Genomic DNA, 57671 nt, shown 5'->3' with positions numbered 1-57671 from the left:
GGAATTTGATTTTTTTCATTATATTCTTTTGCAAGAACTTCAAATTTATCAACTAATTTCATAAACTTCTCCCTTTGTGTAGCTTTCTTATTTTATAAACTTTGTTTAAGTTAAAATAAATTTTATATTAAATTTAAAAATTATTATTTTGCTTTAAGAGCTTATCACTTTTTTTATGGTAAAAATTCCACATCAAAAGCAATAAAAAATTCTAGGAACCCCTAGAATTTTGTGTTTTACTTAACGTTTTAGAATTAGAACCTGACTTTGAAGTTCTAACGAAAACTCTGTAATTCTTCTTCGCAACATCGAATTATCACGGAGTAGTTTCGTTGTCATCATCATCGTCTTCGGGTTCTATTTCATATAAACGTGAGTAGCCTTTGTCATCATCGGCTTTAATGTCAAAAATAGAACTGATTTCAATAGTTGAAATGTGTTCGTTTTTACGTTCAGCGTATTCTCTGATTGGTTCAGATTTGACAACTGTTTCTGATTCTGTATTGTAGTTATAAGCAATAGATGCAGGTTGTACTTGTGGTTTTTCTTCAACTTCCGGTTGTTCCGCAAATACTTCTTCTACGACTGTATTTTCTCTTACTTGGTTACTACTGACAAAATCATTATCAGCTACAAGATCTTCTTCATTCATAAGAACCTCTTTAGTAATAACGTCATTGTCTAGTACTAAATCAGCTGGACCTTCAGTTTGGTAAACTGTAGCAACAGAATTAATATCTGCTCCACCAGCGATAATAGAAACTTTGAAGATTTCTGAATTGTCTTTGGTTTGAACCATTTCTTGTCCAATGATGCATTCGTATTCATCACTTTCTTGGTTCTCACCTAATAATTCATGTACTCTATTAACTGCTTTTCTGATTTCGTTAATTGATGAATTTTTGTCATATTGAATGTTAACTAAAATCTTGCTTGCAGTTTTGATATTGTTTTCGTATAGGTTTTGTTCAAACGCTTTATCAACAGCTTTCACGGCACGATCTTTACCTGTTGCTTGTCCTATACCTACCACAGTAAGTCCAGCATTAGATAAGATTTTTCTAACATCAGCATAGTCGATATTAATTGTTCCAATACGATAAAGTATATCGTGGATTGATAAGATAATATTTTTAAGTGATACGTTTGAAAGTTTAAATGTGTCTTCAATTGGTAAATCACCAAAGCTATCAGCTAATTTATCGTTTGAAAGAATAATGTATGAATCAACATATTTTTTAAGTTGTTCAATTCCTTCTTTAGCAACTTTTTTTCTCTTGTTACCTTCGTATAAGAATGGTGTAGTTACAATCCCAATTGTTAAAGCTCCGTTGTTTTTTGCAATTTCAGCAACAACAGGGGCTGCACCAGTTCCGGTTCCTCCACCAAACCCTGCGGCAATAACCACCACGTCAGCGCCTTTAAGGGCTTCTTGGATTTTTTCAGAACTTTCTTTTGCAGCTGTTGCTCCAACAGAAGGATCACTTCCGGCTCCAAGACCACGTCCTTCTTTACCTAAAGGAATTTTATGAGGACATTCGTTGGTTGCTAATGCTTGAGCGTCTGTATTAGCTATAATAAAATCAACATTGGTGAAACGATCCGAAAGCATCATCTTAACAGCGTTGTTACCTCCACCTCCTACACCTATAACTTTTAATGAGATATTGGCAGTATTTTTATTAACAAGTGCTTCTGTTTCTTTTTCTTTATTAACTATTTCATCGTTAAAGATTCAGTCCATTTTATTCTCCTTTTTGTAATGTTAAAAATTCCTTTAATTTATGTAAAAATGATTTTGGACTGGCTTTTCCAATTTCAATTTCACTAGTTTGTGTTTGGACTTGATCATTATCAACCATTAGTTTATCGCCATAATAAACTAATTGGTTGATAATTTTGTCATTGTATTCAGATTGAATAAATAAATCATTCTTACTTTCAATTGAACTAACATTGAATTGCGGTGATTTGATTTCAAAATAATCCATTAAACTATTTACCAATCAAGCCAGTTCACCAGTAAAGGCAATTTCAGTAATAATTTTAGCATTATGTTTCGAATTAAATTCATTAATTCTACGATTAATTTCATAATGTAAGAAAGATAGCAATTTATCCAATCCATTTTTGAGTTGCTTAAGATGTAAATCATCAGCTAAATCTTTTTCGCTTGTTTGGTGTATATAAGTTAAACGACTTAAAATTTCATCTTTACTTAATTTATTGAAAGAATTTAGAAAAGCTTTGATAAAACTCGAAGTACCCACTTCAAGTCTTTGGTAATCAACAACTTTACCAAGTCTTGTCACATTAAGAGTAATGTAATTTTTGTCAATATTAACAACTAAAATTGGTTTTTTAGTGTTTGTCAAATAACTTGCAAGCAACTGAGATTTAAATAAATAATTTACTTTTGCTTTTAAGTTTAATAACTCTATGAATTGATTGATATTCTTAAGGACTGGTTCATCCTTTGAGAATGTATATATAAAATAATGTTGCAAAATACTATCAAATTCTTTATTTGTAGGAATGTCACGATAAATTTTTATAACATTATCTTTTTTGATTGTGACCATATATGGATGGTGTAAAAATTCATAATTACGGTCAATTGTTTGAACTATTTTCTTTTGAAATTCAATTTCAAAGAAATTCGGTAAAAGTGATGTCCTGAAACTTTCTTCATGAAAATCAGCTTTTTTTAGATTTAAAACAATATTTTGTGTTTTCAAAGATTTGAAAATTGAATCTTCGAAAAGTACATTAATTTGTAAATCAAAATTTTCTTGTTCTTTTTTATTTACAAGTAAAAAATTTTGAATTTTATGAATGGCATTTTCTTGTTCTTTACCGGAATTGAGTTTTACAAGAAAATTTAATCCGCCATTATAATATTTATTAAGTTCATGTTTAATAAGTGTGATTTTGACTTTTTTAGAGTTGATTAAATGAAAATTTAAAAAATGTTTCATATCTTTTCCTTTCTAATCAACTTTTTGAATCACCCTTAATTTAGCACTTCGAGAGCGCTTATTTTCTTCTAGTTCCTGTTTAGAAGGTTTGATTTGTTTAGCGATATATCGCTTAATTTCCATTATTGGCATTTTACTTGGCATTAAATTGCTCGTTTTTTCTTTGAAAAAATTTTTAACAATTTTATCTTCGATTGAATGGAAAGTTATGATTGCAAGAACTCCTTTTGGCTTTAATAAAGCCAGAGCATCTTCCATCATTATTTCAAGTGAAGCGAGTTCATTATTAACCTCAATCCGTAAGGCTTGAAAAACAGCTTTAGCAGGGTTTTTTTTACTTAATAAAGCTGCGGGATAGACAGATTTGATAATCTCAACCAATTCCATAGTGTTTTGAATTGGACGATTTTCCACGATTGCTTTCGCAACTCTTTTATTAAGTTTTACATCAGCATATTTTCATAAAATATCTGACAATTCTTGTTCACTATATTCATTAACAACCTTATAAGCCGTTAATTCTTGACTGCGATCCATACGCATGTCTAAAAAAGCGTCTTTATTATAACTAAAACCGCGATCTGCTTGATCTACTTGAGGTGAAGAAATTCCTAAATCAGCAATAATTCCGTCAACTTGGTAAATTCCTAATTCACTTAATTTCGATTTTATATCCTTGAAATCACTTTTAATTAATTGATAATTAGAACCTATATTTCTGAGTCGAATGTCTGACTTTTCTAGTGCAAAATCATCCTTGTCAAAAGCATATAATTTACCATTTTTAAGATGTTTCAGAATTGCCGAAGAATGTCCTCCCATACCTAATGTTAAATCAACATAGATTCCATCAGGTTTAATATCGAGAGCATCAATAGTTTCATTTAATAATACGGAATAATGTAATTTTGATTGTTCCATTATTGTTTTGAAATCTCCTGTGCTATATTTGCAATATCATCTGGGCTAAACTGATTTTCGAATTCTTCAAAGCTTTCTTTAGATCAAAGTTCAATAATTGAACCTGCTCCTACAAAAACTACTTCTTTTGTAATGGATAGCTTTTCGATAATATTTTTCGGTAAACTCATTCTGTTTTGATTATCCAGCGCAACTTCGACAGCGTTACCCAAAATAGTCCGGGTAAGAATTCTGACCTTTCTATCGAAATAACTCTTATCTTCTAGCATGGATACGTATTTTTTGAAGTTTTCTTCCGATCTTAATTCTGCGTTTCCGTCAAAACCCATCGTAATATAAAACTTCGAACCTAATAAGTCCCTAAAATTTGAAGGAAGAACTACTCTTGACTTATCGTCAATATTACGAACTTGTTGTCCATACATTACCACTTCCTCCCACTATCCACCATTATTGTACATAATTAATAAGTTAATTAAATAAAAAAAATAAAAAAATAATTGTTTTCCACCATATGTGAAAAAACAATTACTTTTTTTCATTTTTACTGTTCTTGTTCGTTTTCTTCATTAAATCATTTTAAAGCAGCTTGAACATCCGAAACATTTCCTATTATTGTTAAACTATCATTAAATTTAAGTTGTCCTGAAGCTGTCGCCATATGAGGGGTTCCATCACGTTTAATTAAAACAATGTTGATTCCTCTTTCTGGTAATTTAAGATCACGAATTGGTTTATCAATTAGTTCGTGATTTTTTAAAGTTGTGGTTCCAATAACAAAATTAGATTCAAATTCAAAAAGATTTTCAGAATAATTAATAAAATCATTGTTTGCAGCTATCAAGGCAGCTCTAGTTCCTGCTTCATGTTCTGGCCGAATAATTACACTAACACCAATTTGTTTTAAAACTCTAGCATGTCTTTCGCTTTTTGCGCGAGCAATAATGTTTTTAACATTAAGTTCTAAAAGTGCAGCTACAATTTCGATGTTGTCAGATACAGCTACAACAACTGTTTCCATTTGATCAATTCTAATTCCTTTAAGTGCTCTCATATCAGCAGCATCTGCAATAACAACTCTTTGAACTTCATCAGAATAAACTTTTGCTTCTTCTTCGCTTTTGTCTACTATTAAAATATTTTTACCTAATTTAATAAGTTGATCAATTACAGCAGAACCAAATCTTCCTGTTCCTATAACTGCGATATCATTTTTATATTTAACTTTCATAAAAAACTCCTAACCAATTGCGATGTCACCATCAACATATTCGAATTTACGTGAATTATTTTTCTTTCTTTTTCAAACAAGTAGTGTCGAAGAAATACCAAATTGCCCAACAAACATAACAACAATTAAAGTGATTTTAGCAGTTGCATTGAGATATTGTGTAATCCCAGTTGATAGACCTGTTGTTCCGAAAGCACTAGCAACTTCAAAAAGCACCGAACCCATTCCGAATTTTTTAACATCTAAATTCCCGTTATTAAGCTCCTTAACTCATTCCAGGTTGTGAGATAAAAGAGTTGTCGCGCAAATTAGAGTAGCTAAAGAAAGAATTACAAGTGCTATACCAATAACATGCGACGACATTGAAACAGTATCTTTGTTGATTGCTCTTTTAAACATTCTGACTCTTGGTCATCCTGCTAAAATAGAAAAAATCGACATGACAAAGAGTGCAAAAGTTGTGGTTCGAATACCTCCACCCGTACTTGCAGGTGCTGCACCAATAACCATCATAATAGTATAAATAGTAATACTTGGTTTTGTTAAATCAGCTAAATCAAAAGTAGCAAAGCCAGCACTTCTAGTTGAAAGTGAAGTGAAGAAGATAGCGAAAATTTTGTTAAAACTATTTCCGTAATAATAATAATTTTTTAATTCCGGAAATTTTTTTAATGATTCACTTAATGTGTTTGTTTTTAATGCTTCTAAATAATTATTATAAGAAACTTTAATTGGTTCATTAGCTTGTGAAACATCAATTCGATTTCAAAAAGAATTTGGATCTTGGCTTAAAAGCTCAAATAAACTTGTTGAAATAAAACCAACTAAAAAAACAATTAAATACATAATGAGTGAAACTTTAGTAAATAAAGTAAAACGATACCTTCTTGATTTTCTTCTCATTTTATGTAAGATAAAGCATCTTAAATCATAAATTACAGGATATCCTATTCCGCCTATAATTAATAAAACTATAAAACAAAACTGTAAAAAGTAATCTTTATAGTAAGGACTTAAAGATTTTCCAGAAATAATGTCAAATCCTGCATTATTAATTGCAGAAATTGTATGGAAAATACCAAAACGAATAGCTAATCCTCAATTTCCTTTTGGATTAATATACTCATTATTTAAACTATTTAAAATCGAACTTGTCGTCTTAATGTCTGTAAAATAAAAGTAAAGACTTAAGATGATAGAAAAAATAAAGATTGTGATAAATAAAAACTTCACTGACGAAATAATTAAACGAGAAGTTTTTCTCTCTTCGGTACTTCCCCGCTCTGTTTGAATTAACATCATATCTCCAAGCGAAGATGATCTCCGTCTAAAAATATAAGTGATAACAAAGAATTTGAGAGCAAAAAAACCAATTCCACCAAATAAAATTAAAATTGTGATAATTCCTTGACCAAAAATATTTCAGTGACTAAAAGTATTTTTGACAACTAAACCAGTATCACTAAATGCACTAGCAGTTGTAAAAACAGCATCTAAATAACTAATTTTTTCGTTTTCAGGACTTAAATTTTGAGTTCAAGGTGAAAAAAGTAATAAACTCGAAATTAAAATTATGACAAAATAAACAAATAAGAGATATTTTAATTTTGAAATATTGCTTTTTCAATACCAAAATTTATCTAAGGCTATTTTAAATTTACTTTGTTTAAATTTTCTAGCAATTTTTTCAGAAAATTTCAAAACATCTCCTTTCTAAAGAGATTTAAAAACTAATAATAAAATTATAAACTTTTTTAGTTTCAATCTTATATTTTATTAAATCCAACTTTCCAATTGAATTTATGAATATGATAATTATTTTAAACAAAATATTCAAAGATAGAAAAATTTTAAAAATCTTTTCGAAATTAATTTTGACCGTTACATAATTTTTTATGTTAGTTGAATGTTAACTATCTCAAAAAGGAAAGGACAAATATGTTAAATAAATTTAAATTATTTCAAAATTTAAATATCACAACAAAATCACAAGTTAAACTAGGACAGCAAATATGGACACAACCATATTTGCTGTCCTAGTTTACTTCTTGCTTTTTTAAAATACTATAAGTTCCGAAAATACTTAAAAGATCTTTTATTCTTTGGTAAATTTGCTGTTTGACAACTTCATTTAAACTAATCGATTTTGTTTTCTTACAATCTTTAAAAATGTCAAAATAATCAATTAACGCAGAAAGAACATCTAATCCTTTATATCTTTCATAAAGTTCATATAGATTTTTTTGGTTGTTTTTTACTTTTTCGTTAATTATTTCTATAATTTTTTCTTTTTTTTGTTGCTAGCGGAATATCTTTAATAATTTTTTTAATGTTTTCAATTGGATTTTTTTGATATTTTAGATAATCATGCTTATATCCAATACCCAATCTTGTTTCGCATCCCTTTCTTTTTTCTTTCTATAACTGATTTGTATATATTTTTCAGAAGACTGTTTCGAAACACAAACAATTCAAGTTCTTTTTGAGTTTTCTTTTTTCATCATTGTTTAATGAAACCACATTTTTTCTAGTACGATACTAGTTTTTTACATATTTATAAATAAATATGTACATTAAAAAAAGTATAAAAAAATCCCGCAAGTGGGAAATGCGGGAAAAAACATAGAAGTTTTGTTTCTGTGTTTAATTAATTTGGTTTATTTTGATTTTTTGTTTTTAGCAATAAGGTAAACAAACGGAATAGTAAGCACACCTCAAAGAGCTAATAAAATGTATCATCATACACTTAATTTATCTTTAATCTTAAATCCTTTGATTGCTTCATAGTGATTTTATGCAGCATTGAAAATAACATTTGAAGCATCTTTTTGAGTTAAGTTAGCAAGTTTTTCAATTTCTTCATCAACTAATGCATTGTAATCTTTTATAACTAATTCAAAGTAATTAATTTCATCTAATTCTTTAGTGAATTCAGCGTATTTTTGTGGATCAACTAATTTTAATTTATTCATGTTTTGATCAAACATTTGCTTATCTTTTTTCATGATTGCATCAACAAGATTAATTTCTATTTTACCCACTTTTGCGATTTTATCTTGTTGTTCTTTAACTTTATCATAAGCTGCTTGAATCTTAGGATCTTTTAGTTGTGAATGACTTAATTGATTAATCAAATCTTCTAAATGAGATTTTTTAATTGGATATTCTGGAACTGAAATAGTTGAATTTCGATATTGTTCTAATGCATCTTTAAGTTGTTTAAGATTTTTAAGAGCTTGTCCAACTTTAACATAATCTTCATTATTAATTCCAGCTTCTTTGATTTTGTCTAAAATTTGATCAATTTCTGCGTCGCTTAATTTAGTGTTAGTTTCAGGATTTAATAATTTTTCAATTAACTTATCAACTTCAGAAACTTGGTTTTTGACGTCGTTAAATTGACTATCATCTTTAAACTCTGTATTTTTGATTTTGTCGATTAATTGTTCTTTATCTGAATCACTTAAGTGTTCTTGATTTTTAACAAAGTTAATTAAATCTTCTTTTTTCTTATTGTAATTAGCATCATATAGTACTTTTTTAGCTTCTTTAATTTGATCGATTGCATCTTGAATTTGATCTAAATTGTGTTTGTCAGAGTCTCTAATAATGTCTTTACCGTTTTGAATTGCATTGTCATAATTTTCTTGTTTTTCAGACTCACCATTTTGATAATCTACACTATTGTGAACTTCTTCTTCCTTATCAATTAAATCTTGAAGTTCTTTAATTTTTTCTGTACGTCTTTGATTTCCATTTAGAGCTTCGTAATCTTGTTTTAATTTAACTAATACTTCATCAATTTCGCTTGCTGCAAGATTATTTCCAGTATCTTTATTTAAGTTATAAAGAGCTTTTTCGTAAGATTCTTTGAAGTTATCTTTTAATTTTTGATCTGCCTCAATGTAATTATTATCTAAATAAGGATCTGAATCATTACCTTTTTGAACTATATTTTCTACATATTCGTGTAATTCACGCATTTTGCCGTTTACTACTTTAGCTTGTTTAACAATTTCTTCAATTGAATTTGACTCACCTTTAATTACTGGTGCATTTTGAATTTCATAAATGAAGTTAGATTTTTGAGCATTATTTAGATAAGTTAAATCATCTAATGAAAGAATTGCATTTGATTCCGATTGATCTCGATTAGCTTTTGCACTAGCACTTAATTGATCAATTGCTTCTTGAGTTTCTTGTTTTAATCTCTCAATTTCATTTAAAATATCATTTACGTTTTCGTGATTGTTGTAGTAATCTTCATCATTAGTTGTATCATCTAAAAATGCACTATTTTCATCAATTTGGTTACTTAAATTAATCTTTTTCTCATCATCAGCATTTTTATAGACGTCACTATTTTTGATTTCTTTTGCTTTTTCTTGTAGTTCTCTTAATTCTTTGGTTTTATCAGATAATTGATCTTTGAAACTTTGAATTTCCTTGATTTTTGCATCATCTTTAGCTTCGTCTAACAAATTAATTAATTGAACTTTTTCTGCAATAGTAAGATTATTATCTGTTGCAATTTTATCAATAATTTCATCTTTAGCACTAACCATACCATTTAATACAGCAGTATCTTTTTTAAGTTCACCCTTAAGAAGATTTATTTTATCAATTTCACTGTCAAAATCGATTGTATTATTGTTGTTATTGTCGTTTTGTTCATCTCTTTTTGCGGTTGCACCTTTTAATGATTGATCAAACGCATCTTTAAGATTTTGATCTGCTTTATTATATTTATTAGTTAGTTTAACAAGTTGAGATTTATCAATTTGAGCTCTTAACTCTTTCATTGCATCATCTAGATTTTTAGCTGGACCGCTAATAACTACTGATCCATTTTGTTGCTCACTTTTACTAATGATTTCATTAACGTCATGAATTGAATTTTTTGAATCAATTAAATTATTAATTGCTTCTTTTTGTTTTTCATTCAAGTTTTCAAGATTTGCAACTAAATATTTAGCTTGATCTTTTGCATTTTTAAGATTTTGTTCACCATTTAATGCTTGTTTAGCATCATCTAGAGCATTAAATTCCTTTGCTGCATTAGCAATTTCCGAATCTAAAGAACTTAAAGCATTTTTAGCATCATCAATTGCTTTTTTGAAAGCGTCTTGTTTATCTTCATCAGCTTGAGTATATTTGATATCATTACTATTTTTTAAAGTTTCTGATTTTTCAATTAACTCTTTAAGAGCTTTCATTTTGTCATCTAAGTTTTTTGCAGAACCTTCAAGAGTTGTAACTCCATTATCTTCTTTTGATTTGATTATTCTGTCGATTTCATCTTGTGAAGTTGCTTCTTCAATTTTTAATTCAAGCTCATTTTTTTGTTTTTCATTCAAGTTTTCAAGATTTGCAACTAAATATTTAGCTTGATCTTTTGCATTTTTAAGATTTTGTTCACCATTTAATGCTTGTTTAGCATCATCTAGAGCATTAAATTCCTTTGCTGCATTAGCAATTTCCGAATCTAAAGAACTTAAAGCATTTTTAGCATCAACAATTGCTTTTTTGAAAGCGTCTTGTTTATCTTCATCAGCTTGAGTATATTTGATATCATTACTATTTTTTAAAGTTTCTGATTTTTCAATTAACTCTTTAAGAGCTTTCATTTTGTCATCTAAGTTTTTTGCAGAACCTTCAAGAGTTGTAACTCCATTATCTTCTTTTGATTTGATTATTCTGTCGATTTCATCTTGTGAAGTTGCTTCTTCAATTTTTAATTCAAGCTCATTTTTTTGTTTTTCATTCAAGTTTTCAAGATTTGCAACTAAATATTTAGCTTGATCTTTTGCATTTTTAAGATTTTGTTCACCATTTAATGCTTGTTTAGCATCATCTAGAGCATTAAATTCCTTTGCTGCATTAGCAATTTCCGAATCTAAAGAACTTAAAGCATTTTTAGCATCAACAATTGCTTTTTTGAAAGCGTCTTGTTTATCTTCATCAGCTTGAGTATATTTGATATCATTACTATTTTTTAAAGTTTCTGATTTTTCAATTAACTCTTTAAGAGCTTTCATTTTGTCATCTAAGTTTTTTGCAGAACCTTCAAGAGTTGTAACTCCATTATCTTCTTTTGATTTGATTATTCTGTCGATTTCATCTTGTGAAGTTGCTTCTTCAATTTTTAATTCAAGCTCATTTTTTTGTTTTTCATTCAAGTTTTCAAGATTTGCAACTAAATATTTAGCTTGATCTTTTGCATTTTTAAGATTTTGTTCACCATTTAATGCTTGTTTAGCATCATCTAGAGCATTAAATTCCTTTGCTGCATTAGCAATTTCCGAATCTAAAGAACTTAAAGCATTTTTAGCATCATCAATTGCTTTTTTGAAAGCGTCTTGTTTATCTTCATCAGCTTGAGTATATTTGATATCATTACTATTTTTTAAAGTTTCTGATTTTTCAATTAACTCTTTAAGAGCTTTCATTTTGTCATCTAAGTTTTTTGCAGAACCTTCAAGAGTTGTAACTCCATTATCTTCTTTTGATTTGATTATTCTGTCGATTTCATCTTGTGAAGTTGCTTCTTCAATTTTTAATTCAAGCTCATTTTTTTGTTTTTCGTTAATATTTTCTAATTGATCTAATAACGAAATTGCTTCATCTTTTTTATCTTTTAAATTATTTTCAGGATTTGCAGTGTTTAAATCATTGTATGCATCTTTTAATTTTTCGTATAACTCATCAAGAGTTTCGATGTTTGTTGCTGCATCTTTTTCGTTTTTAGCTTTTCGCAATGCTTCTTCGAATGTATTTTTAGAAGCTTCTTCATATGTATCATATGTATCTTTGTCAGCTTTAGCGGCTTCTGATTTTTTAATCATTTTTTGAAGTTTTTTCATTACTGAATCAACTTTTTTAGCATTGGTTAAAGCATCCTTAAAGACTGAAAGTTTCTCATCTTTAGTAGAAGCATCATTTTTCATTGCACCATTCACTTGATCTATAAAATGAGTTTTTTGAGCAGGTGATAAATTACTTAATTTATTAATTTTTTCTAATGTATCAAAGTAATTTCAAAGAGTTTCAATCTTGTCGATTTCATTTTGAACTTCAGAAGTAGTAACCATCTTACCTTCTTTTGTACGAAAAACATGGAGTAAGACCGCATTAAAAGTATCCTTGTATGTTTGGTCGTAATTGTTAAATGAAGGATTATTTCTTCTAAAGTCACTTGATTTTTTAAATAAAAGATTTAACTCTTCCATTTTTGAATCAACATCTTTAATTCTTCCGTTATTTTGGTTATCAAGATCAATCAATTCTTTTAATTGTTCTTCATTTTGAGTTAATTTTACTAATCTTACAAATTCTTCACGTTGTGCTTTATTTAGATTAACAAAATTAGCTGAATCTTCAACGAATTTTTTAGATTTAAGTCTCTTAAGTTTAAAATCATTAATTACATATTTAGCATTAAAAATTAAACGGTTTGGATCTTTTGGATCGATTTGAGCATCTGAAATTTCAATATCTCAAATATCTTCGTCAAAATTGCTAATTTCAGTTTTTAATGTTCAAGTAGGGTATACAAATACATCGGAATTATTATTAGGTGATTTAGTAATTCAAAAATCTCTAGCAGTTTCCAAATCAATTGAACCAAAAGTACGTGAATATCAATTGTCGGCATTTCTTCTTTTTCTATCTACATCTAACTTGATTTCGCTATCAGGAACTTGAACTGCTGGTTGATCTGATCCTTTAGGTTTAACTAATGTAAATTCAACCGACTCAGGTAATTTATATTCAACGTTTTTTTCACGGTATTCTTTAATGTCGATTGAATAGTTTTGACGTGTAGGATTAACATCAGCAGCTTTTCAGTTAAAACTATAAAGATCAACATTTTTATCATATGTTGTTCAACCAGCCATTACATAAGCTAATCCACCAGTATTTTTCTTATCAAACATCGATTGATTTTTACGAGTTTTGAATGTAATTTTAAATCAGTTTTGATCGTTGAAATCTAATGTAGGTTTTGGACCGGTGTTGTAACCAAAACCAAGAATTGTACCTACGTTATCTCGGAATTTTTTACTCATTTGTCAATTATTGGGTCAGTTTTTACCTGACTTAACAGTTCCATCAACAATTGATTTAGGTGGATATCAAAATCTATTACCACCTTTTTTATTTATAAGATCTTCAAGTTCACTTCTTCAGTTGTCTATAAAGTAAGCTCTAATTGGTTGCGAATCCGCACTAGCACCGTGACGTCAATCAGTTAAAAGATCTTGATACTTATCATTAGGTTTTCAAGTAGGTTCTAATCTTCGAGCACCTTCTCAAGTAACAAGTGAAGATGTTCATCTGTTGTAGCTAGTTAAATAACCTAATCATTCTGAATTATATTTGTTTGGAATCGGAATATCTTTAACAATATTATTCATCTTAAACTCAAGATCCTTAATCTTATTTGTGATTCTTGGAGCTTTTAGTGTTTTATAAACTTCTTCAGATTGAGTGCTTTTATAAACTGTAATTTCTACACTGTCTTCCACAAACTCTAGCGCTTTAGATAATACAATACCAAAGCGTGGCGAACTGCTTCACATATCAAAATCATATCCCTCGATTTTTAAGAACGGTGCGGTTCGGTTAAATGTAACTTCTCACTCTTGCTCGCTTTCGTATCAAAGATCTTGATTTTCTAATTTATTATCTCTTTCACCTTTCATTTTGATGGTTGCAATAGAATAATCTTTATTACCATAAAGAGTTCTATCAAAACCTTGATTAAAGTAATAGTTGCTTTTGAAAGTACCATCTTTGAAGTTGTATTGATAGTGCTGTGGATTTGTAAAAGTCATTTTACTTTTATCGGCAAAAGCAATTGAAAGCGGTCTCTCACCAACAATAGAGACGTCGTTTAAATCAGTTTCATTAGTTGAAGTTGAAAGCACTAAAGTAGGGGATGCGATAGTGATAATTCCAAATGATCCTAAAACTATTTTCATTTTTTTCATTTTCTACCTCATATTATGAAAATTAATAACATGTTTATTTAGTTTAAAAATAATGCACATTATGCAAAAAAGCTTTCTAAAAAGAGAACTTTTAAACTTTAGGTTAATAATTTAATAATACCTATATAAATTTTAATCTTTTTTTTGCAGATTTTTGCAGAAGTGAGAGATTTTCACAAATTTTTGAGTGTGCGAAAATTTTGGTGGTCAGCTTTAAAAAAGCTGGCTTTTTTTGCTTTGAATATCGGCTAATAGAGATATTTTTTGAAAATGCTATAATTAAAAGAAAGGTTTTAGCATGAAAAATATTTTAAATTACGAACACAAAATCAAGTTATTAAAAAGAATGAAAAAAGTCATTTTTGATAATCTCAAGACAATAAGCAAGGCACTTTCTAAAGATTTAGCAAAACAACATTACGAAGTGATGTTAACCGAGATTATTCCAACAATCAAAGAGATTAATTTCTTTCTCAAAAAAATTAAGAAAGATTCATTTTATAGTTACCAAAAATTTTCATTAAATAAGAGGATCGGTTATATTTACAACCCCCGCGGGAACGTGCTTCTCATGAATGCTTGAAATTATCCTTTTCAACTTCTTTTTGTTCCGCTTGTTGGTTCAATTGCAGCAGGAAATATTACAACAATTAAGTTACATCCTTATTCAAAAGAATTAAATAAAGTTATCAAAAGTTTAATTAAAGCGATTGATCCTGATAGCTCTTTTATTAAAATTGATCATTTTGAATCAATTGGCGAAACTTTTGAACAAAATGAATATGATTTTGTTTTTTTCACCGGAAATAATAAAACCGCAGAATTCATCTTATCGAAAATTGATATTTCCAAAACAGAATATTGCTTTGAGCTAGGTGGTAAATCTCCTTTTATAGTTACTGAACATGCAAATATCAAAAATGCCTCAAAGATGTTTTGCTATGGTAAGCTTTTAAATAAAGGTCAAACCTGTATTGCGCCTGATTATATCTTTATTCATCAAAAAGTTTATGCTAGTTTCATAAAAGAAGTTGATAAAATTATTCGAAAATTCAAAGAAGAAGAATTTACAAATATTGTTTTAAGTGAAATAATCCCTGAACCTCGTAAAAACAAGATTACTGATTATCTAAAAAATAGAAATGCAAAAACCGATTCTCCCCTTATTCTTTTCCAAGAACAAAATTTAGATGATTATATTTATAGTGAAGAAATTTTTGCTCCAGTTTCTCCTCTTTTTGTTTTTAAAAACCAAACTCAATTTGATAAGTTATATGCTAAAAATCCATTTCCGCTAACAATGTACATTTTTTCAAAAAACAAAAAAGAAATTGAGTATTACACAAATTTTATAGCTGGTAATTATATGATTAATAACACTATTTCTATTTTTGAAGACAACAAACTTTCTTTTGGTGGACACAAATTAAGCGGCATCGGAAGATATCGCGGAATGGCTTCGATTGAACTTTTTTCATATAAAAGTTCATTAATTAAAAAGCCTAAACTAGATCTTCTTTTTAGTGTTAAAAATAGACCTTATACAAGCTTCAAAAAGAAAATTATTTCTTTATATTTGAAATTTCTCAAAATTGCAAAATAAAAGTCACAGGTATAAATGTGACTTTTTTCGTTTAATAAACAAGAACTTTGAGTTCTGGAATTTCGTTGATTTTAATTTTTTGTAATGCAAAAATCGGAAGTGTACGACTTTGATTGCTTCGTTGACCCGTTATATCGTTACCAGCAGTTGTGGTATTTCAAACCAGTTGTCCATCAACAGATAATTTCATTCTGAATAATCCTGAAAATTCTCCTACTATTGGGTTTCTACCACTTAAGTTCTCTCCTTTAAATGTTTCAGTTAGAGTGGCACGTAAAATTTCGCCTTTATTATTCGCAATTGTAATGCTTTCGTTTAAACTATTTTCTAACGAAAATGTCATAACCACTTGTTGTCCTGGTTGTAAAATTTGGTGTTTTACACCGATATTTTTATCAATTAAACTAAAATCAAAAAAGCTTCCACCTAAATTGTTAAATTTTGTTCTTGTATCATATTCTTTTTGAACAGTTGCTTTAATTTGAAATTCAAAATTTCCTTTTGAATCAAATGGTTTTGTAAAAATTGTTTGGTTAGGATCTATTGTAAAATATTCACTACTAAAATTAGATTCTAAAATTACTTTCATAAGGGTAACAAATACTGCATCTTTGTAACTGAATGGAGTGTTATCTGATATTTTATTATTTCAAGCACCTTGTTGTTGTTCGTTATTAATTCTTGTTTGCACTGCGGTTTTATTAAAGTCTATAATCTCTTTTCGAAATTGTATTTTATATCTTCTAGGGAATAATCAATAATCATCTAACGAGTTAGTAACAATAGAGTTAGCTGAAGGAGTTAAATCAGGCATTTCTCCTCTACGTATGAATATATTTGATGAATCAGGATAAGTTTCATCTTTGAAATCAGTAACTTGAGTTTTTAATCTTAACTTTAATGGTGCATCATCGTTTCCTGAAACAGAATCAAAAGGAATTGTTAAAGCGCTTGTTTCATAATTTATATTTGATGCTACTAAACTAGAAAAAGATCTAGGTATTCTTGTTAATTTATACTCAAATGCTGTTTGATTAGTTTTTAACAGTTTATATAGATATTTAAGTTCGTAGCTATTTTGAGGATTTGAAGCTTCTTTTAAAGTGACTTTGACTTCAAAACTATTTTGATTACCAATTAAATATGAACCACTTCCTTCTTTTGGATAAGAGAATTTTAAATATAATTTATATTTATCCCTTACATCAAGTGTTATTGAATCTGAATTAGTTTTAAACTCATTTATTTTATTTGGTAATTGCAATAAAGTATTGTAATTAGTATTAAAATCGTTAATTTTAACTTTAAAATCAGTTTGATTTTTAATTGATAAAAGAGAATTAATACTTCCTTCAAAATCTTTAAAGTAGTAATCATCGTCTTTAAAGGTTTCGTATTTAGTATTTACATCATTTATTTTTTGATCAATTATCGAATTTGCTTTTGCAATAGTTTCATCTATTTTTGCTTTAATTAAATTAAGATCATCTTCTGATTTTGATTCTAAATTATTAAAATCAATATTTTCCAAGCTGTTTTTAAGAGCTTCATTATTATCAAAATGTGATGCTAGATTATTTTTAACACTTAAAATCGTGCTTTCTCAATTTCTAATTTCTTGAATTTTAGCTTGCGAATTATTTGCTCCTGGATTTGGATCTCCACTATCACTTGTTGGTTGATTATCGTCGTTAGTAGCTGGTGAAACACTAGAATCTCCACTATTTGACGGATCATTTGTTTCCTTTTCTTTTGGAGCTTCAGGGTTTTTATCTGGTCTTGCGTCTTTCGAAACAACTTCTATAATGATTTCTCCATTTTGGTAAGGTATTGAAGTTTGAGATTCGTCTTTTAATTTGTAGTTTTCAGGAATTAAATTAGTTAAATTAATAGTTGACATTTCATAATTTATGTCTTCATTAATTTCCTTAATTAAATTATTTTCATCCATAAACTTAATTATTAATTTCTTTGTTAACGGATTAACTTGGACTGTGAGAGTTGAAGCGTAAGGTATATCAGTTATTGTACTTACAGCTTTATAATTTTGTGGAATTTGATCTTGTGGGATTGTTAATTTATTATCATAATAATCTATATTTAAGCTTATTTGAGAAATTTTTTGTCCTTGATGTTCAAATACAATGATTGCATTTTTTGTAAGTGGCACAACATTAATTTGAACTGTTCCATTTGTAAAAGGTATGTTTCTAGCTTGGTTTCTGTTTATTTGGTAACCTTCTTTTAAGACGAAATTATTTAAGTCAACATCAGATTGATTTGGTTTTTTGATTATTTCAAATTTGTTAATTAACTCATTTTGATAAACAAAATGAATTTGCATAATTTCATCTTGTGTTTCTCTAGAAATAGAATTAACTCTAATCTCGATTGTTTGAGCATAAAGAATGTCAATTAAAGAATCATTAGTTTGGTAACCTTCAGGTATTTGATTTTGATCGATTGTAAAAGTTGTATTTTCAAAAGGAATCGAAATTACAATTTCACCAACTTTAAGATCTCCGTTCTTGAAATTAACAACAATTTGCTTATTAATAGGGGCAACTTCTAAATTAAGTTGTGGTTGATATGTAAAACTTGTTATTTCGTTTTTGAGGCGATATCCATTTGGTAGAGTAATTAACGATAAATCAATTGAATCTTTCTTGAATGGAATTTCAATTTCAAAATTTCCAACAACATTAGCATCATAAACAAATGAAATTAATGATTTTTTAGTAAGTGGCACAATCTCTACAATAATTTTTTCAGCAGTATAATTAACAGAATTATTATTCTCGTCTAAAAGTTGATATCCACTTGGAATGTGGTTATCTAGTAAAATTCTTTCTATGCTATTTTCAACATCAAAAGTTTCTGTTTTAATGACTTGATTAGAATATCTAAATTCTAAATTGACAGTTTTGAATTTTTTATTTGGAATTTTTGAAATAGAAATATTCACTACTTCATGATAAGTAATTTGACTTAAATTATCATTGGTAAAATAACCTGTCGGAATTGCTTCTTGATCTAAAGAGAAAAACTCATCAGATGAAGGTATTGTTAAATTCACAGATGAAATTACTTCATTTTCAAAAACAAAATTTATTTGAACATTTTTGTCAGTAGGAGTTTTTTCTTTTGGATTTTTGTTTGAGTTTAAATTTTGTTCACCTTTCTTATCAACTGGATTAATAATACTATCATCAACTGCTTTATTATCAGTTTTTTCTTTTTCATTTTTAGCTTGATTTTTAGATTTTGCAAGCAAAATTGCAACTGTAGTACCAATTGCTGTTGTTGTTGTTAAAGTTGCTGCAATAATAAGAGCTGCTTTAAGAGATTTTTTCATAAACTGACTCCTTTTTTATTTCTGTATCATAATCTTATACTCTTATCAAAAATAATTGATAAAAAAGGTCTTTTTACCCTTCGAAAAGAAAACTTTTACATAAATTTACAGCTTATTTGTCTAGTAACAAAAAAAGATGCAACCTTGCATCTCTTTCAATAAATAATTTCTTTAAAATTAAACTAATTGATCAAAAATATCATCTCCTGTTTCTTCAACAGTAGCAGCACCAAAGTTTTTAGCAACAATATTACCTAAAGTTCCAAGTCCATTTAAAACTGGCAACACTTTTGGTGATTTGAATGATTTTGAAAAAATTGTGGCAGGAAGGTATTCTCTTGTGTGGTTAAATCCAGGATAAAGAGGGTCGTTACCGTGATCACTTGTCATGATAAGTAAATCATCTTCTCTCATTGCATTAATTAATTTTCCAAGTTTAAGATCTAAATCAGCAATGTTTTGTGCATATCCATGAACATTTCTTCTGTGTCCATAGTGTGAGTCAAATTGAACAAGGTTTGTAAAAATAAATTTATTATCACCTTCTTGCATAGCAAGATCAATAGTAATGTCCATACCGTTAGCATCACCTGCACTTGCAAAGTGTTTGCTAATTCCTTGACCTACAAAAATGTCATTGATTTTTCCGACAGAAATAACTTCAACTCCTTGTTTTTGTAATTCATTAAGAATCATTTCTCTTGGTTGGTTAGCATAATCATGACGGTTGAATGTACGAGTGTAATTTCCTTCTTCACCTACATAAGGTCTAGCGATAATTCTACCTACGTTTCATTCTGGTCTACTTGAACAAATTTCTCTTGCTGCTTTAGCATATTTGTATAAGTTATCAAGTCCTGTTCATTCTTCGTGTGCACAAATTTGTAAAACTGAATCCATTGATGTATAAACGATAATTGCTCCTCTTTCTTTTTCTTCATGAGCAAGCTCGTTTATAATATCTGTTCCAGAAGCTGATTTATTACCTACAATTGGTCTACCGTCAAATGCTTTTGAAAGCTCATCAATAAGTTCTTGAGGGAAACCGTGTTCTGTAAACGTAGGGAAAGGAACTAAAGTTTTAATTCCCATCATTTCTCAGTGTCCAGCTAAAGTGTCTTTAGCATTTGACACTTCTTGAACTTTCGCTACATATGCAAGTGGATTTTTAACATGATAATTCCCATTTAAGTTTGTAATATTCCCAATTCCTAATTTTTTTCAAGTATCAATTTTAAATTCTTCTGCCATTGATGCTGATCTAATTGTATTTGCTCCAGCATCTCCGAATGCTTTTTGATCACGGTCAGGCCCAATACCTAGACCATCAGTCACGATCATAAATACACGTTTAAATTTAGCCATTTAATTCTCCGTTCTGGATATTATTAAAATAGAATAATATCTATAATATTTTAGATTTTTATTTAATTTTGTAAAGCAAAACCAGGTAAAGAATTGCAAAAATTAAAAAAATTTTCATATAATAAAGAGTAAAAGTTATTTTTTGCTGACCTTTTAGGTAAAATTATTACTATAAATATTTTTAAATTCGACAAAGGAGATTTTATATGAAAAAAATATTGTTTTTAGATGGTAATTTAATAAGCAATGAAAAGTCTTATTCATGACATATTATGAATAAATTTCATGAAATAGCAAAAAATAGTAACAAATATGAAATTTCTAGATTTGATTTAAATAAAACCAAACATGGTGAGATTTTCTTAACAAAAGATACTTTTCCATACTATTATGATAAAGTAGAATCTGATTTTTGAATTAACAAGTTAAAAGAAACAGATATACTTGTTATTTCTTGTTCAATGATTAATTTTGCTGCTGCGCCTGTAGTGAAGAACTTTGTTGACTCTATAGCTGTTGCAAACAAAACTTTTTCATACAAATATTCAGCAAAAGGTGACGCAATTGGACTTTTAACAAATATTAATGTGATCATTTTAGGAACTCAAGGAGCTCCAAAAGGTTGATATCCATTTAGTAGCCATATTGAATGGCTTAAAGGGACATTTAAATTCCTTGGAGCTAAATCGGTTGAAGCAATTGAAATTTTAGGTACAAAAGTTCCGCCAATTAGTCAAATAGATCCAGATTCTGTTTCTGATGCAATATTAGAAAAATTCTCTGAACTAATTAACAAATAAAAATAAATTAAGCAATAAATAAGGACACAAAGTATGAAAAACCATATTTTGTGTCCATTTTTTATCTTCAAAAGTTATTTATTTTGATCGTTATCAATTAGTCCAATTAGTTTTTGACGAATTTGACTGATTAATTCAATATCACGAGCATAGTTTTCGATTAGTCATTTAGTGTCAATCAAAATTAGATGAACTTCTTGATGTTTTGACTGATTGTTTCTCTCCTTTGTGAAAAAAGATTTACCTGCATAAAACATTTTTTCACTAGTTTCGAATTTATTATTTAAAGAATCAAAAGGCGACAAGAAAGCATTATAAGTAGAGAAAGTTATATCGTGTTTCTCTTTCTTTAGTTCATTTGAAATATAATCTCCATAAGCGATTTGTTTAATAATGTCACTTGCTTGTGGTAAAACATTCTCGCCTCTTTCAGGGTAAATTCCATATTTATAGTATTTAGCATCCAAAATATAGTAATTAGTTTTATTTGAATTTAAGTCTACTGAACGCATAATTGAATCTGGCAATAAATTTAATATAATTTAAAAAGCATATCATAGGAGGATTAAAATGCAGAAAGATTTAAATACTTCAATATTTAATGACAACGAAGAAAAATCATTAAAAGAACAATATTTAGAAAAGATAGACAATCTATCTACAAGCACATTTAACAAAGATCAAAAAGAACTTTGTAAAACAATTATCGAAAGCGCAAAAGAAGAAGATGTTCAAAACATTTACCAATTATTAATTCAAAGAATTAAGCTTGGGTTTACTTTTGATGTAGCTCCAACACCAATAACTACAAACAAATTTATTACTTTACTTAAAGAAAACAAAGAACTTTCTTTTGGAGTAGAAAAACTTGAGCTTAATAACTCAAAAGAAAAAGATATTCTAATCATCGGTGAAAACTTCGATGTTTTAAACAATTTAATATTAATAGAGAGAGAGAGAGAGAGCAGGTCTTGACTTTAATTATGATGTAATCTATCTTGATCCTCCTTATAATACTGAAGCAACACAAAAAGATGGCAATAATTTAGCCAATGACAAAGAAAATGTGTTGGCTTCCAAATTTATTTATCGTGACAAATTTTCTCGTAACGGTTGACTTAACATGATTAGCGAAAGACTTATGAAAGCTAGAACCATTCTCAAAGAGGATGGTGTAATTTTTGTATCAATTGATGATGCAGAACAAGCATACTTAAAAGTTCTTATGGATGAAATTTTCGGAGAGGAGAATTTTGTAGCTAATTTATCTTGAATTAAGAAAAAAGGTCCTGGCGGAAATGCTTCAAACAAAAAGAAAATTGTTAAAAATTGTGAATATATACTAGTTTATACCAAGAATATAGAAAAAATTATGTTTAATTACAAAATTCATGATGAAGAAAAATTAAAAAAACTTGGTTATGTACATAAAGATGAATATTTTAACCAAAGAGGATATTACAAATTAACAGATCTACACCGTCCTTCTTCAACCGGAAGTTTTCAATACACGGAAAGTCTTGATTATTTAATTAAAGCTCCAGATGGGACTGATTTTCAATTGTATGCAAACATTATAAAACCTAAATCAGCTAGATATACTTGAGGTAAAGATACATTTGACAAAGGTAATGAATTAGGTTTTATTTTCATTGATAAAAATAGTCAAGGATATTGACAAGCTTATCGAAAACAATATCAATTTGTAAAATTTGACCCTAAAAGCAAGAAAATAATTAATGAGTCCGCCGGACAAGAGTATGAAAGTTACATTACAGAAATAGAATTAATTAAAGAAAATAATTATGTAAAAGAAGATATCTACAGTCAACATGGCGGAGCTGAAATAATAGATATTTTAAATGACAAAAATTCATTCGATTTCCCTAAACCTGTAGAACTTATCAAATATTTATTGAAAATGAGAACAAACAAAAAATGCTCGTGTTCTTGATTTTTTTGCAGGTTCTGGAACAACTGCTCATGCTGTTTGAGATTTAAATAGAGAAGATGGCGGGAATAGAAGCGTGACACTAGTAACTAATAATGAAAATGGTATTGGCAAAAATGTTACTTATGAAAGATTACATAGAATTTCATTAGGAAAAAGTACCGATGGAAATGCAAATTTCAAATGATTAGATAAAAACGAACCTTATCAAGTGCCTTTAAAAGTTTATGAAACTAAACAATTCTCAATTGATATAAATAATAGCTTAGAAGAAAAAACTGAATTATTTATTAAAGAAGTCCAAGAGTTAGCTAATGTTAATTTAGATGAAAAAGATGATCATGAAAGAATTCTTTATTATTTAAAACAACTTTATTCATTAAAAAATGATGAGGATCAAAATGAAACTAACTAATGTTCAAGAAAGAGCTGTAAGCGAAATCGCTAATTCTTTTGATCTTTCACCCAAAAACAAAGTAATCTTTAAAGCCCCAACTGGTGCTGGTAAAACTTTTATGATTTCTAATGTAATTGACAGAATAATTAGTCAAAGCAATGGTAAAAAGTTAATTTTGTACTAGCAACTATTTCTGATGCCGCGCTTCCGCAACAATTAGAAACACATATAAAAAAGTATTTACCTTATTTAAATAATAAATTTGAAATCAAGCACGTTGTTTCTCCTTCTTCTTCAAAAACAGGTAATAAAGTTAAAGATTATTCTGCAAATATCCCGGTTATGCATAATGGTGGTCTTTTGATTTTTGGGCTTGCTTCTTTTGGGAAAGGTAGAATTTTTACCGAAGAAGGAATTTTAGATACTTTTTTAGATAATATTAAAAACTCAATAGATACTGAACTTATTTACATTCGTGATGAAGCACATCGAGCTAATGAATCTAATAAATTAATTGAAGATACACAAAAAGCTAATGATAAATTAAAAGAAGCTGCTCATTTTTATATTGAAATGACCGCAACTCCACAAAATATTGATGATTCAATTATTGTCGAAATTACAGAAAAAGAATTAAAAGAAGATTCAACAAAACTATTAAAAGAAAGATTAGTTTATAACGAAGGAATAAATGAATTAGATGAAGATGAAATTGAAAATATAGATTTACTTGCAAAAGCTTGCGAAAAATTCAAAAAGATTAAGGAAGCATACATTGACAAAGATAACAAATATGGTCTTAAAGGAATTAATCCAGCAATGTTAATTCAAGTTGAAAATAAAACGCAAGAAAATCAAGAAGAATTTGAAAAAACAATTGAAGAAATTAAAACAGTTCTTAATAAGTATCATTTAAACTGGGTTACATATTTTTCAGATGATAAAAAAGATTCAAGTGGTAGAGAAGAAATTTCGTTGGAAAAAATATCAAAAAATAATTCTGATGTTGATATAATTATCTTTAAAGTAGGCCCTTCCGTAGGATGAGATATTCCTAGAGCTTGTATGCTTGTGCAACTTAGAAACGTTTCTTCTAAAACGTTAAGCATTCAAACTGTTGGAAGAATCAAAAGAAATCCAGCAGTAAAAGATACTAACAATGAGAATTGAGATTCAAAAAATCCTGCTTTTTCTTACTATATTTATTCTTACTCAAAAGTTCCTTCGATTGAACATTACGCTTCTTTCGTGCTTAAGCGAGAGTATAAAAATACCGAATTTATATCGGGTGTGATAGATAAAAAGCAATACTACGATTTTAAAAGGTCAATTGAATATCAAAACAAAATATTAGAGCTTATAAATACTTCGCAAATAGAAGAAAAGTGTGAATTACTTACCGCAGAATTTAAAGAAAAAGGAAAGATTGTTTTTGAAAGTGAAAATCTTTTAAATACAGATAAAAAGATCATTAGCAAAGCTATTTTTAATACTATTGATTTAGCTTTAGCTAATGAAGAGTTAATTGGAAAACAAAAAAATTATTGAAACGAAAAACTTAAAGGTGAAGTTTTAAGCAAATTAAAAGATGTAGCAAAAGAACTAAATTTAAGCTACGAACTTGTTGTTTATGCTTTTTTTACAATCTGTAAAAGTGAAATCAGAAAAATATACTTGAGTTTTCAAGAAGAACAACACAAAGCTAAAAAAGGAGTTGATTATAAAATCGTCAAAACAAAACTTCCTGATTTTGTTTCGGTAGAAAAAATAGAATCGACATATAAATTAAACGTATTAAAACTTAAACTTGAAGAAAATTTAAATATTAAATCAGCATATCAAAGTTATTACTTATCAAAAGAAGTACGTGGTTCGAAAAAAATAAAAGAAGAAGATAAGTTCCTTATTTATAGTTCAAATCCAGAAAAAGAATTCTTAAATAAATTAAGAACATTTTTAGATCTAAAAATCAATAATATACAGCCAATTCAAACATGAGCTATCAATCCAGTTCATACAGGTGTCTATTTCGAATACATTGACGGAACATCAAAAGATATTCGAAAATCTTTCCCGGATTATATTTTAAAAATAAAAGATCATTTCGTGGCAATCGAAGTTAAATCAATCAATGATTATGATGAAGAAAAAACCAAAAAAATCATGGAAGGTTATAAAGAGTTTTTCTACCAAAAAGACTTAAAAATTATCAAAGATTCATTCACATTAGTTGTCTTTAAACCAGAAGAAGATAAATTCAATGGAATGTCTACAATTGAAAATGTTAACAATAAAATCCAAGATTATCATAGACTGAAAGATCTTTTAAATGACATCATTAAAGATGTGGAAAATAACGTTTAAAATTACATTTAAGCTTCAAATTAAACAACAAAGATGAACAAAAAAACGAAAGATGAAATTAAAATTCTCTTTCGTTTTTTCTTTTCTTAATATCCATACAACAACAGTCCTAAAGTAATTCCTTGGTTAAATTACTTTAAGGTTGTTTTAGATATTGATTAATTATAATTTAATTAAATTTTTCGTTAAGTAAATTTACAACAATTTCATTTGAAACTTTAGGGTTAACTTGTCCACCTGTTTGTTTCATAATGTCGCCTAAAATAAATTTAATAACTCTTTCTGGGCGTGTTGGGTATTCTGATAAAAGAGCTTCGTTTTTCTCCATGATTTCGTTAGCTAATTTAGTAATTAAGTTTGGATCTGTAATTTGTTTTAGGTTGTGCTGATCTAAAAGATCGTCGACATTACCTTCAAAGTTTTGAAGTAATGGAATTAATTTTTTAAGTGATTTACCTGAAATAATTTCATCATCTAAAAGCTCAAGAGCTATTTTGATGTGCTCTGGTTTGATGTTTACTTGGTAGGCAGGAACTCCTTGCGCATTTGCTAATGAGACAATTTCAGCAAAAAATACTTTTGCTAGTTTGTTTTTGTCTTCATAATTAATTGAGTCAAAATATTTAGCTAATTCAAAATCATCAATAAGTGATGCAACATAGATGTTTGGGATATTAGATTCAAGATAACGAGCTTCTTTTTCAAGTGGAAGTTCTTGTAAAATAACATCATCGACAAATTGATTTGAAAGCTTAATAAAAGGAATATTTGGTTCAGGGAAGTATTTGTAATCAACTGTTCCTGTTTTAGTTCTCATAACAATGTTAGAGTTTGTTTTATCATCAAATCTTTTAGTTTGTTGCAAGATTTCTTGTCCAAGCATAATTTTTTTACGTTGTTCAACAATTTCGAATTCAATTGCTTTTTTAATATTTGAAAGTGAATTCATATTTTTGATTTCAACTTTGGTTCCAAATTTTGGATAACCTTTAGGACGAAGTGAAATATTAATATCAGCTCTTAAACTTCCTTGCTCGAGTTTAGCTTCAGAAATTTCAAGTGATAAAGCGATTTTTTTAATCATATCAACATAAGCAGCTGCTTCTTCAGCACTTCGAATAACTGGGTGAGTAACTATTTCGATGAGCGGGATTCCGGCACGGTTGTAATCTAACTTGGTTCCATCTTCATCGTGATGTTGTCTTGCAGTATCTTCTTCAAGGTGAATACGTTCAATTGCGATTTTTTTAAGTCCTTCGCTAGTTTTGATTTCAACGTATCCTTCTTTACCAATTGGTCTATAAAATTGAGTGATTTGAAAACCTTTTGGTAAATCTGGATAAAAATAATTTTTACGGTCGAAGTGTAATTCACGATCAATTTCCATGTGAAATGCTTTTGCTAAAGCAATAGCGAATTTAACTGCTTGTTTATTAATTAAAGGTAAAGTTCCAGGATAAGCTAAATCAATTTGATTTGCACAAGTATTAGGGGCGGCATTAAAATTAATTTCAGCAGGCGAAAACATTTTAGTTTTGGTTTTTAATTCTAGGTGAATTTCAATTCCAATAATAGTTTCAAAATTATTCATTACTTACCTCCCTTAATTAATTCTTCGAAGTATTCGGCAATACCAAGTAATTTAGCATCTTCATAAATTTTTGCATCAATAGCTAAACTAAAAGGTAAATTTTGATGTGTTGCAAGCGGGATTGTTAAAGATGGGTTTCCAACTAAATTACTTCCAGTTAGAATGTAATCCATAACTCCATATGAAGCTGGATTAGCAAATAAAGGAGCAACTCCACCATAAGCTGGATAAATAACTGCATCAGCTTGTTCATGAAGACTTGTTAAATAATTTTTAATAACTCTTCTTGCTTTTTGTGCTTTAATAAAAATTTCAGCTTGATTTTCTTGATAAAGGAAATAACTACCAAGACTTAGTCTTTCTTGTACCATTTTTCCAAATTTCAAGCTACGTGTTTGTTTCATAACTTCTTCTCATGAATCACCATTAACACGATTTCCGAACGCAACACCATTTAAGTTCGAAAGATTTGATGAAGCTTCTGAGAAGCTTACAATTTGATAAACTGGCTTAATTGTTTTTAAAATAGTAAGATTTGGTTTAATTATTTGTACCTCTACACCTTCATTTTGAAGTTTTTGTACAAAATTGTCAAAAGCTACTTTGACATATTCTTCAACGTTTTCGCTAAAGTCAAGTGCAATAACTTTAGTTGGTTTTGTTTTAGTAACATTGTCAATTGCTACTTCAACTGTAGTCATATCTTTTTCATCTTTACCAAAAACACTTTGTGAAATACAAATTAAATCATTAACATTGTGTGCAAAATAAGCTACAGTATCAAGCGAAGAAGCGTAAGCGAACATTCCATAACGACTAATTGCACCATATGAAGGTTTGAATCCAGGTACACCATTGTAACTACCAGGTAAACGAACAGAATCTCCTGTATCACTTCCAAGTGCAATACCAATATTAGAAGTAAAGGTAGCAGCTGAACCAGATGATGAACCACCAACAAATCTTTGTGGATCTTTTGGGTTAACAATTAATCCAAAACCACTATGTGTTCCTGTTCCACCAAGTGCTAGTTCATCATTGTGAACTTTAGCAAGTGCTATAGCGCCTTCATTAAGTAATTTTTCCACAACAGTTGCATTGTAACTAGGTTGGAAATTTTCTAAAAGTTTTGAACTAGCTTGGGTTGGTAAATCATCTGTTGCAAAAACATCTTTAATTGTTAAAGTTGCATTGGCTAATTTACCAGATTGAGTAATTTGTTTTGGTGTGCTATAAATATGAGCCACAGCATTATTATGATCATTTTGTAGCTCTGCAAGAGCTAAAGAAGCATTACCTAAATTTTGAAATTTTCTGAAATTAGCCATTATTTAACCACCTTTGTTAAAATTACATAATCACTATCTTTATCTGCTGCATTTTTTAAAATATCTTCTTTTGTGATGCTTCATGTTGTATTTACTTCATCGTCTCTTAAAAAGTCAATTTGATAATTTTCGTTAATATGAGTCATTGGGTCAATGTTTGCAAGATCTAGTTCATCTAATCAACTTAATTGTTTTTGAATTTCTGTTCAATTTTCTGTAATATGTAAAAGTACATCATCAGTAGGTTCAAACATAAGTGAGCTAACAATGTCTTTTAGTTTATCTTTATCCATTTTTAACATATCTTATTTTCTCCTTCTTATTTTGGTCATTTTGGAAGTGAATAAAATTCAACTTTATTTAAATAAGCAAGCTCATTTTTAAGTCCATTTAATTGAAGATAATATGAATGAAGCATTAAACGTGAAGCTTTTTTACCACCGTATTTTTTATCACCATAAATTGGTTTTCCAATGTTTTGAAGTGCAACTCTAATTTGATGTTTTCTTCCGGTTAAAATTTCTGCCATTTTACGCTTACCATCAAAAGTTAAAATAGTAATAGCTTTCTTGCTATTTTCAACAGGTGTTCGTGAAGCTTTCATTTTCCCTGTTTGATAGTCTTTAAACATATAAAGTTCAACAACACGTTTTTCTTCTTCGAAATCGCTTAAAAATAAATATTTTTTAGTAAAGTGTTTGCTATTATCATTTAAAGCTACTAGAGCTAAATAAGTTTTCGCGTAAAGAATGATTCCGCTAGTATCTTTATCTAAACGTCCTACATGAGATGGCTTAAAACTATCTACTTGTTTATATTTTAAATATTTGAGTACTTGATTATCAAGGCAATTATTATCACCATGCACCTCTACTCCACATGGTTTGTTAATGACTAAAATATTGTCATCTTCATATAAAATTTCTAATTGCAGAAACTGAGTTGGAGTTTCTTTAACTTGCTCTTTTTGAACATCTGTAGCACCATAAACTACAATGTGATCGCCTTCGCTAACAATTAAACTTTTATCGTTTGTTCTTTTACCATTTACTTTAATATCTTTTTTTCTGAAGAGCTTTTCTAACTTGCTGATTGGCAAATTATTTAAATACTTAATTAAAAGTTTAAACAAAGTTCGCCCTGCATCATTTTTGGTTGCAATTAATTCAAACATAAATTATCTCCTTATTTATTAAAAAATAATCCTTTCTATGGATTATTCTTCTCTTTGACTACTAAATAAATCAAACTCATTGCTTGATTCATTGTCAAGTCCTTCAATATAATTAAAATCATTAAGCGAAGGTAAATCTCTCATTGTAGAAATTTTAAAATAATCATAAAACTTGTTAGTTACTCCGTATAAAACTGGATGACCAACAGTTGGAGAAATACCAACTTCTTCAATTACACCTTTAGCAAGTAATGTGTTAATAACCTGGTCACTAGCTACACCACGAATTGTAGCAATTTGACCTCTTGTAATTGGTTGTTTATAAGCAATAATTCCAGCTACTTCAATAGCAGCATTAGAAAGTTTTTGTTTTTTAGTTACAGAAACTAATTTTTGAATATATTCTTTAACACTTTCTCTGGTTGCTAATTTATACACTTCATTAAAAGAGACAACTTTAAGACCACGTTCTTGCTCATTAAAGCTTTTTAGAAAATCTTGTAAAACTTTTTTAGCTTCAGCTAAATTATTTAGCGCAAAAATTTCTTGAACTTGTTCTAAAGTTAAACCATCATCACCTTGAATATATAAAAGCGCTTCTAAAATTTTATTCTTCATGGAAATCTCCTTTAATTATTCTTAATTTATCAAATTGATTATCTTGTTCAATTTTAAGGTATTGTTGTCTCGCTAAATCTAACAGAGCAATTAAAGTTACAATAAAGTGTTTTAAACTTGGTTGATTAAAAATTTCTTCAAATTCTAACGTTTTTCTAGTTGCTAAAAGTTCTTTAATTTTGACCACTTGTTCAGCAGGAGTTAAATTAAAATTATCAATTTTAGTTTGACGAAGTTTATTCGCATAAATTCTCTCAAACATTTTCCGAAGCACAGAAATAAGCTTTACAGGGTTAGAGTGACCATCTAATTGCGAATTATCATCATCTAAAATAAACTCATCTACATTACTTGGTTTTTTGATAAAAATTTCTTGTCTTTCGTCCTCAAATTTTTTCAAAGTGTCTTTGAGGTTCTTAAATTGTTGATATTCGATTAATTGTTGTAAAAGTTGTTGTTTTTCTTGTTCTACTTCTTGTTGTTCTTCTTCATTTGGATTATCTAAAAGAAGTTTGGCTTTGAGTTGAATTAGCGAAGCGGCCATAACTAAATAATCGCTAGCTAAATCAATTTCGCTTTCACGAATTTGTGAAATAATTTTTAGATATTGATTTGCTATTTCAAGTAAATTAATTTCAAACAAACTAATTTTTTTATCTTTAACAAGTGATAAAAGTAAATCAAGTGGACCATCAAAATTTTGGAATTTGAAAGTATATTCTTCAATCCGAAAGTCTTCAGAATTAGTTTGATTTACTAAATTTTCATTATTGTTGTTCATATTTATTTATTTCATCAGAAATTAATTTTCTAACTTTTTCTCCTAGTGCTTTATTATCTTGACCGACAAAAGTACTTGCTTTAATTGGTTTTAAAAATGAAACTGTAACTTTAAGACGTCCTTTACGACTTGAATCTAACGCTTTTTCTGAATTTACAATTGCTACAGGAATAATATTTAAATAATTCTTTTCAGCAGTTTTAAATGCACCAGCTTTAAACTCACCTAATTCTTTACCAGCTACTCTAGTTCCTTCAGGGAAAATAACACCATAAGTTTTCTTTTCTTTAATAAAATCACCGAACTCCATTAACTTCGCAATACTTTCTCTAAAGTTTTTACGATCAATAGTAAAAGTATCTAAAACAGTCAAAGCATTCCCAATAATAAATTTCTTTTCTAACTCTTTTTTAGCAACAAAAGTAGGAATTTTGTGTGCATCATCGTTTGCTTGAGTTTGCTTTCTTAAAGCATAAATTAATGCTAAAGCATCAAAATTTGACTTATGGTTAGGCGCAAGAATAACACCACCTTTATTTGGTAAATTATCAAGTCCGACTACTTCCATATCAATATTGTGAATATTCATAATTTTTTTCGATAATTTTAAAAGATAGCTAAAACGTTCGTTTTCTGATAGCATTTCAGGTGATTTTTTATGTTTTCTAGCTCAACTTCATAATTTTCTCGCTCTAAAAAGTCAAGGTAAAGCAAAAATCATTTTCTTAAGTTTTATATTAAATGCAAATTTCTTCATATTATCTCCTAATTTTCAATCACAAAAGCAATTAACGTATCGCCATCATGACTAATAGAAATACTAAAATTCAAAAAAGTTCAACGGTGATTCTTTTTTATAAGTTCAATTTTTGAATAGCTAAAATAATCATTATTAGCTTTAAAAATAGCTTCCTTAATCGCTCATGCGCGTGCTAAAAAAAGTGGTTTTTTCGCATCTTCAAGCATTAAAAATTTTTCAAATTCACTACTTGATAAAATTCTATGTGCAAAAGCAAGAGAAGCATTTTCAAATCTTGAAATTTTAGTAATGTCTACACCAATATTTTTCATAATTTTAATTATAAAATAATGTTGTTTTTTTCTTATATAAAAGCACTAAAACTTCGCTTTAGTAGCGAAGTTTTCTATTCTGAAATAGTAAGTTCAATTGTGTATGAACCAATTAATACAGATTCAGTATTTACAACTCTTGATAAAGAGTATTCAAACATATAATAATGTGGTGCATCAAATTGTGTTTTTGTTCAGTTAGAAACTAATTCGAAAGTTTGTTCGCTTCCGTCTTCCATTGGAATTACTAATGGAAACTCAAAGTTTTGATCTTTTTTAAGTAAAACTGTTGTAGAACCTGCAAAAATATTAATTTCTTGTTCTGAAACTTCAATACGGTTGTGAACATCAGAGTTTGGTTCTGTAAAAGAGAAAACAGTAAAATTACCTTCTTTAGTAATTTCTACTGGTGAAGAAAACTCAATAACTTGTTGTTCTCCGTTTTGGTGGATTGTTGATTTAAAATTAATTTTCATTATTATCTCCTGTTATTATTTTAATCTTTCTAATACTACTTTTTCACCGAATAAGAAAATCGCTTTAGCTAGTTCAGGGCCATGAGCGTTAAAAGTAGTTGCTAAACGAATTGGCATAAATAAATTTTTACCTTTAACTCCTAAATTAGAACTAGTTTCATTAATAGCTTCTTGAATCATTTCAATTGAAAAAGGTTTTTCGTTTAATTTGTTTTTTAAAATATTAGCAAATTCAGTAATAACTTTTTGATCATTTTCAGAAAGTTCTACATCAAGTTCATTTTTAACATTTAAATAATCATTTAAGTAATTTTTAAGTTCAGTAAGAGTCACGCAGCTTTGCTTATAAGTCGAAACAAAAAGTTTTAATCATTCAAAATCTAATCCTAGCTGTTCTAAATTCATCATTTGGATTAATTGTTCATCATCTTTTTCTTTAAGATAGTGTTTTGAGAATCAATTCATTTTACTAATATCAAATTTTGAAGGACTTTTGCTTAATCTTTCAGGATCAAATTTTGCAATTAACTCTTCTTTACTTAAAATTTCTTGCGCATCTGCACTTGTTCACCCTAAAAGAGCAAGGAAGTTAAAGATACCTTCAGGCATGTAACCTTCATTTTTGTAATCTTCAATAAATTGTTTTAGTGTTAAATCTCTTTTTGAAAGTTTTTTACCTTCCATATTAGTGATAATTGTAAGGTGTCCAAATCTTGGTGCTTCTCAATTTAAAAATTGATAAATAGCTAATTGCTTAGGTGTATTTCCAATGTGCTCTTCACCTCTTAAAACGTGAGAAATTGACATATCATGATCATCAACTACTACGGCAAAATTATAAGTTGGGAAACCATCAGATTTGTAGATAACTCAATCTCCAAGATCACTTGAGTTAAATTTAATTTCACCACGAACAATATCATCTCAAGCATACTCAACATTATCTGGCATAGCTAGACGAATTGAATATTGACCAAGTTTATCTCTTCTTTCTTTTTCTTCTTCTGAGATTTTAAGTCAATTTCTATCGTATCTAAAGCTTGGAATTCCTTTAGCATCACTTTCTGCTTTTTGATCATCAAGTTCTTCTGTTGTGTCATATGCCTTATAGGCAAAACCTTTGTTCAATAACTCTTTAGCTACTTCTTGATATCTTTCTAATTTTTCGCTTTGTCTGTACTGTCCACAAGCAGGGTTTGGTTTAAATGGACTTTCATCAGGAATAATTCCAAGTCAAGCTAAATTATCAAGTTGTGAAGCTTCTCCACCTTCAACATTTCTTTTAACATCAGTATCTTCAAGCCTGAAGATAAAATCACCACCAAAATGTTTTGCAAATAAATAACAAAATAGCGCTGTTCGAGCTCCCCCGATGTGTAAATACCCTGTTGGGCTAGGAGCATAACGTGTACGAATCTTCTTCATAAATTCTCCTTTTTGAATAAACAATTTTAATTTAAAATAAAAGGTTTTTCTTCTTTATATAAGTTTATTTAAATTATATTGATTTGTACAAAAAACCATTATAAAAAGTTTTATAATTATTTATGCATCGTTAGCTCAGTCGGTAGAGCAGCTGGCTCTTAACCAGCGGGTCGCAGGTTCGAACCCTGTACGATGTACCATTTCACATTTGTGACCAAAATAGAGGTACGATATGCAAAGTAAAATTTTAATTAAAAATGCTTGCGTTTTAACGATGGAAAAAGAGGAAATTTTAAAAGATCAAAACATCTATATTTTAAATAATAAAATTTTTCACGTCGGAAAAGAAATTCAAAATTTTAATCCAACTTATGTTATTGATGCCAAAAAAAATCTTGTAATGCCCGGTTTAATTAACACGCACACTCATGTTGCCATGACATTACTTCGAAACTATGTCGATGATGTCAATTTAGAAGATTGACTTTTTAATTACGTTTTTCCAATTGAAGACGAACTAACACAAAAAGATATTTATTATGGTGCTTTAGTAGGTATTCTCGAAATGATTGCTTCTGGAACAACAACATTTTTAGATATGTATTTCTTTGAAGATATGGCTGCAAAAGCTGCTCAAAAATTAAAAATGAGAGCTTTTTTAGGTTACGGAATCGCTAAAAACGACCTTGAAGCAAGAATAATTAAAACATCAAATTTCTTCGCAAAATATGAGAAAAATAAACTAATAAACCCAATTGTTGCTCCTCATGCAATTTATACAAATAACGATAAATCACTTCAAATTGCAAAAGAGTTACAAGAAAAATTTGATGCTTTACTTACAATTCACCTTAATGAATCTCGAAGCGAAGTTGAAAACTCACTTAAAGAACATAATTTAACACCTGTTCAAAAAGTTGACCAATTTAATTTAGTTAATAGTAAAAGTATTGTTGCTCATGCTGTTCATCTAAATGCCAAAGATATTCAAACAATTAAAAAAAATGATGCTACTTTAGTACATAACCCAATTTCTAACTTAAAACTTAATTCAGGAATTATGGATTTATTAAATCTACAAAACGAAGGTATTAACATTACTTTGGGAACAGATGGTGCAGCTTCAAACAACACATTAGACATGTTTGAAACTATAAAAATAGCTTCTCTTTTATCTAAATACAAAAATAACACACCAATTGGAATTAAAGCATTTGATATTCTGAAGATGGCAACAGTGAATGCTGCAAAAGCATTACAAATGGAAAATGAGCTTGGTAAAATTCAAAAAGGTTTCCTTGCTGATTTAATAATTGTAGACATTAACAATCCTGCACACAAACCTCAAAACAACATCATTAACTCACTAGTTTATTCAACTAGCAAAGGGGACGTTTTAACTACTATAGTTAACGGTAAAGTTCTCTATGAAGATCGCAAATTCAAAATTATTGAACAAGAGCAAATTGAAAAAATACTTAACCAAGTAGAAAAAATAATTAAAAGAGTTTCTAAAAAAATACAAAAAAACTAAAAAGAACAAAAGTGTTTTTTCTGCTAGCAACTATTTTTTGCAAATCTGGCGCAAAAACAAAGGAGATAAAATGTATTTAGAACTAAAATTCATCATTGGTTTTTCGCCCTTTTTTATCATAGTATTTTCACTATTCTTTTTTATGGTGAAGATGAGAAAAAGATTGGATACAACACTTACTTTTAAAAGTTGTTTTAGTCTTGTTTACAAGAAAATAATATTACTAAATGAACATAAAAACTCTTATGTGACAAATGCTATTTTTTTAAAAGCATGAAATATCTTTAAAGCTAAAATAGAAAAACAAAATAAAACTTGTCTAATACTTGTTTTAGGTTCATGAATTTGATTTATTTGCTCTATTCTTTTAATTCCAATAGAGATGCTCATAGATCGAGATAATGTAATTGTTGCATATATTTCAATGGGACTAACAGGAGCTATCTCAATTTTGCTTTCGTTACTTATTTTTCCGTTTTTTTACACTAGAAAAAGAAAAATAAAACAAGTTGATCAAATATTAAGTAATTGAACATTCGACGAAAATGATTTATATTTTGATAAAAAATATAGCCAAAATAATGAGTTTTTAGAAGATTCATATATTGAGTTTAAATGACAACCTTACATGTATGAATTACCTTTTAAAATAATCAAAATTAATGTAAGAGAATTTACTGATGCTTTCGAAGAAAATAAGGCAGAAAATCTTTGATTTACATACTTTATTATTTGAGGAATACATCTAATCCCTTCCGAATTTCAAAATTCAAATATCGAATCTGTTTATCAAGAATACGTAAATAGCTTTAGTGAAGAACTTGAAAAACAAAACATCAAATATTAAATTTGCAAACAAAAAGCACCTAGCAGAATTTTGTTAGGTGCTATTTTTTGTTTATTATTTACAAAGTAAGCTATTAATTCCCTGCGTTTCCAAGTTGTAATGAAGAAAAAAACGAATACACCTACAAATAAGGCGTATTCGTTTTTTGTACTTTTAAATTACAATGATAGACCATCCACTACATATTGAAAATCACTATATATTTTGTTTAATTCCTTATGTTCTGGGTCTAAATTATTCTTGATTTCACTTACAACTTTACCATTCACAGTCTTTGTTGTGATTGTTATAAGTTTCAATGCATCTATAAACATATTCATTGTGAGTTTTTGGATCTCTCCATTATCTTTATAAAATTTCTTTAATTTATAAATGCAATATTTCAAAACAATTAGAGACAAAAAGCATAAAAACACATGAGATTGAATATGTTCATCTTTATAGACGTACATCGGTCTAACTTCGATTGCTGATTTTAAAGTTCTAAAACCTTCTTCCACTTTTCATTGTCCCTTATATATTTCATTCGCTTCTTTTGAATCTATATTTGTTATGTTGGTTTCAATCATATAAAAACCATCTTCATTAGCGACTTTTTTAATTTTTTCGATATTTAATCTTCCAACTGTTTTACCATCTACATCCATATACTTTTTCTTATATTCAGGAACCAAAGCACTTAATGGAAATTCACCGTTAATAGATTTTTTCTCCAATTTATTAATAAGATTTTGTCTTTTTATTTTGTCTAAAGTTTGTTTTGAAGGGCTAAAATAGACAAATTGTTTTCTAAAGGTATCGCTATATCTTTTTTTATTTTTATTTTTAGCTCAAACAGATTGGACGAGTCTAGATTTAGTAAAATAATCATTTTCCTGAACAAACCCTTGATCATTTACTATAAATGCTTTATCTTCTTTTCCAAGAATATCAATACGTTTCTGAACTATATATTTATATCCTTTTTGTTCTAAATATCTTAAATTTGCATTTTGACTAATACCTTTATCAGCAACTATTACTGTGTCTTTTGTTTTGTAAATTCTTTGCATTTCAATTAAAAATTTCACAAGAGTTTTAGAATCTCCAGTATTTCCTTCGAAGACTTTATAGTGAAAAGGAATACCATTATTATCAACTGCCATAGCCACAACAATTTGATCTTCATCATGCTTTCCGTCTTTAGAAAAACCTCTTTGTCTCAAACCATCTCTTGAAAAACTTTGAAAATAAACAGTTGTATTATCAAAATGCATTAATTTTGTGTTTCTAGTTGTCAATTCTTGCATTTTGTTATAAATATTGACTAAAATTGTATTTTTATATTCTAAAAAAGTATCAAAATAGTTATAAATTGAAGATTTTTTTACATCTATCTCATGTAAAAAATCATTTTTGTTTTTGTATTGACAAATATAACTTCTTGGTTGAATTATTCTTGTTGCAACAATAAATTCCAATACTTCTTCTAAAGATTTGTGTTTAGTTTTAGGTAATCCTTTAAATAAATCTAGTTCTTTAATTACTTTATAAATAAGTTCAATACCAACGTTTTTCACATTTGTTTCGACAGATGTTGGGTTAAGCAATTGGAAAAATTTGGTTTTAACTTCAATTTTATCTTCTCCAACAGGAACCAATCTAGCAATTGGTTTTAAATCATCGATGTTTTGTAGAGAATATTTTTCTTTAATTTCTTCTCAATAACCTAATCCAACTAAATTCCCAATCCCTTTACCGTATCCTTTTGATATTCCTAATGCAATGTAAATCCCTTTTGGGTTTTTTCTTTTATACAAAATGTAGTTGCTCATATTTATATTATACATTATTATCATTGTAATCATTGTAAAAAGTTAAAATAATTGAAAATGGTACTTATATACAATGTATATAAGTAATAAGGTAAAAGGTATAAAAAAGAGCTTCCAACTTGGAAACTCAGGAAATTCAAATATCGAATCTGTTTATCAAGAATACGTAAATAGCTTTAGTGAAGAACTTGAAAAACAAAACATCAAATATTAAATTTGCAAACAAAAAGCACCTAGCAGAATTTTGTTAGGTGCTATTTTTTGTTTATTATTTACAAAGTAAGCTATTAATTCTTTCTTTTGTAGGTTCGAAAACTAAATATGTTCCTGCAACACAAGCATCAGCTCCAGCTTTAAAGCACATTGGTCCTGTTTCAGCATTAATTCCACCATCTACTTGAATTAAATAGTCATAATTATTTTTAATTCTTTCTTCTTTAAGTTGTTTAATTTTATCCAGTGCGATTGGCATAAATTTTTGTCCGCCCTTACCAGGTTCAACAGACATAACTAAGACTAAAGCTAATTTATCTAAAAAAGGTTTAATTTCATCAACTGATGTTTCTGGTTTAATAGCTAAACCAATTTTTAACTCATGATAATGTGTTTCTAAAAAATCTTCAAATTTTTCTAAATCGTCCATAATGGCTTCATAATGAAAAGTAATAATATCACAAATTTCCGAAACAAGCGGCACATAATCATAAGGATTGATAACCATTAAGTGTGCATCTTTAATATGTTTTAATCCTTTTTCATCTATTTCTTTTATTTCTTTAACTGGAATAGCTGTATTTGGAACAAATTCACCATCCATAATATCATAGTGAATTCATTTGATTCCATTTTTAATAAGTTCATTAGCAACATGAATTCTCTGACCTTCTTCAATGTTTAATAAACTTGGTGTAACGTATTTTTGCATAATTCCCCCCTATTTAATCTCACTTAATAATTTTAAATAATTTTCATATCTAATCAAAGGAATGGAAGATTTTCCAACATTTTGTTTCACATAACATCACTCGATTGGTTCGTTTGAATGTAAGCAAGAACGAAATTTACACATCTTGCTATAAGTAGCAAAAGTGCGATAACTTTGCGCTAATTCAATTTTTGAAAGATCTAAATCTAACGAAGAAAAACCAGGTGTATCAATTAAATAACCAGAATTAAATGGAATGATTGTAACAACTCTAGTTGTGTGTTTTCCGCGTCCTAATGCCTTTGAAATAGCTTGTGTTTCATAGTTGTAATTTCCCAAGCTATTAAGTGTTGTAGTTTTACCAACACCACTTTGACCCATGAAAACAGAATATTTTTGAACTAAAGATTTTTTGATTTTATCAATCACATTAGAATCGAAATTTGTATTATCAATTAGAAAAACTTCATAACCCATGTTTTGATAATACTCTGATCATTTTTTGCTATTTTCTAGATCAAGATCGATTTTGGTAAAACACAAAATCGGTTTAATTTGTTTTTGCTCAATAATTGCTAAATATTTGTCAACTAAATAAGGTTGAAATTCAGGTTCTTTAATTGACATAAAGACAAACATTTGATCAACATTAGCAACTTTTGGACGTATAAAAGAATTTCTGCGCTCTAAAACTTCAACAATTTTTCCTTCTGACACAATCACTTCATCACCAACTATTGGATGAATTTCTAAATATCTTAATTTACCTGCAGCTGGAATAGTAATTTCTTCTTGATTATTAACCAATTTATACATTCCTGCCACAATTGAAAAAACTTTATATTGATTATTTTTCATAATTTTAAAGAACCGAAATTAAAACAAAAATTGTAATGATTAATGAAGAAATAACAGAGATTGAAATTATTAAGAAAACATTGCTATTAATAAAGTCAGGTAAGTTCTTTTTTGGTTTTCCTGTTTTTTGTGAGATTGGATTTTCTAAAATGCGTTCTGTTTTAAAAACTGTTTTAAGATCATTAATAAACTCTCAAACATCTTTATAACGATCTTTAGCATTTTTAGCAGTTGCTTTGAGTACTACATTTTCAAGTGCTTGCGGTATATTTCGATGGTCTCGAGGGCGTGGAAACGATGAATTACGGTGCATTAAAATGGTTTGATCATCTCTTTCGCCTTCAAAAGGATAATTACCAATTAACATTTCATAAAGAACAACTCCAAGTGCATAAATGTCAACAGCTTTAGTTATTTTTGCATTTTTAGTGCTTAATTCAGGAGCTGCATAATAAGGACTACAAATTACGGCATTAGTTTTTGTCAGTCTTTGTGTTTCTTCCCCAATGGAAATTCCTAAATCAATGAGCTTGATATTTTGCGATTTATCAACTAAAATATTTTGACTTTTAATGTCTCTATGAATAATCCCATGAGAGTGGACTTCACCAATTGCTTCTGCAATTTGCTTTGCAAAGTTAACTGCTAATTTTGTATCGAGTTGCCCGTTATCTTTAATTTTCGAATATAAAGTAATACCTTCAATGTACTCCATGACATAATATTGTTCCTTGTCATCTTCATACTCGTCAACTAATTTTGGGATTCTTTTTGAGTTTATTTTTTTGAGAAGTTCTTTTTCGTTACGAAAACGTTTTTTATTAGTTTCATTAAAATCGTTGTGACGATATTTAAGAGCAAATGGTTCATTAGTAGCTTTATCATGGACAAGAAAAACAGTTCCCATTCCACCACCACCAATTTTGCTTTTGATTTCGTACTTTTCATAAATTTTAGAAGTTTTAGTGATATTCATTTTGCACACCTTCCTTGGTACCAAAATCAACAACTATTGCACTCATATTATCATTTGATTGGCTAATTACAGCTCTTGAAATAAAATCTTCAACTAATTGCTCGGCATCTTTATCTTGAGAAATTAAGTGTTGTAGTTCATTGTGATATAAAAACTCATGTACACCATCAGAGGTTAAAAGTATTTTTTGGATATTTTCATAACTTTTAGCTTCAAGATCATAAATTTCAATTGTTGTATTTAAATTAGGTCCAATAGCACTAGTTAAATATCTTGAATTTTCATGACTAAAAGCATTATCGCTATCAATTCCTTTATCTACTAGTGAATTTCCAAAATTCTGATCACGAGTAATTTGAATTAACTCATTTTTGTTAGTGTAAACATATGCTCTTGAATCACCTGCGTTAAAAATAAAAATTCTTTTTTCTTTCGGAATAATTAAAGCTGCTACTAGTGTAGTTCCCATGTGAATTTTCGCAGAATCCTGCTCAGCAGCTTTTTTGAGCTCTCTTTTTGCTTCTTCAATTGCTGTAGTGATTCATTTTTTTGATTGAATCGGATCTTGATAAATATATTCCTCATTAAATGAAACAGTTAATGAATTAATTAAATTACTTGCAGCAAAATCACCAAATGAATGGCCACCCATTCCATCGCATAAAACAGCTAAAATATGACCATAATCATTTGTGACAACAGCAACTCGGTCGTCGTTTTTAGCTCGATAATCTCCTTTAAAGGATTTTGATGCAAACTTAATCAATTTGTAATTCCTTATGTAAGATGCTTCTAATTTCTTCTGCTGCTCGATTAGGTTCGTCATTAATTATTTGGTATTTGAAAATATCACATTCTGCAAGTTCTTTTTCTGCTTTTAAAAGTCTTAATTTTAAAGTTTCATCATCCTCACTACCACGGTTGATAATTCTACGTTTTAATTCTTCAATTGAAGGAGGTAAAACAAAAATAGTAATTAGGTTGTATTTTTCTCGATTTTTTGAGTCCATAAGTTTTGCAATAACTTGTTTGGCTCCGCCTGTTTCAATTTCAAGCATAGGAACTTTATGTTTTTTATGAATTCGATCTAATTCTGAATATAAAGTTCCATAGTAATTACCAAGGTGATATGAAAATTCTAAAAATTTAAATTTCTTAATCTTGTCTCTAAATTCATCAACATCAATAAAATGATAGTGAACACCATCAAGTTCACCTTCTCTTTTTTTTCTAGTTGTAGCAGAACAAGATAATGAAAGATTTAGTTCATCAAAATTAAAAAGCAATCTTTCGATTGTACCTTTTCCAACACCACTTGGACCACTAAAAATAATAATAGGATTTTTCTTTTTCACTTCTCTACTCATAATTAAGTTTTATTATAGCATTTTAGTACATAAAATCTGGAAATTATGGTTAATATTTGATTTTGTTTTTTCATATTCAACCAAATAAATTGAAGCAAAATTTAGTAAAATAATGATACTTGATGCAAATCAAAGAAAAAAGTATATTTCAGTAGGAGTAAAATGTTTTATAAATACAATAAACCTAAAGGAATTTATGCTAATAAAGCTATTCGTGATTTAGGTAAAAAAATAAACACCAAAAAAATCGGGCATACCGGAATTTTAGATCCATTAGCAAGTGGTTTAATGATTGTCGCGACCGAGGAAGATACTAAATTATTACAATATATTGAAAATAAAACTAAAACTTATTTAGCAAAGTGTAAATTTGGTTTTAAGTCAGATTCATATGATATTGATACTGAAGTTATCAATCTCAATCTTCCATTAGTTACTAAAGACGAAATTTTAAAAAGTATTGAAATTGTGAAACATTTTACAGAACAAATCCCTCCAATTTATAGTGCTAAAAAAATAAACGGAAAAAAGGCATACGATTATGCTCGTGAAAAGCAACAAATAAACTTAAAACCTCAAAAAATTAAGATTTATAAACTAGAATTAATAGATTTTTCTTTTGAAAAGCAAGAAGCAACTTTCTATATGCACGTTTCAGAAGGAAGCTATGTAAGAAGTATTCTTGTAGATATTGCAAAGCAATTTAATAATAGCTGCGTAATGACAGAATTAAAAAGAATTGCTTGTGGTAATATTGAATTAAATTCATTACTTGAAGATTGCTACGAAGAAATTAAAATTGACCAAATTATTCAGTTACCTAAATTCAAATTAAACGATTATGAAAAAGAACAACTCAAATATGGCAGAAGATTTTCTAGCAAATTACCAAATGGTGTTGTTTTTGCTTTAAATTCAAAAAACGAAATTGCAGCAATTGGTGAGATTAAAGAGAATAGGTTCGCTCCTAAAAAAGTATTTACAGAAAGGTTGAAATAAATTATGAATATCAAAAATTTAAAACAAATGATTAAACTAGCAGCATTTGATGTTGACGGAACACTTTTACCAAATGCATCACTCAAATTCTCGGACAAGACAAAAAGTGTTTTCCCTGCTCTTAAAGCAAATGGAATTACAACAGTAGTTAGTACAGCTAGAGAATTTGCCACAATTGGAGATTTTTTAGAACAACTAGCTCCAGTTGATTATTTCATTGGTGCCAACGGAGCATTTATTTGAAATAATAAAGAAAAGAATTTTTTATATAAAAGTACATTAGTGAAAGAAGAAGTGATTGACTTATATAACAAGTTCAAAGATCAAATGAATGGTTTTTCAGTAACAGATTTTAATAAAGTCTACAAATCACCATCATTAAATCTAGATTCTTGATTTATTAAACCTTTCAAACATAATTATCACAACTTCGAAGAAGCTATGCTTTCTCGTACAGATTTGTTCGTTATTACTATTAATTGCGACAACACAAGAGAACTCAGTGATCAAATTGAAAAATATATTATTGAAAATAATTATGAAATGGAAATTTCAGCAAGATGAACAAAAGGATTTTTCATCAGTCCTAAAAACATTACTAAAAGTAATGCTCTTGAAAAACTAGCTAAACATTTAAATTTAACAATGGACAATATCATTGCTTTTGGAGATAGCTCAAACGATTACGAGATGATTCGCGATGCAGGTTACGGTGTAGCTATGGAAAGAGCAAATGATAAAATCAAACGTGTTGCTAACGATGTAGCAATTGATTGTGAATATGATGGAGTTTACTGAAAATTAAAAGAATTAAAACTTATTTAATATGTCAAAAAAAGATAAAGTTATAATTTACCAATTCGATGAATTTGTTCCAAAACAAAACGACAATTTTATGATTGGTGCTTTTGAATCATTTCACATCGGCCATCAAACAATTTACAATGAAATGCTAAAAAAGAAAAGCAACGGTCGAAAAGTACTTATAACTTTTAATAACGATGATTTGCCAATTAGCAAAAGTCAAGCTTTTACAGATCGAACTGCTAAATACTGATCGCTTGCTCAACTTGAATTCGACTGTATTGTAGAGCTTAATTTCTCAAAAATTGGATTAATGCAGCCCGAGCAATTCCTCCAAAAATTAACAAATAATTTGCCTGTCAATATCTTTGTAGGTGAAGATTTTAAATTTGGAAAAGGAGCAAGTGCTACCTCACATGATATTGCAAAATTCCTACCATTAGCAAATGTTTATATAATCCAATTACTCAAGCAAACAGGTATAAAAATTAGCACTTCCCTACTTAAAGAAAAATTATTATTTGGAGAAATTGAAGATTTAAATAAATATTTAGTCAATAATTACACCATTTCTTTTAAAATAAGCAATATTGATCCAAATACCGTAATGCGTGATAACTTGAAATATACTCAAATTCACCCAGGAATTTACTGTGGAATTTTCTATGACCAAAAATACGCATTCTACGGCCTTTTGCACATTAATACGAAGCAAAAATGAGAGTATATTTTAGTTGATAATGAAGAATATGAACCTTCGAAAAATCAATTTTTATACTTTGAATTTGATTCGGAAATTCGTTTAATTAAGTCACATTTAGACGATGAAATTAAGAGTATTGACATTGAAAAAACAAGAGAAAAATTCACTTTCTAGTTTTATTTAAAGTGTTATAATAAATAAGCAAATTTACTTTCAAAATTGCAAAAAACATAAATTTTATTCTTGGTATTACTTTTTAAAAGTAATAACTAGGAATAAAACATAATACAAAATCAAGGAGATTATTATGGTTTCAAAAGAAAGAAAAGCCGAATTAATTAAAAAATACGGAAAAAATGAAAAAGATACAGGTAACGCTGTGGTTCAAATCGCTATCCTTACAGAAGACATCGAATCACTTAAACCTCACTTCTTAAAAAACCCTAAAGACAACCACTCACGTAGAGGTTTCTTGGCTAAAATTGCACAACGTAAAGTTTTACTTAAACACTTAAAAGAAAATGATTTAGAAACTTACTCAAAAACTTTAGTTGAACTTAACATCCGTAAATAATAATATTCAGACAAATCTTTTAGTACGTTGTTTTTGCGAACAAAAACGTATTAAAAGATTTTTTTGTTTTTTATTTGTACATATCTCGAAAAAAAATATTTATATAATGGGAGGAAAAATGGAAACAAATAAAAATATCACAATTGATTCTGAAAAAGAAATCAAGGATGCAATTAAAGAAATTGAAAAAAAATACGGTAAAGAAGCAATAATGTTGCTCGGAGATATCCCTGATGTTTCGATCGAAACTTTTCACAGCGGAAGTTATGCTTTAGATAAAGCGTTAGGAATCGGTGGTTTTCCAAGAGGTAGAATTATTGAAATTTATGGTCCTGAAAGCTGTGGTAAAACAACACTAGCATTACATGCTATTGCTTCAATTCAAAAATCTGGCGGAATTGCCGCACTTATTGACGCAGAACATTCAATTGATCCTGGTTATGCTGCAAATATAGGTGTAGATGTCGATAATTTAATTCTTTCACAGCCAGATTCGGGTGAACAAGCTTTAGAGATTGTTGATATTCTAGCTAAAACAGGGAAAGTTGATTTAATTGTTGTTGATTCAGTTGCTGCATTAGTTCCAGAAGCTGAACTACATGGCGAAATGGTTGATCAACAAATAGGTTTACAAGCACGTTTAATGTCTAAAGCACTTCGTAAAACAACAGGTAGCTTAAATAAAAATAAAACTGCAATTATTTTTATTAACCAAATTAGAGAAAAAATTGGTGTAATATTCGGAAATCCCGAAACAACACCTGGAGGCCGTGCTTTAAAATTTTATTCAAGTATTCGAATCGAAGTACGTAAAGGCGCAACAATTAATGAAACTAAGGACATCATTGGTAACGAAATAAAATTCAAAGTAGTAAAAAATAAATTATCAGCTCCTTACAAAACCGCTACTAGTGAAATTTATTTTGCTCGTGGAATCGACAACTGAGGCGAATTAATTGATATTGCTGTTGAAGAAGGAATCTTAGATAAAAAAGGTTCATGATATAGCATCAATGATAAAAACATTGCTCAAGGCAAAAAAAATATGAAAGAGTACCTAGAAAAAGATTTAGATCTACAAAATAAATTAATCGAAATAACAAAAAAATAATTTGCAAAAAATTTTAAAGTATGTTAAAATATTATTAATGCTTGTCACAGACAAGAATGAGATAACTATGAGTTATCACTGCTTGCGATATATCCCGCCTTTCACTTAAATAATAAGCAGTAAGGGGAGCAAAACATTGTTTTGCTCCTTTTTCATTGCTTTTTGTGTAAAAAGCACAAAAAAAACGACTAAAAAGTCGTCTTTAAATTTCTTTTGTTACTTTGTTATTTTTTCTTGTATTCATTTTCTTTTTGCATTTCTTTTACGCTACCCATTGTGTAATTCAAAAGATTTCGAAAACCACTTCTAGTTTCTTTTAATTTATAAACAAATGGAGAATACATATAATTTGGATGGTTAAGTTTAAAACTTCCAACCCCTTGTCTTTTTGAATTATTAAAAGATAAAACTACAAAGTTGACAATATCGTTAGGAAATAAAATATCAGTTGCTTTATGTTTGTGAAAATCACTAATTTCATTTCTATAAATTAAAAAACGCGCAGCATCTTTGGTTTCTAACACAGCAAATTTTTTACCAACTTGTAAAACTTTTCCTACTACAATATCTCTATTTTTATATTCCATAATATTAATTATAAATAAAGAGAAAATAAAAAATAAAATTTTTAATAAAATAATTTTTAGCACTATATTATAGATATTTTCGTACTAATAAAAAAGAAAAAAACTTGTTATAATTATAACGATTAATATTTAATCAATTTTTTATTTAATATTAAATAAAAATGTATATATACAAAAATAACCGGGAAAATAAAGGAGCTATTATATGAAACGTTTACAATGTTTGTATAAACCAAACAAAGATAAAAATTATCCATGAGCACTTAAACACCCTAAGGTTGAATCAGCACTTGCTGTTTTCAAAACACGTAAAGATGCAATGGCTTGATTTTTATCATTAGGATATGATTGTGCTACTTGATTCCAAAATGATCGTAAAGTTTGAGGAGGACTTCTTATTGCTGAGAAAAATCCTGAAAATGGTCAAATGGAATACGAACTTAATGTTGAAAAATTTGACGGTCAATTAGACTACAATGAAACATTAAAAGAACTTAACATACTTGAAAATGGCCTTAGAGACGAAAAAGAAGCTGCAGATTCTTTAGCTCAAGTTGTTGATTTTAAAGTATTAAAAGATCACCACACATATTTCCCTGTAGATGACGATATCGTTATTGAAAGAAAAAAATCTAAAAAAGATTTAGAAATTGAAGAATTAAGAGCAAAAATTGCTGAATTAGCTGCTTTACTTAGTTCAACAAACTCAGAATTTCACGATGAAATTCAAGATTTAATGAATAAATTACAAGATTCTAGTTCAGACAAAGAACTTCTTAACAGACAAATTGAAATTTTAAAAGCTCGCCAAGAAGCTTTATTAAAAGAACAAGAACAAAATGTTGTTGAAAAACCAGTTGAAAAAGAAGTTATCAAAGAAGTTGAAGTTGTTAAAGAAGTGATTAAAGAAGTTCCTGTATACGTTAAAGAAGATGAAGTTGTTAAATTTGCTTTCTTTGGTGATTTAGATAAAGAAGATAAAGTAAAAGCTTTAGCTTTATATGCTAACAAAGTTGAAAAACTTTTAGATAAAATTGAAGAACAAAAAGTAACTTCAAAAGAAGATTACAACGAAATTAAATCAAATATCGATTTAGCAGTTAAAGCAGGAAAAGAATTAGAAAAACAACAATTAGAAGAAGATTCACACAAATTACTTAAATTAGCTGAACTTTCTCTTGCTCACACACAAAAACATTTATCTGATAAAGTTGTAAGTTCAAATGAAATTAAGAACTCACCAGCTACAGCAGTTTATGTACTTGATGAAGCTCAAGAAAACGTAAGATTAGCACAAGCAACATCATATGTTTTATATGAATACAAACACGTAGCATTTGTACCTGAAAAAGATTACAAATTCGCTATTTTTGCAGACGCTCAAAAAGCTGGATTAAATAAATTTGTTGTATTCAAATGACCAGTTGAAAAAGAAGTTGTTAAAGAAACAGTTGTAGAAAAAGCAAGCGATGAAGACCAATCAGATGATTGAGCATTCAAAGGACTTGTAGTATTTTCATTTGCTTTAGTTTGAGCAGCATTATTCACACTTGCAGTTTTATTAGGTCTTGGACTTATCATCTAGTAAAAATTAATTAAATAAAATTCGGTCAAACGACCGTTTTTTATTTTGTTTTTTGTACAAAAGAAAAATTTGGGAGTGTCAAAAAAATGGTGGAACAACTTCTCTTCCTGGTATTAAAACATTAAGTCAAGGGACAACAGAAGAAGAGATGGCAAAGTTTGTCAAAATATTAGAAGATATGGCTTTATATGTTGAAACAATGATTAAAGCATTTGCTTTAGAGCCAAAAGATGAAGCTGTCAAAGCAGTTTGATTAGCAGATCCACAAAACAACAATACTCACGTTGTTGGAACAACAAGAATGGAATGACTTTACTAACCTTCTTATGCAATGGATCATTACGATCAATACAAAGATAATATTCGTGAGATATTTGAAGGAAACTTTGCTAAATCAAACGCAGTAATGAATGTGATGAATAACATGATAGGTGATAATTTTGCTACTAACAGTGATAATTCAGCTAAAAAGGATTTAATTGAGCGTATAACAAACATCAAAAACTATGATGATACTAATGGAAGTAAATTAGATCAAAAGTAGATGCACTAAACCTTGTTTATGACAAAATTATTGAAATTCAATGTAATACAGAGCTTCCAGAAGAAGTTAGAAAAAACATTGTTGACCAAATTGCTGTATTATACACAGGAGATGCTAATTTTAACCCAAATGGATTAACAGAAACTATTGCTGAAAAACTTGCTGAAATTACAAAAACAGTTGAAGCTTTAGAAGAAACATACGAAACAATCAAAGAAATTGAAAATTCAAGTGAGACAACAACATTTGATACAGATGCTAAAAACTCAAAATACATCAAGCAAGCTCTTGGTGAAATTAAAAAACCAAATGTAACACATAAAAACTATGCTCAAGTAGTAAAATCATGACATAAAAGAATTCAAACTCTTTTTGCATTAAATGAAAAAGATATTCTTGAACGTGCTTTAGAGCAAATTTCACAAAATATCATGAATCTTACAGCTATTGCACATAATGATTCAGAACTTGATAACAAATTAGCTAATGAATTAAAAAGAGCTGACGCTATTCCTAAATTTATGAAAAGCAAACTTCCAAGTGAAAAATTAAATTCTATTAGAGAGCAAATTGTTGATTATATGCTTAATGATGTAAAAATCAATAAGCCTGCCGATTCAAATAACGAACTTGTAAATTTAGCTAGTCAAGCAATTAGTGGCCCTTTATCAACATTTACAAAAAATGCAAACATTTATTTAGACATGATTAAAGCTATTGAAACAAACGACGGTATGACACTTTATATTTTACTTAATCAAGCACCAAGTTCACTTCAATTCCCAGAATTTGCTCAACATTTAGAATTTAATGATTATTTTGCTTTAATTAATAAACCAAATAGTCAATTAACAGAACAACAAAGAAATCAATTAAAGAATTTAGTTCAAAAAGATTCTGATAACTTAATTTTTAGTTTAATTCAGAAAAAAGTTAAAAGCAAACTTGCAGAAAGCACAACACCAGAACCAACAAATAACGGTGGCTCTACTTCAAACCAAGGTGGAGCAAATACAACTCCAACAACACCTACAGAAACTGAACACAGAGATCAAACAACTAAAAAAAATAGCAAAATTTGAATTCTTTTAGTTGCAGTAGGCGGAGCAATTACTGTCTTTGCTGCATGATTTATCTTCTTTATCTTCAAGAAAAGAAAGAATAAAAAAGATGCAAAATAAAGTCTTATTTGAAAGCCATTAAACCAGCTTATATTAAGCTGGTTTTTCTTATAATTTCTTTTAAACTTGGAACATATGCTTAAAATCAAGTAAAAAACTCAAAACACATTAAAATGTTTTGAGTATCTTTAAAATGCATTTAATTAAGCTTTGTTGTTTGAACCAAATTCGTGAATTTTTTCTCTAACTGTTTCACACATTGCATCAAAACCTGGTTTGTAAAGTTTTCTTGGGTCAAAGTTTTTACCTTCAAGATCTTTTCCACTAAGAATGTATTCTCTTAATGCTTTGTGGTTTGCTTGTTGAAGTTCTGTGTTAACGTTGATTTTTGTAATTCCTAAACTAATAGCTTTTTTGATTTGTTCTGAAGGAATACCACTTCCACCATGTAAAACAATTCCGATTCCAGCAGCTTCTGAAATTTTTTCTAATGTTTCAAAGCTTAATGATTTTCATGATGCAGGGTATGGACCATGAATGTTTCCAATTCCAGCGGCAAGAACATCAATTCCTAATTCAGCCATCATTTTAGCTTCTTTTGGATCTGCAAATTCTCCATCTCCAACAATTCCGTCTTCTTCTCCACCGATTGTTCCAACTTCAGCTTCCATTGACATGTTTCTATCTTTAGCTAATTTAACTAATTCTTTTGTTTTTTGGTAGTTTTCTTCAAATTTTTCATGTGAACCATCGAACATAATTGATGTATAAGCTTCATTTTCAATTGCTTTTTTACATCCTTCATATGAACCGTGGTCAAGGTGTAAAGCAACAGGAACAGTAATGTTAAGGTCTTTAATTAAACCTAAAACCATTCCTCCTACTACATCTAATCCACCCATGTATTTAACTGCACCTTCACTTGTAGCAACAATAATTGGTGAGTTTTCTGCTTGAGCTGTTAATAAAACAGCCTTTGCTCATTCTAAATTATTAATGTTAATGTGAGGAATAGCGTATTTTCCTTCTTTTGCTTTTTTGAGCATTTCTGATGCGTTTACTAAAGCCATTTTTCTCCTTAAATTTTTATAGTATTAATAGACTTCAAAAGTCGAACTTGTTCATGTTTCATCGCTATTTCTTGAAAATCTACGATCAACAGTTAATAGACGATATAATTCACCCATTTTCTTTGTTCTGATTTTTTCGTAATCATTATCTTCATTGACAAAATCTTTTTCTCATTTTTCTTTAAGTTGCTCTTCTACTTTTTCAAAAAGCTCCATAAATTTAAATGATTTTTCTGTGTCTTCAGAAATAATTTCAATAGCAATTTCTAGCATTGTTTTGTTTTTCATCTTAGTATCCTTTCGATATTACAATTACAACAATACTTGTATTATATAATATATGTTTTTATTTTTTTATATTAATTAGTATTCATTAAAAAATTATTTTTAGTGGAAAGCTTACCACAAAAGAATTTTTTACATTTGATCAGGTGCTGATACACCAATTAATGATAACCCTAGTGCAAGCACGTTTTTACATGCTAACACCAATGCAGCATAATTAGCTTCATATTCGTGACCTAATAATTTAGTTTCTGCATAAAAACTATTAAATGCTTTAGCTAAATTAATTAAGTATTGGCTCATTAAATTAACTTTTGTAGTTTCAACAATTGTACGAATTAATTCAGGAAATTCATCAAGAAGTAAAATCACTTTTTTAGCTTTATCAACAAAAACAAGATCATTAGTAAAACTTGGTTGTTTTAATTTATCTAATAAACTAACACTTCTTGAGTGTGAGTATTGAACAATAAAGACAGGGTTAGAAGCATCTTTAGAATTAGCAAAATCAATGTCAAAATCAAATTTATTATTAATTTCTCTAGTTAACATAGTAAAACGAATAGCATCAGGAGAAGCATACTCTAAAAGATCTTCAAGAGTCACGCTTGTACCTGCTCTTTTTGACATTTTAAATTCTTGTCCATCTTTGATCAATCTAACTAATTGAATTGTATAGATATCTAAATTATTTGGATTGTGGCCTAAACATTCCATTGCTATTTTCATTCTTGGAATATAACCACTATGATCTGCTCCTCAAATGTTGATTAAACGGTCTGCTTTTGCAAATTTAGTTTCATGGTACGCAATATCAGGTAACAAGTATGAATCGCTTCCATCACTTTTAATAAGAACTCTATCTTTATCGTCTCCATAATCTGTTGTTCTTAAAAATAAGGCACCATCATTTACATAAGTGTGTTTTTGAAGTTTTTGAAGCACATCTTGAATTGAACCAGATTCTTTTACTGCTTTTTCACTTGAATATGTATCAATTTCAATATTAAGTCTTGCGATATCAAATTTAATTTTGTTTAAAAGAATTTCTGTAGCTACGTTTTTAAATTCTTCAAATTTTTGTTCATTAGTTTCAACAAAATAGTCACCATACTTTTCTTTAATTTTTTCAGCAGCTCACACGATGTCATTTCCACGATAGCAATCTTCAGACATTTGAGCTTCAATACCAAAAAGATGTAAATATCTTACTCTTGCTGAATTTGCTAAAACATTAATTTGATTTCCAGCGTCGTTAATATAATATTCTGACTCAACATTGTGACCAGCATGTCTCATTAAACGGACAAGAGCATCTCCATAACAAGCACCTCTAGCGTGTCCTACATGTAAAAAACCTGTCGGATTGGCTGAGATATATTCAAGGTTAATTTTTTGAGACTCAACAACATTTTTCCCATAATTTTCTTTTTGATTAATAATATTTTTTAACACATTATTAAAAGCTAAATTCGAAACAACAATATTCATAAATCCGGGTGCCGAAATATCAATACGTTTAATGTATTGATTGTTTGATAATTTTGCAACTAAATGTTCTGCAATAACCATAGGAGATGTTTTTTTGTATTTTTTAAGTATGAAAGCAACGTTTGTAGCGTAATCATAATTAATTTGATCTTCATTAAATTTTTCAGGTACTTTGGCCTCAGTTAAATTGAAATCTTTTTCTAAAAGCTCAAATTTTTCTTCAAAGAAATTTGAAGCTTGCATTTCATAAACAGCTTTAATAATTTCCTTTTTTACTATGTTTTTTAAAGTCATTTTACTCCTTATTTTGCTATTTAAATTAATGTTTGAATTAAATAAAATACAATAATTTCTATATCAAATTATAATTATTTTTTTAATATAAAGATTAAAAAGAATATAAATGTTTATAATATTTTTACTATGTTAAAAATATATGTATGTGGACCTACGGTTTATAATGATGTTCATATTGGTAATTTAAGACCAATTATTACTATGGATCTAATTTTAAAAGCTGCAAGAGCTCTTGGAATTAGCTTTAAATTTGTTCATAATATCACTGATATTGATGACAAAATAATTCAAAAAGCTCTTGAAACCAAAACAAGCGAAACTGAAGTTGCAAATTTATATTCTCGTAGATATTTAGAAATATTAAACAAATTTAATGTTGACACAATAACTGATTTAGAATACGTTACTAAAAACATTGATAAAATTAATGATTTTATCCAAAGATTACATGACAACAATGATGCTTATATTGACCTTGAGAAAAATCTTTGATTTAATGTCGAAAAATATAAAGATAAATACGGAAGTGTATCTAACCAAAAATTAGAGTTTATGATTTTTGAAGATACTAACTACAATAAAAATTTTCCTGCTGATTTTGCTCTATGAAAAAACACAAATCAAGGAATTAAATTTGACTCATTTCTAGGGAGTGGAAGACCAGGATGACACACAGAATGTGCTGCATTAATTTTTAAACACTTTCAAGATGATAAGCTTGATCTCCATGGCGGTGGAATGGATTTAACTTTTCCACACCACGAAAATGAAAACATACAATATTATGCAATAACCAAAAAAGATATAACTACTAAATGACTTCGTACTGGTCAAATTAATTTAAATGGAATCAAAATGTCTAAATCATTGCAAAATGTTTTTTTAGCTTCTGATTTTATCACTCAATATGAACCAGATATTTTTAAATTAATCATCTTACTTAATAATGTAACTAGTTTAATAAATATTGATGAAAATGTTTTTAATAATTCAAATAAGATCCTTCGTAAAATTAAAAATATTTATTTTTTAGCACATTTAAGTAGCGTAGCAATGAATCACAAAAATAATGAATTAGCCACAAAAGCCTTTCAAGATCTATTTGATAGAAAATTTAGTGATTTTATGAAAACAATCAATGATTTAATTAAAAAAATTAATACCGAGAAAAGACACGAAGATATCGCAACACTAGTTTATATTTTTGATTCACTTGGCTTTGATTTTAAAAATGAAGATTATCCAAAATATGTTCAAATATATCAAAACTGGCAGATGGATCTCAAAAATAAAGACTATTTAGCTGCTGATGCTAAAAGAGAACTTTTAATGAACAAAAAATTAATTTAAAAAGTTCACTCGACGGAAAAAAAGGAAAGAAAAAATGAAACAATTAATAATGTGTGGAAGAAATTCTGTTTTAGAAGCTGTTAAATATAATTTTGAAATTGAAAAAATTTATTTAGCTAAAAAAGAAAATTTAAGACTATTTGAAAATCTTGTGCCTCCAAAAATGCTTGAAGTGCAATCAAATGATTTTTTAAATAAATTAACAAAAGAAAATCACCAAGGTTTTGTTGCTTTAATTCGTCCTATTACTTATTGTGATCTTCCTTTTTTAATTAAAAACATGCCTAGCAATGTCCTTATTTTAGATCACATTCAAGATCCACATAATTTAGGAGCAATTATTAGAACAGCTAATGCTGCAGGGATTAAAGATATTATTTTACCAAAGGATAATGCAGCCCAAATAAATGAAACAGTTTTAAAAATTTCTTCTGGTGGAATAATCAATACCAATTTCTATCGTGTTTCAAGTTTAAGCGCAACAATTTCGAAATTACAAAAAGAAGGATATTGAGCTTACGCAACAACTTTAGATCAAAATGCTCTTCCTCACACACAAGTAGAATACAACAAACCAACTATCATAATTGTCGGTAACGAAGGAACAGGAGTGTCAAAGAGCGTTCTTTCTGTTGTTGATCAAACAGTGTATATTAAGCAATTTGGTAATGTTCAATCATTAAACGTGTCTGTAGCAACAGGGATCATACTTTTTGATTTAATTAATAAAAATGACCAAGAATAAAAACTTAAATCTCACGCAAGAAATGTTAACCTTTTTTCATTTAGATGAAGAAAGCAAAATTACAAAAGAAAAATTAATTTACAACTTTAAAACTTACCATAACAGAAACATCAAAGTTCTAGCATCCAAAATTTTTAGAATTACTGGAGCTGGCTTTTTTGAATTTCAAGAAGTTTATAACAAATTATTAGAACAAGTATTTGCAACTATTGAAAAATACTCCAAAGAAAGATTTCAAGAATATAATTTTGTAAATTTCTTTTGGAAAGATATTAAATTACAAACCTTAAATTACTTTAATTTAGCTAAAAACGCTCAATTTAAATTCGAACGAAAACTATCCGAATTAGAATTTCCAAGAACTAAATTACAAGAGATATTATGAGCTATCTCTTCAAGACGTGCATACAAAGAATCCCGTTTGCAAGAATTAAAAGCAAAGATAACTTCCGAGAACTTTTTGACTCCGAAAGAACAAACTTATGTTGATATGCTATTTGGCAAAGGAGATCTTTTTTCAAAGGAGCTAAACTATAACAAAAGAATTTACCTAATTAAAAAAATTAGAAATAAATTATTTTGTTAAATATTGCATGTGCTAAAATTAATGTATGACTAATAATAAAGTTTCGATTGCATGTGAAATTTGCAAAAAGAAAAATTATGTAAAAAACAAGAGTGCTGGAAATCCAGAGCGTCTTGTTGTTAAAAAATTTTGTCCTCATTGTAAAACACAAACAACACATAAAGAAGAAGTTTAATAATGTTTAAAAGAAAAAATAAAGAATTACAAGCATTAGAATTACCCCAAACACCACAAGAGCAATCAAAAGCTCGTAGCAAGGAAAAAAGATATTTCTTTCGGAGAGTGGTTAAAGAAATCAAACGGGTAAGATGACCAAACTCAACACAAAATTGAAAAAATTTAATTAAAATCATTATTTTTACAGCAATTTTCGTTCTTTTTGTGTATCTTGTTTCGATTGCTTGTCAACAACTTTGAGGATATTTAAACATTACATAAAATAATAAACAAACTATAAAATATCAAAATAGAGAGGTCTAAATGAATAATTTTAAATGATATATGATTTCAACAGTTAGAGGAAAAGAAGAAAACGTTGTTGAGTCACTAAATAACCGTATTTTCGCTGAACAAGTAGAAGAAAATTTTGACCTAAAAGCAACTGAAGAAGGTCCTTTCAAAATTTTTAGAAAACCAACTTTAACAGCTAAAGAATTAGATAAAAAAATTCATGGCGATGCATATAAGGTTAAATGAATTAATCTTTACCCTGGTTATATTTTTGCCAAAATGAATATGACAGACAAAGCTTGATTTGTTGTACGTAACACACAATATGTCACAGGATTAGTTGGTTCATCAGGAAAAGGAGCTAAACCTACTCCTGTAAGTTCATTAGAAATGAAAAAAATGATTAAAACTGAAGCAGAGGCAATTGAATTATTTAACACTGGTAAAAACTTACTTGAACTCAAAGTAGGTGATCTAGTTGAAGTTGTTGATGGTCCTTATAAAGGTGAAATTGGTCCAATTGAAAATATTATTTTAGAAAACAATACAGCAATAATTTCGATTGAAACATTCGGTAAAAAAACTCTTGTTGAATTAAGTTTAGACTTTTTAAAATTAAGTGAATA

The 57671-nt window shown here is 28.4% G+C and carries 56 protein-coding genes and 1 tRNA gene (2 of these 57 cut by a window edge); 26 read left to right on the top strand and 31 right to left on the bottom strand.

Features of this window, described 5'->3' with window-relative positions:
• From EXC46_RS01570 to EXC46_RS01535, 8 genes are all read right to left on the bottom strand, one after another.
• A protein-coding gene (locus EXC46_RS01570) for a PTS glucose transporter subunit IIA (RefSeq protein WP_044888937.1) crosses the window boundary here: on the bottom strand, positions 1–62 show its beginning. It extends 784 nt beyond the left edge of the window; only the first 62 of its 846 coding nucleotides appear in the window; it begins with the start codon at positions 60–62; its stop codon lies off the left edge, out of view.
• 251 nt (positions 63–313) lie between these two features.
• Positions 314–1744 carry a cell division protein FtsZ gene (gene ftsZ / locus EXC46_RS01565; RefSeq protein ID WP_129622119.1) on the bottom strand — a complete coding sequence of 477 codons (1431 nt, stop codon included), beginning with the start codon at positions 1742–1744 and terminating at the stop codon, positions 314–316.
• A 1-nt stretch (position 1745) separates the two neighbouring features.
• Positions 1746–2978: an MAG3720 family protein gene (locus tag EXC46_RS01560; RefSeq protein WP_027333799.1), complete on the bottom strand. Its 1233-nt coding sequence runs from the start codon at positions 2976–2978 to the stop codon at positions 1746–1748.
• Between the two features lie 12 nt (positions 2979–2990).
• Entirely contained in the window at positions 2991–3899 is a 909-nt protein-coding gene (gene rsmH, locus EXC46_RS01555; protein ID WP_044888936.1) for a 16S rRNA (cytosine(1402)-N(4))-methyltransferase RsmH, read from the bottom strand.
• Entirely contained in the window at positions 3899–4324 is a 426-nt protein-coding gene (locus tag EXC46_RS01550; RefSeq protein WP_027333797.1) for a division/cell wall cluster transcriptional repressor MraZ, read from the bottom strand. Before EXC46_RS01550 ends, rsmH begins: the two co-directional genes overlap by 1 nt.
• Before the next feature lie 119 nt (positions 4325–4443).
• Positions 4444–5130: a potassium channel family protein gene (locus EXC46_RS01545; protein ID WP_027333796.1), complete on the bottom strand. Its 687-nt coding sequence runs from the start codon at positions 5128–5130 to the stop codon at positions 4444–4446.
• Between the two features lie 9 nt (positions 5131–5139).
• Positions 5140–6831, bottom strand: a complete 1692-nt coding sequence (locus EXC46_RS01540) for a TrkH family potassium uptake protein (protein ID WP_044888935.1) — start codon at positions 6829–6831, stop codon at positions 5140–5142.
• Between the two features lie 1091 nt (positions 6832–7922).
• Positions 7923–14123 carry a coiled-coil domain-containing protein gene (locus EXC46_RS01535; RefSeq protein ID WP_129622118.1) on the bottom strand — a complete coding sequence of 2067 codons (6201 nt, stop codon included), beginning with the start codon at positions 14121–14123 and terminating at the stop codon, positions 7923–7925.
• A gap of 298 nt (positions 14124–14421) precedes the next feature.
• Between EXC46_RS01535 and EXC46_RS01530 the strand changes: the two genes are divergently transcribed.
• Positions 14422–15726: an aldehyde dehydrogenase family protein gene (locus EXC46_RS01530; RefSeq protein WP_027333775.1), complete on the top strand. Its 1305-nt coding sequence runs from the start codon at positions 14422–14424 to the stop codon at positions 15724–15726.
• Positions 15727–15757: 31 nt separating this feature from the next.
• On the opposite strand, the gene EXC46_RS01525 is transcribed toward EXC46_RS01530, so the two are convergent.
• Positions 15758–19081, bottom strand: coding sequence for a hypothetical protein (locus tag EXC46_RS01525; RefSeq protein WP_027333776.1), 3324 nt, complete (start codon positions 19079–19081; stop codon positions 15758–15760).
• A gap of 177 nt (positions 19082–19258) precedes the next feature.
• Positions 19259–20446, bottom strand: a complete 1188-nt coding sequence (locus EXC46_RS01520; RefSeq protein ID WP_027333777.1) for a phosphopentomutase — start codon at positions 20444–20446, stop codon at positions 19259–19261.
• A gap of 206 nt (positions 20447–20652) precedes the next feature.
• Between EXC46_RS01520 and EXC46_RS01515 the strand changes: the two genes are divergently transcribed.
• A complete protein-coding gene (locus EXC46_RS01515; RefSeq protein WP_027333778.1) occupies positions 20653–21246 on the top strand; it encodes an FMN-dependent NADH-azoreductase in 594 nt (197 codons plus the stop codon).
• Positions 21247–21320: 74 nt separating this feature from the next.
• Here EXC46_RS01515 and EXC46_RS01510 read toward each other — a convergent pair whose 3' ends face one another.
• The gene (locus EXC46_RS01510) at positions 21321–21773 is read right to left on the bottom strand and encodes an LlaJI family restriction endonuclease (protein WP_027333779.1); all 453 of its coding nucleotides are present in this window, start codon (positions 21771–21773) and stop codon (positions 21321–21323) included.
• 43 nt (positions 21774–21816) lie between these two features.
• On the opposite strand from EXC46_RS01510, the gene EXC46_RS01505 reads away from it, so the two are divergent.
• The 5 genes from EXC46_RS01505 to EXC46_RS01485 all read left to right on the top strand — a co-directional run bounded on the left by EXC46_RS01505 (position 21817) and on the right by EXC46_RS01485 (position 25958).
• A complete protein-coding gene (locus EXC46_RS01505; protein WP_044888929.1) occupies positions 21817–22227 on the top strand; it encodes a hypothetical protein in 411 nt (136 codons plus the stop codon).
• A gap of 10 nt (positions 22228–22237) precedes the next feature.
• Positions 22238–23251 carry a DNA methyltransferase gene (locus EXC46_RS01495; RefSeq protein ID WP_223211557.1) on the top strand — a complete coding sequence of 338 codons (1014 nt, stop codon included), beginning with the start codon at positions 22238–22240 and terminating at the stop codon, positions 23249–23251.
• Positions 23252–23273: 22 nt separating this feature from the next.
• Entirely contained in the window at positions 23274–23612 is a 339-nt protein-coding gene (locus tag EXC46_RS03785; protein ID WP_223211552.1) for a hypothetical protein, read from the top strand.
• Complete coding sequence (locus tag EXC46_RS01490; RefSeq protein ID WP_027333781.1) at positions 23599–23778, top strand: DEAD/DEAH box helicase family protein; 180 nt, start codon at positions 23599–23601, stop codon at positions 23776–23778. The genes EXC46_RS03785 and EXC46_RS01490 overlap by 14 nt, the downstream gene beginning before the upstream one ends.
• A gap of 158 nt (positions 23779–23936) precedes the next feature.
• Complete coding sequence (locus EXC46_RS01485; RefSeq protein ID WP_044888930.1) at positions 23937–25958, top strand: DEAD/DEAH box helicase; 2022 nt, start codon at positions 23937–23939, stop codon at positions 25956–25958.
• Between the two features lie 169 nt (positions 25959–26127).
• On the opposite strand, the gene gatB is transcribed toward EXC46_RS01485, so the two are convergent.
• From gatB to gltX, 10 genes are all read right to left on the bottom strand, one after another.
• Positions 26128–27549, bottom strand: coding sequence for an Asp-tRNA(Asn)/Glu-tRNA(Gln) amidotransferase subunit GatB (gene gatB, locus EXC46_RS01480; protein ID WP_027333783.1), 1422 nt, complete (start codon positions 27547–27549; stop codon positions 26128–26130).
• Positions 27549–28877: an amidase family protein gene (locus EXC46_RS01475; protein WP_044888931.1), complete on the bottom strand. Its 1329-nt coding sequence runs from the start codon at positions 28875–28877 to the stop codon at positions 27549–27551. Before EXC46_RS01475 ends, gatB begins: the two co-directional genes overlap by 1 nt.
• Entirely contained in the window at positions 28877–29179 is a 303-nt protein-coding gene (locus EXC46_RS01470) for an Asp-tRNA(Asn)/Glu-tRNA(Gln) amidotransferase subunit GatC (RefSeq protein WP_027333785.1), read from the bottom strand. The genes EXC46_RS01475 and EXC46_RS01470 overlap by 1 nt, the downstream gene beginning before the upstream one ends.
• A gap of 17 nt (positions 29180–29196) precedes the next feature.
• Positions 29197–30051 (bottom strand): pseudouridine synthase, encoded by an 855-nt coding sequence (locus EXC46_RS01465; RefSeq protein WP_027333786.1) that lies wholly within the window; start codon positions 30049–30051, stop codon positions 29197–29199.
• A 42-nt stretch (positions 30052–30093) separates the two neighbouring features.
• Positions 30094–30669 (bottom strand): SMC-Scp complex subunit ScpB, encoded by a 576-nt coding sequence (scpB, locus tag EXC46_RS01460; protein ID WP_027333787.1) that lies wholly within the window; start codon positions 30667–30669, stop codon positions 30094–30096.
• Positions 30659–31450 (bottom strand): segregation/condensation protein A, encoded by a 792-nt coding sequence (locus tag EXC46_RS01455; protein WP_044888932.1) that lies wholly within the window; start codon positions 31448–31450, stop codon positions 30659–30661. The genes scpB and EXC46_RS01455 overlap by 11 nt, the downstream gene beginning before the upstream one ends.
• Positions 31437–32207, bottom strand: coding sequence for a lysophospholipid acyltransferase family protein (locus tag EXC46_RS01450; protein WP_044888933.1), 771 nt, complete (start codon positions 32205–32207; stop codon positions 31437–31439). The genes EXC46_RS01455 and EXC46_RS01450 overlap by 14 nt, the downstream gene beginning before the upstream one ends.
• Before the next feature lie 8 nt (positions 32208–32215).
• On the bottom strand, positions 32216–32521 hold the full coding sequence (locus tag EXC46_RS01445) for a 4'-phosphopantetheinyl transferase superfamily protein (protein ID WP_027333790.1): 306 nt from the start codon (positions 32519–32521) through the stop codon (positions 32216–32218).
• A gap of 74 nt (positions 32522–32595) precedes the next feature.
• On the bottom strand, positions 32596–32997 hold the full coding sequence (locus EXC46_RS01440; protein ID WP_027333791.1) for a hypothetical protein: 402 nt from the start codon (positions 32995–32997) through the stop codon (positions 32596–32598).
• Positions 32998–33012: 15 nt separating this feature from the next.
• Entirely contained in the window at positions 33013–34422 is a 1410-nt protein-coding gene (gene gltX, locus EXC46_RS01435) for a glutamate--tRNA ligase (RefSeq protein ID WP_027333792.1), read from the bottom strand.
• 124 nt (positions 34423–34546) lie between these two features.
• On the opposite strand from gltX, the gene EXC46_RS01430 reads away from it, so the two are divergent.
• From EXC46_RS01430 to EXC46_RS01420, 3 genes are all read left to right on the top strand, one after another.
• Positions 34547–34622, top strand: a tRNA-Lys gene (locus EXC46_RS01430).
• 32 nt (positions 34623–34654) lie between these two features.
• Positions 34655–35956, top strand: a complete 1302-nt coding sequence (locus EXC46_RS01425) for an amidohydrolase (protein WP_027333793.1) — start codon at positions 34655–34657, stop codon at positions 35954–35956.
• Between the two features lie 70 nt (positions 35957–36026).
• Positions 36027–36803: a hypothetical protein gene (locus tag EXC46_RS01420; protein ID WP_129622117.1), complete on the top strand. Its 777-nt coding sequence runs from the start codon at positions 36027–36029 to the stop codon at positions 36801–36803.
• Between the two features lie 158 nt (positions 36804–36961).
• Here the strand turns inward: EXC46_RS01420 and EXC46_RS01415 are convergent, their stop codons facing one another.
• Entirely contained in the window at positions 36962–38650 is a 1689-nt protein-coding gene (locus tag EXC46_RS01415; RefSeq protein ID WP_129622107.1) for an IS1634 family transposase, read from the bottom strand.
• 40 nt (positions 38651–38690) lie between these two features.
• Between EXC46_RS01415 and EXC46_RS03725 the strand changes: the two genes are divergently transcribed.
• Positions 38691–38831: a hypothetical protein gene (locus tag EXC46_RS03725; protein WP_165005586.1), complete on the top strand. Its 141-nt coding sequence runs from the start codon at positions 38691–38693 to the stop codon at positions 38829–38831.
• A 54-nt stretch (positions 38832–38885) separates the two neighbouring features.
• Here EXC46_RS03725 and EXC46_RS01410 read toward each other — a convergent pair whose 3' ends face one another.
• Genes EXC46_RS01410 through gmk form a run of 5 tightly spaced genes read right to left on the bottom strand, consistent with a single transcriptional unit; the run spans position 38886 to position 42743 of the window.
• The gene (locus EXC46_RS01410; protein ID WP_027333845.1) at positions 38886–39542 is read right to left on the bottom strand and encodes a ribulose-phosphate 3-epimerase; all 657 of its coding nucleotides are present in this window, start codon (positions 39540–39542) and stop codon (positions 38886–38888) included.
• A gap of 9 nt (positions 39543–39551) precedes the next feature.
• Positions 39552–40400: a ribosome small subunit-dependent GTPase A gene (gene rsgA, locus EXC46_RS01405; RefSeq protein WP_027333844.1), complete on the bottom strand. Its 849-nt coding sequence runs from the start codon at positions 40398–40400 to the stop codon at positions 39552–39554.
• A 4-nt stretch (positions 40401–40404) separates the two neighbouring features.
• Positions 40405–41376 carry a serine/threonine-protein kinase gene (locus EXC46_RS01400; RefSeq protein WP_027333843.1) on the bottom strand — a complete coding sequence of 324 codons (972 nt, stop codon included), beginning with the start codon at positions 41374–41376 and terminating at the stop codon, positions 40405–40407.
• Positions 41363–42142 (bottom strand): PP2C family protein-serine/threonine phosphatase, encoded by a 780-nt coding sequence (locus tag EXC46_RS01395; protein WP_052353025.1) that lies wholly within the window; start codon positions 42140–42142, stop codon positions 41363–41365. Before EXC46_RS01395 ends, EXC46_RS01400 begins: the two co-directional genes overlap by 14 nt.
• Positions 42135–42743, bottom strand: a complete 609-nt coding sequence (gmk, locus tag EXC46_RS01390) for a guanylate kinase (RefSeq protein ID WP_044888945.1) — start codon at positions 42741–42743, stop codon at positions 42135–42137. The genes EXC46_RS01395 and gmk overlap by 8 nt, the downstream gene beginning before the upstream one ends.
• Before the next feature lie 162 nt (positions 42744–42905).
• Here gmk and truB point away from each other — a divergent pair, with 162 nt between their 5' ends.
• The 5 genes from truB to recA all read left to right on the top strand — a co-directional run bounded on the left by truB (position 42906) and on the right by recA (position 46934).
• A complete protein-coding gene (truB, locus tag EXC46_RS01385) occupies positions 42906–43742 on the top strand; it encodes a tRNA pseudouridine(55) synthase TruB (RefSeq protein ID WP_027333840.1) in 837 nt (278 codons plus the stop codon).
• A gap of 3 nt (positions 43743–43745) precedes the next feature.
• Positions 43746–44567, top strand: a complete 822-nt coding sequence (locus EXC46_RS01380; RefSeq protein WP_044888944.1) for a YcsE-related riboflavin metabolism phosphatase — start codon at positions 43746–43748, stop codon at positions 44565–44567.
• Position 44568: 1 nt separating this feature from the next.
• Positions 44569–45423 carry an FAD synthase gene (locus EXC46_RS01375; protein ID WP_052353024.1) on the top strand — a complete coding sequence of 285 codons (855 nt, stop codon included), beginning with the start codon at positions 44569–44571 and terminating at the stop codon, positions 45421–45423.
• Positions 45424–45556: 133 nt separating this feature from the next.
• Positions 45557–45823, top strand: coding sequence for a 30S ribosomal protein S15 (gene rpsO / locus EXC46_RS01370; RefSeq protein WP_027333838.1), 267 nt, complete (start codon positions 45557–45559; stop codon positions 45821–45823).
• Between the two features lie 118 nt (positions 45824–45941).
• Positions 45942–46934 (top strand): recombinase RecA, encoded by a 993-nt coding sequence (recA, locus tag EXC46_RS01365; protein WP_129622116.1) that lies wholly within the window; start codon positions 45942–45944, stop codon positions 46932–46934.
• Between the two features lie 224 nt (positions 46935–47158).
• Here recA and EXC46_RS01360 read toward each other — a convergent pair whose 3' ends face one another.
• A complete protein-coding gene (locus tag EXC46_RS01360; RefSeq protein WP_027333836.1) occupies positions 47159–47521 on the bottom strand; it encodes a S1 domain-containing protein in 363 nt (120 codons plus the stop codon).
• A gap of 205 nt (positions 47522–47726) precedes the next feature.
• Here EXC46_RS01360 and EXC46_RS01355 point away from each other — a divergent pair, with 205 nt between their 5' ends.
• The 4 genes from EXC46_RS01355 (at position 47727) to EXC46_RS01340 (ending at position 50831) form a co-directional block, all read left to right on the top strand.
• On the top strand, positions 47727–49106 hold the full coding sequence (locus EXC46_RS01355) for an MAG3090 family protein (RefSeq protein WP_027333835.1): 1380 nt from the start codon (positions 47727–47729) through the stop codon (positions 49104–49106).
• A 52-nt stretch (positions 49107–49158) separates the two neighbouring features.
• Complete coding sequence (locus EXC46_RS01350; protein WP_027333834.1) at positions 49159–49425, top strand: hypothetical protein; 267 nt, start codon at positions 49159–49161, stop codon at positions 49423–49425.
• A gap of 12 nt (positions 49426–49437) precedes the next feature.
• Entirely contained in the window at positions 49438–49650 is a 213-nt protein-coding gene (locus EXC46_RS01345; RefSeq protein ID WP_027333833.1) for a hypothetical protein, read from the top strand.
• Positions 49651–50081: 431 nt separating this feature from the next.
• Positions 50082–50831, top strand: a complete 750-nt coding sequence (locus tag EXC46_RS01340) for a hypothetical protein (protein ID WP_027333831.1) — start codon at positions 50082–50084, stop codon at positions 50829–50831.
• Positions 50832–50974: 143 nt separating this feature from the next.
• Here EXC46_RS01340 and fba read toward each other — a convergent pair whose 3' ends face one another.
• From fba to argS, 3 genes are all read right to left on the bottom strand, one after another.
• Entirely contained in the window at positions 50975–51841 is an 867-nt protein-coding gene (fba, locus tag EXC46_RS01335; protein WP_027333830.1) for a class II fructose-1,6-bisphosphate aldolase, read from the bottom strand.
• Between the two features lie 24 nt (positions 51842–51865).
• Positions 51866–52129, bottom strand: coding sequence for a DNA-directed RNA polymerase subunit delta (gene rpoE / locus EXC46_RS01330; RefSeq protein WP_027333829.1), 264 nt, complete (start codon positions 52127–52129; stop codon positions 51866–51868).
• Between the two features lie 129 nt (positions 52130–52258).
• Positions 52259–53911: an arginine--tRNA ligase gene (gene argS / locus EXC46_RS01325; RefSeq protein WP_027333828.1), complete on the bottom strand. Its 1653-nt coding sequence runs from the start codon at positions 53909–53911 to the stop codon at positions 52259–52261.
• A gap of 129 nt (positions 53912–54040) precedes the next feature.
• Here argS and EXC46_RS01320 point away from each other — a divergent pair, with 129 nt between their 5' ends.
• The 6 genes in view from EXC46_RS01320 to nusG are tightly spaced (at most 42 nt apart) and all read left to right on the top strand, a layout consistent with a single transcriptional unit that may run on beyond the window.
• Positions 54041–55264 carry a class I tRNA ligase family protein gene (locus EXC46_RS01320; protein ID WP_129622115.1) on the top strand — a complete coding sequence of 408 codons (1224 nt, stop codon included), beginning with the start codon at positions 54041–54043 and terminating at the stop codon, positions 55262–55264.
• 34 nt (positions 55265–55298) lie between these two features.
• Positions 55299–56009 carry a 23S rRNA (guanosine(2251)-2'-O)-methyltransferase RlmB gene (gene rlmB / locus EXC46_RS01315; protein ID WP_027333826.1) on the top strand — a complete coding sequence of 237 codons (711 nt, stop codon included), beginning with the start codon at positions 55299–55301 and terminating at the stop codon, positions 56007–56009.
• On the top strand, positions 55996–56595 hold the full coding sequence (locus EXC46_RS01310; protein WP_027333825.1) for a hypothetical protein: 600 nt from the start codon (positions 55996–55998) through the stop codon (positions 56593–56595). The genes rlmB and EXC46_RS01310 overlap by 14 nt, the downstream gene beginning before the upstream one ends.
• 25 nt (positions 56596–56620) lie before the next feature.
• On the top strand, positions 56621–56770 hold the full coding sequence (rpmG, locus tag EXC46_RS01305; RefSeq protein WP_027333824.1) for a 50S ribosomal protein L33: 150 nt from the start codon (positions 56621–56623) through the stop codon (positions 56768–56770).
• 2 nt (positions 56771–56772) lie between these two features.
• Positions 56773–57033 (top strand): preprotein translocase subunit SecE, encoded by a 261-nt coding sequence (gene secE / locus EXC46_RS01300; protein WP_084262966.1) that lies wholly within the window; start codon positions 56773–56775, stop codon positions 57031–57033.
• A gap of 42 nt (positions 57034–57075) precedes the next feature.
• Positions 57076–57671, top strand: partial view of a transcription termination/antitermination protein NusG gene (gene nusG / locus EXC46_RS01295; RefSeq protein WP_027333823.1) — the 5' portion only. The gene runs 1 nt beyond the window's last position; 596 of the gene's 597 nt are visible here — the first part of the coding sequence; it begins with the start codon at positions 57076–57078; only part of the stop codon is in view: it crosses the right edge, with 2 bases visible at positions 57670–57671.

The sequence above is a fragment of the Mycoplasmopsis glycophila genome, assembly GCF_900660605.1.
Taxonomy (GTDB): Bacteria; Bacillota_I; Bacilli_A; order Mycoplasmatales; family Metamycoplasmataceae; genus Mycoplasmopsis; species Mycoplasmopsis glycophila.
Note: the sequence above shows the minus strand (reverse complement) of the source record. Positions and strands in the feature narration are given on the sequence as shown.